At 55.4% G+C, this 57671-nt stretch carries 53 protein-coding genes, 1 tRNA gene and 1 pseudogene (1 of these 55 running past the window's edge); 23 read left to right on the top strand and 32 right to left on the bottom strand.

Going from position 1 to position 57671, the window contains the following annotated elements; genetic code table 11:
• Positions 1-741, top strand: the 3' portion of a protein-coding gene (locus QZV76_RS07495) for a Zn-binding domain-containing protein (protein ID WP_366664348.1). 375 nt of this gene lie to the left of the window's left edge; 741 of the gene's 1116 nt are visible here — the last part of the coding sequence; the start codon falls outside the window, past its left edge; its stop codon occupies positions 739-741.
• Here QZV76_RS07495 and QZV76_RS05505 read toward each other — a convergent pair.
• Positions 738-1121 (bottom strand): Rv3654c family TadE-like protein, encoded by a 384-nt coding sequence (locus QZV76_RS05505; RefSeq protein WP_290598866.1) that lies wholly within the window; start codon positions 1119-1121, stop codon positions 738-740. The two genes, QZV76_RS07495 and QZV76_RS05505, sit on opposite strands and share 4 nt — an antisense overlap.
• A gap of 83 nt (positions 1122-1204) precedes the next feature.
• Positions 1205-1621, bottom strand: coding sequence for a TadE family type IV pilus minor pilin (locus tag QZV76_RS05500; RefSeq protein WP_290598865.1), 417 nt, complete (start codon positions 1619-1621; stop codon positions 1205-1207).
• A gap of 291 nt (positions 1622-1912) precedes the next feature.
• Between QZV76_RS05500 and QZV76_RS05495 the strand changes: the two genes are divergently transcribed.
• Both QZV76_RS05495 and QZV76_RS05490 read left to right on the top strand, forming a co-directional pair.
• Positions 1913-2776 carry an ABC transporter ATP-binding protein gene (locus tag QZV76_RS05495; protein ID WP_290598864.1) on the top strand — a complete coding sequence of 288 codons (864 nt, stop codon included), beginning with the start codon at positions 1913-1915 and terminating at the stop codon, positions 2774-2776.
• The gene (locus tag QZV76_RS05490) at positions 2773-3591 is read left to right on the top strand and encodes a hypothetical protein (protein ID WP_290598863.1); all 819 of its coding nucleotides are present in this window, start codon (positions 2773-2775) and stop codon (positions 3589-3591) included. The genes QZV76_RS05495 and QZV76_RS05490 overlap by 4 nt, the downstream gene beginning before the upstream one ends.
• 239 nt (positions 3592-3830) lie before the next feature.
• On the opposite strand, the gene QZV76_RS05485 is transcribed toward QZV76_RS05490, so the two are convergent.
• The 4 genes from QZV76_RS05485 to QZV76_RS05470 form a co-directional block, all read right to left on the bottom strand.
• Entirely contained in the window at positions 3831-5171 is a 1341-nt protein-coding gene (locus QZV76_RS05485; RefSeq protein WP_290598883.1) for an MFS transporter, read from the bottom strand.
• A 235-nt stretch (positions 5172-5406) separates the two neighbouring features.
• Positions 5407-5613 carry a DUF4244 domain-containing protein gene (locus QZV76_RS05480; RefSeq protein WP_290598882.1) on the bottom strand — a complete coding sequence of 69 codons (207 nt, stop codon included), beginning with the start codon at positions 5611-5613 and terminating at the stop codon, positions 5407-5409.
• A 250-nt stretch (positions 5614-5863) separates the two neighbouring features.
• Positions 5864-6718 (bottom strand): hypothetical protein, encoded by an 855-nt coding sequence (locus QZV76_RS05475; protein ID WP_290598862.1) that lies wholly within the window; start codon positions 6716-6718, stop codon positions 5864-5866.
• Positions 6711-7877, bottom strand: a complete 1167-nt coding sequence (locus QZV76_RS05470) for an ATPase, T2SS/T4P/T4SS family (protein WP_290598861.1) — start codon at positions 7875-7877, stop codon at positions 6711-6713. Before QZV76_RS05470 ends, QZV76_RS05475 begins: the two co-directional genes overlap by 8 nt.
• Positions 7878-8650: 773 nt before the next feature.
• Between QZV76_RS05470 and QZV76_RS05465 the strand changes: the two genes are divergently transcribed.
• From QZV76_RS05465 to QZV76_RS05455, 3 genes are all read left to right on the top strand, one after another.
• Positions 8651-9655 (top strand): glycoside hydrolase family 25 protein, encoded by a 1005-nt coding sequence (locus QZV76_RS05465; RefSeq protein WP_290598860.1) that lies wholly within the window; start codon positions 8651-8653, stop codon positions 9653-9655.
• Positions 9656-9866: 211 nt separating this feature from the next.
• Entirely contained in the window at positions 9867-10379 is a 513-nt protein-coding gene (locus QZV76_RS05460) for a phage holin family protein (RefSeq protein ID WP_290598859.1), read from the top strand.
• A gap of 85 nt (positions 10380-10464) precedes the next feature.
• The gene (locus tag QZV76_RS05455; protein WP_290598858.1) at positions 10465-11469 is read left to right on the top strand and encodes an alpha/beta fold hydrolase; all 1005 of its coding nucleotides are present in this window, start codon (positions 10465-10467) and stop codon (positions 11467-11469) included.
• Positions 11470-11536: 67 nt separating this feature from the next.
• On the opposite strand, the gene QZV76_RS05450 is transcribed toward QZV76_RS05455, so the two are convergent.
• From QZV76_RS05450 to QZV76_RS05440, 3 genes are all read right to left on the bottom strand, one after another.
• Entirely contained in the window at positions 11537-12772 is a 1236-nt protein-coding gene (locus QZV76_RS05450) for a MarP family serine protease (protein WP_290598857.1), read from the bottom strand.
• A gap of 142 nt (positions 12773-12914) precedes the next feature.
• Positions 12915-13607 (bottom strand): endonuclease III, encoded by a 693-nt coding sequence (gene nth, locus QZV76_RS05445; protein ID WP_290598881.1) that lies wholly within the window; start codon positions 13605-13607, stop codon positions 12915-12917.
• A gap of 177 nt (positions 13608-13784) precedes the next feature.
• Complete coding sequence (locus QZV76_RS05440) at positions 13785-14039, bottom strand: hypothetical protein (protein WP_290598856.1); 255 nt, start codon at positions 14037-14039, stop codon at positions 13785-13787.
• Positions 14040-14230: 191 nt separating this feature from the next.
• Here QZV76_RS05440 and QZV76_RS05435 point away from each other — a divergent pair, with 191 nt between their 5' ends.
• Positions 14231-14866, top strand: a complete 636-nt coding sequence (locus QZV76_RS05435) for a Crp/Fnr family transcriptional regulator (RefSeq protein WP_290598880.1) — start codon at positions 14231-14233, stop codon at positions 14864-14866.
• Between the two features lie 141 nt (positions 14867-15007).
• Positions 15008-15211, top strand: coding sequence for a hypothetical protein (locus QZV76_RS05430; RefSeq protein WP_290598855.1), 204 nt, complete (start codon positions 15008-15010; stop codon positions 15209-15211).
• Here QZV76_RS05430 and QZV76_RS05425 read toward each other — a convergent pair.
• From QZV76_RS05425 to QZV76_RS05410, 4 genes and pseudogenes are all read right to left on the bottom strand, one after another.
• A complete protein-coding gene (locus tag QZV76_RS05425) occupies positions 15208-15666 on the bottom strand; it encodes a RidA family protein (RefSeq protein ID WP_290598854.1) in 459 nt (152 codons plus the stop codon). The two genes, QZV76_RS05430 and QZV76_RS05425, sit on opposite strands and share 4 nt — an antisense overlap.
• Positions 15667-15822, bottom strand: coding sequence for a DUF4177 domain-containing protein (locus QZV76_RS05420; protein WP_094067051.1), 156 nt, complete (start codon positions 15820-15822; stop codon positions 15667-15669).
• Between the two features lie 311 nt (positions 15823-16133).
• Positions 16134-16379: pseudogene (locus QZV76_RS05415) on the bottom strand (WhiB family transcriptional regulator); the annotation flags it as partial.
• Between the two features lie 261 nt (positions 16380-16640).
• Complete coding sequence (locus tag QZV76_RS05410) at positions 16641-16775, bottom strand: hypothetical protein (protein WP_290598853.1); 135 nt, start codon at positions 16773-16775, stop codon at positions 16641-16643.
• Positions 16776-16920: 145 nt separating this feature from the next.
• Here QZV76_RS05410 and QZV76_RS05405 point away from each other — a divergent pair, with 145 nt between their 5' ends.
• Together QZV76_RS05405 and QZV76_RS05400 are read left to right on the top strand one after the other, a co-directional pair.
• Positions 16921-17817: a metallophosphoesterase gene (locus tag QZV76_RS05405; RefSeq protein ID WP_290598852.1), complete on the top strand. Its 897-nt coding sequence runs from the start codon at positions 16921-16923 to the stop codon at positions 17815-17817.
• A 79-nt stretch (positions 17818-17896) separates the two neighbouring features.
• Positions 17897-17973 (top strand) — tRNA-Pro (locus QZV76_RS05400).
• Positions 17974-18032: 59 nt separating this feature from the next.
• On the opposite strand, the gene QZV76_RS05395 is transcribed toward QZV76_RS05400, so the two are convergent.
• Positions 18033-20102 carry a hypothetical protein gene (locus QZV76_RS05395; RefSeq protein WP_290598851.1) on the bottom strand — a complete coding sequence of 690 codons (2070 nt, stop codon included), beginning with the start codon at positions 20100-20102 and terminating at the stop codon, positions 18033-18035.
• 113 nt (positions 20103-20215) lie between these two features.
• On the opposite strand from QZV76_RS05395, the gene QZV76_RS05390 reads away from it, so the two are divergent.
• From QZV76_RS05390 to QZV76_RS05365, 6 genes are read left to right on the top strand one after another with little or no spacing between them, the layout of a single operon-like run.
• Complete coding sequence (locus QZV76_RS05390; RefSeq protein ID WP_290598850.1) at positions 20216-23404, top strand: DUF4040 family protein; 3189 nt, start codon at positions 20216-20218, stop codon at positions 23402-23404.
• Entirely contained in the window at positions 23401-23736 is a 336-nt protein-coding gene (locus QZV76_RS05385; RefSeq protein WP_290598848.1) for a sodium:proton antiporter, read from the top strand. Before QZV76_RS05390 ends, QZV76_RS05385 begins: the two co-directional genes overlap by 4 nt.
• The gene (locus QZV76_RS05380) at positions 23733-25268 is read left to right on the top strand and encodes a monovalent cation/H+ antiporter subunit D family protein (protein ID WP_290598847.1); all 1536 of its coding nucleotides are present in this window, start codon (positions 23733-23735) and stop codon (positions 25266-25268) included. Before QZV76_RS05385 ends, QZV76_RS05380 begins: the two co-directional genes overlap by 4 nt.
• Positions 25265-25822: a Na+/H+ antiporter subunit E gene (locus QZV76_RS05375; protein ID WP_290598846.1), complete on the top strand. Its 558-nt coding sequence runs from the start codon at positions 25265-25267 to the stop codon at positions 25820-25822. The genes QZV76_RS05380 and QZV76_RS05375 overlap by 4 nt, the downstream gene beginning before the upstream one ends.
• Positions 25819-26088: a monovalent cation/H+ antiporter complex subunit F gene (locus QZV76_RS05370; protein ID WP_290598845.1), complete on the top strand. Its 270-nt coding sequence runs from the start codon at positions 25819-25821 to the stop codon at positions 26086-26088. Before QZV76_RS05375 ends, QZV76_RS05370 begins: the two co-directional genes overlap by 4 nt.
• On the top strand, positions 26085-26624 hold the full coding sequence (locus tag QZV76_RS05365; protein WP_290598844.1) for a monovalent cation/H(+) antiporter subunit G: 540 nt from the start codon (positions 26085-26087) through the stop codon (positions 26622-26624). Before QZV76_RS05370 ends, QZV76_RS05365 begins: the two co-directional genes overlap by 4 nt.
• A gap of 217 nt (positions 26625-26841) precedes the next feature.
• Here the strand turns inward: QZV76_RS05365 and QZV76_RS05360 are convergent, their stop codons facing one another.
• The 4 genes from QZV76_RS05360 to QZV76_RS05345 all read right to left on the bottom strand — a co-directional run bounded on the left by QZV76_RS05360 (position 26842) and on the right by QZV76_RS05345 (position 32236).
• Entirely contained in the window at positions 26842-28263 is a 1422-nt protein-coding gene (locus QZV76_RS05360) for a catalase (protein WP_290598879.1), read from the bottom strand.
• Positions 28264-28620: 357 nt separating this feature from the next.
• Positions 28621-29673, bottom strand: coding sequence for an aspartate-semialdehyde dehydrogenase (locus tag QZV76_RS05355; RefSeq protein WP_290598842.1), 1053 nt, complete (start codon positions 29671-29673; stop codon positions 28621-28623).
• A 68-nt stretch (positions 29674-29741) separates the two neighbouring features.
• Positions 29742-31007, bottom strand: a complete 1266-nt coding sequence (locus QZV76_RS05350) for an aspartate kinase (RefSeq protein WP_290598840.1) — start codon at positions 31005-31007, stop codon at positions 29742-29744.
• Between the two features lie 206 nt (positions 31008-31213).
• Positions 31214-32236, bottom strand: a complete 1023-nt coding sequence (locus tag QZV76_RS05345; protein ID WP_290598839.1) for a hypothetical protein — start codon at positions 32234-32236, stop codon at positions 31214-31216.
• 225 nt (positions 32237-32461) lie between these two features.
• On the opposite strand from QZV76_RS05345, the gene QZV76_RS05340 reads away from it, so the two are divergent.
• Positions 32462-33322 carry a DMT family transporter gene (locus QZV76_RS05340; RefSeq protein ID WP_290598837.1) on the top strand — a complete coding sequence of 287 codons (861 nt, stop codon included), beginning with the start codon at positions 32462-32464 and terminating at the stop codon, positions 33320-33322.
• 39 nt (positions 33323-33361) lie between these two features.
• Here QZV76_RS05340 and QZV76_RS05335 read toward each other — a convergent pair whose 3' ends face one another.
• Positions 33362-34456, bottom strand: coding sequence for a cation diffusion facilitator family transporter (locus QZV76_RS05335; RefSeq protein ID WP_366664347.1), 1095 nt, complete (start codon positions 34454-34456; stop codon positions 33362-33364).
• Positions 34457-34803: 347 nt separating this feature from the next.
• On the opposite strand from QZV76_RS05335, the gene leuA reads away from it, so the two are divergent.
• Together leuA and QZV76_RS05325 are read left to right on the top strand one after the other, a co-directional pair.
• Complete coding sequence (leuA, locus tag QZV76_RS05330; RefSeq protein ID WP_290598836.1) at positions 34804-36606, top strand: 2-isopropylmalate synthase; 1803 nt, start codon at positions 34804-34806, stop codon at positions 36604-36606.
• 42 nt (positions 36607-36648) lie between these two features.
• Positions 36649-37341, top strand: coding sequence for a trypsin-like serine protease (locus tag QZV76_RS05325; RefSeq protein WP_290598835.1), 693 nt, complete (start codon positions 36649-36651; stop codon positions 37339-37341).
• 28 nt (positions 37342-37369) lie between these two features.
• Here QZV76_RS05325 and QZV76_RS05320 read toward each other — a convergent pair whose 3' ends face one another.
• A complete protein-coding gene (locus tag QZV76_RS05320; protein ID WP_290598878.1) occupies positions 37370-38893 on the bottom strand; it encodes a TrkA C-terminal domain-containing protein in 1524 nt (507 codons plus the stop codon).
• Positions 38832-39122, bottom strand: a complete 291-nt coding sequence (locus QZV76_RS05315; protein ID WP_290598834.1) for a hypothetical protein — start codon at positions 39120-39122, stop codon at positions 38832-38834. Before QZV76_RS05315 ends, QZV76_RS05320 begins: the two co-directional genes overlap by 62 nt.
• A 200-nt stretch (positions 39123-39322) precedes the next feature.
• Here QZV76_RS05315 and QZV76_RS05310 point away from each other — a divergent pair, with 200 nt between their 5' ends.
• Together QZV76_RS05310 and QZV76_RS05305 are read left to right on the top strand one after the other, a co-directional pair.
• Entirely contained in the window at positions 39323-40654 is a 1332-nt protein-coding gene (locus QZV76_RS05310; protein ID WP_290598833.1) for a MurT ligase domain-containing protein, read from the top strand.
• The gene (locus tag QZV76_RS05305) at positions 40651-41469 is read left to right on the top strand and encodes a glutamine amidotransferase (RefSeq protein WP_290598832.1); all 819 of its coding nucleotides are present in this window, start codon (positions 40651-40653) and stop codon (positions 41467-41469) included. The genes QZV76_RS05310 and QZV76_RS05305 overlap by 4 nt, the downstream gene beginning before the upstream one ends.
• 198 nt (positions 41470-41667) lie before the next feature.
• On the opposite strand, the gene QZV76_RS05300 is transcribed toward QZV76_RS05305, so the two are convergent.
• From QZV76_RS05300 to QZV76_RS05275, 6 genes are all read right to left on the bottom strand, one after another.
• Entirely contained in the window at positions 41668-42708 is a 1041-nt protein-coding gene (locus QZV76_RS05300; protein ID WP_290598831.1) for an alpha/beta fold hydrolase, read from the bottom strand.
• Positions 42709-43054: 346 nt separating this feature from the next.
• Positions 43055-44524, bottom strand: a complete 1470-nt coding sequence (locus tag QZV76_RS05295; protein ID WP_290598830.1) for an NAD(P)(+) transhydrogenase (Re/Si-specific) subunit beta — start codon at positions 44522-44524, stop codon at positions 43055-43057.
• Entirely contained in the window at positions 44524-44862 is a 339-nt protein-coding gene (locus tag QZV76_RS05290) for an NAD(P) transhydrogenase subunit alpha (protein ID WP_290598829.1), read from the bottom strand. Before QZV76_RS05290 ends, QZV76_RS05295 begins: the two co-directional genes overlap by 1 nt.
• Positions 44863-44865: 3 nt before the next feature.
• Positions 44866-45963, bottom strand: a complete 1098-nt coding sequence (locus QZV76_RS05285; protein WP_290598828.1) for a Re/Si-specific NAD(P)(+) transhydrogenase subunit alpha — start codon at positions 45961-45963, stop codon at positions 44866-44868.
• A gap of 104 nt (positions 45964-46067) precedes the next feature.
• Positions 46068-47285 (bottom strand): formate-dependent phosphoribosylglycinamide formyltransferase, encoded by a 1218-nt coding sequence (purT, locus tag QZV76_RS05280; RefSeq protein WP_290598826.1) that lies wholly within the window; start codon positions 47283-47285, stop codon positions 46068-46070.
• A gap of 87 nt (positions 47286-47372) precedes the next feature.
• Entirely contained in the window at positions 47373-48875 is a 1503-nt protein-coding gene (locus QZV76_RS05275) for an alanine/glycine:cation symporter family protein (RefSeq protein WP_290598824.1), read from the bottom strand.
• Between QZV76_RS05275 and QZV76_RS05270 the strand changes: the two genes are divergently transcribed.
• Positions 48862-50289, top strand: coding sequence for an alanine/glycine:cation symporter family protein (locus tag QZV76_RS05270; RefSeq protein ID WP_290598822.1), 1428 nt, complete (start codon positions 48862-48864; stop codon positions 50287-50289). The genes QZV76_RS05275 and QZV76_RS05270 overlap by 14 nt on opposite strands.
• A gap of 150 nt (positions 50290-50439) precedes the next feature.
• On the opposite strand, the gene QZV76_RS05265 is transcribed toward QZV76_RS05270, so the two are convergent.
• The 3 genes from QZV76_RS05265 to QZV76_RS05255 form a co-directional block, all read right to left on the bottom strand.
• Entirely contained in the window at positions 50440-51738 is a 1299-nt protein-coding gene (locus QZV76_RS05265) for an adenylosuccinate synthase (protein ID WP_290598821.1), read from the bottom strand.
• A 187-nt stretch (positions 51739-51925) separates the two neighbouring features.
• Positions 51926-53065, bottom strand: a complete 1140-nt coding sequence (locus tag QZV76_RS05260) for an FUSC family protein (RefSeq protein ID WP_290598820.1) — start codon at positions 53063-53065, stop codon at positions 51926-51928.
• Positions 53058-53954 (bottom strand): DedA family protein, encoded by an 897-nt coding sequence (locus tag QZV76_RS05255; protein ID WP_290598819.1) that lies wholly within the window; start codon positions 53952-53954, stop codon positions 53058-53060. The genes QZV76_RS05260 and QZV76_RS05255 overlap by 8 nt, the downstream gene beginning before the upstream one ends.
• Before the next feature lie 250 nt (positions 53955-54204).
• Between QZV76_RS05255 and fbaA the strand changes: the two genes are divergently transcribed.
• Entirely contained in the window at positions 54205-55239 is a 1035-nt protein-coding gene (gene fbaA / locus QZV76_RS05250; RefSeq protein WP_290598818.1) for a class II fructose-bisphosphate aldolase, read from the top strand.
• Between the two features lie 147 nt (positions 55240-55386).
• On the opposite strand, the gene QZV76_RS05245 is transcribed toward fbaA, so the two are convergent.
• Together QZV76_RS05245 and QZV76_RS05240 are read right to left on the bottom strand one after the other, a co-directional pair.
• Complete coding sequence (locus QZV76_RS05245) at positions 55387-56823, bottom strand: lipase family protein (RefSeq protein ID WP_290598817.1); 1437 nt, start codon at positions 56821-56823, stop codon at positions 55387-55389.
• Between the two features lie 44 nt (positions 56824-56867).
• A partial coding sequence (locus tag QZV76_RS05240; protein WP_290598816.1) for a lipase family protein occupies positions 56868-57671 on the bottom strand: 804 nt, incomplete at its 5' end.

Below are 57671 nucleotides of genomic sequence, written 5' to 3'. Positions count from 1 at the left end.
AGTTACCTTGTTACCGAACTCGATTTAGAGAATGGTATTGCCTGTGTCACAAGCGATGTCCCACCGTGGACAACCTATTCCCGCGCGAATACCCAGATACATGTGGAGCGGATTCGGGAGGAACGCCACTTCGGTTCGGGAGCAAGCTCTGTCACTATTGGCTTAGCTGACGTTACAGTGGTCCGCCAGGTGAAAGAGTATGAGCGGAAAGCAGAGACGGGGGAAGTTATTGATGTGGTGGATGTGGACATGCCGCCCACGGAACTATACACGCAGGCTGTCTACTACCATGTGGATCCACTATTCTTCCACCACTTCGGTATTGCGGAGCAGGATGTGCCGAGTGCACTGCATGCGGCGGAGCATGCCGCCATTGGAATGTTGCCCCTCCTGGTGGGGTGTGATCGTGCGGATATTGGGGGTCTGTCAACGCCGCTTCATGAGGATACGGGGGAGGCAACAGTGTTTGTGTATGACGGCTACCAGAGCGGGGCGGGCTATGCGCAGCGTGGGTATAGGGAGATGACCACGTGGCTGCGGACTACCCGGGACGCTATTGTTGCGTGCTCTTGCGAGGATGGCTGCCCTAGCTGTATTCAGTCTCCTAAGTGCGGTAATGGAAATCGTCCTTTATCAAAGTCCGGTGCTGTGGCGCTTCTTGGCGCATTGTCGAGTGTTCTAGGGGATATGCCCGACGCGGCTCCGGATCAGGCTCTCAACCCGACGCCTAGCGTGCGTTAGCCTGGCATGGGCCCGGCGCAGGCTCTTCCCTCCACGGTGAAATGTGCTAGGGGACGGAAAGTGTGAAAGGGGCGTGTGACCACTACTTTTAGAGCCGGCATGTGGGTGTCCGGGTGGGTAATAAGAGTGCAGTTTTGCAGTGTTGATGTGTCATCGTGGTGGGCCAGGTAGGTGGCGGCGGCAGCGCAGGCTGTATTTTCTCCTTCGCGGACGTGGGCGGCGCCGGCTAATGCGGCACCATCTGCCCAGAAAGATACGTGGTGGCGGGTCTGTACTGCGGTAACGAGTAGCAATATAACCCCTAGTAGGGTGATGACGGCAACGCATGCGTATGCTGCCCATACTGTTGCCGCGCCGCGCTCATCCGTCTGCAGGGACACTATGCGGGATGTCGGTATTGCCTCCGGCGCTGTCCTGGGTATTCCCCTGGTGCGACTTCTAGTACAACTTCTAGTACGGAGTGTCATTCGGCGATTCTTTCCAGTGGCATACTTGCTTGCGCATGCAAGGTGAGGGGGAGAACGGTGGCGGGGGCTTCTATTTGTACCTGCGCTAGTGACGTGGTTGTGGTGATGTGAATATGGGCTTCGCTGGGGAGATGAAGTTCCTCTGCTCCCGGCGGTGTTTCACCACGTGAAACACTGCGTGCCACGGTGTGTGCAGCGTCAGTAAGACGCAGTTGGGTAATTCCTGCCCCGAAGCCAGCTAAACACCCCACTAGAACAACCATGAGGGAGATATAAGCTAGTGCTGCTTCCACCGTCACCATGCCAGCATCATCTACTGTTGGCGGCATGGGCGAGTGTGGTGGGTCGTATTGCACAGTTGCTTGTGCGGGGCGGTTGCGGCGTGGGGAAAGTCGTTGCAGCAGCGTATCCATACCCACTAGTGTCCTGCACGGTGGTAGCCGCAGCGACGTCGGAACAGCGTCAACCCCCGATTATCCACATTCCTCACAAACGTGGATAACCAGGCATCTATGCACACATAACAGAAGCGTTTTAGCACTATATATGCTTCAATTCATGCTTGTGCAGAGGATAAACGAGGAAGTAGTCTTAACTCGGAAATCTGGATACATAACTCCATGTTGGTCATAGAAAGCACAAATTAGTGGATAGCAAAAGAAGTGCTCCCCCCCCCCAGAACGGCAATACTGTCTGCTTGTTCTTTGTCTAAAAGCTTCGGAGACGTCCAAGCTTTAAAGAATGTCAGTTTTGATGTTTTCCCCGGTGAACTGGTTGGTGTTCTCGGTGAAAATGGGGCTGGAAAATCGACTCTCTTCTCACTTATCAGTGGTCTTAACAAACCCACTTCTGGAACTGTCACACTTCTCAACCGTAATCCGCGTCTACCCGAGACACGTCGCTATATCGGTGTAACACCCCAGGGAACGGGTGTTGATCCACGTATGAAGGTACGGAACTTCCTCAACTTTGTCGCCTTCCATTTCGGGACTCGTTCCTTGGTAGACGAGATTATGGAAAAGTTCCGCTTGACGGATCATGCTTCCAAAACTATCGGCAATCTTTCTGGTGGGCAGCAGCGTTTAGTGTCCGTAGCATCAGCTTTTCTCGCCGATGCGCCACTCACTATTTTGGATGAGCCCACTACCGGGCTCGACACCATGACCAGATCAGCTATCTGGGAATCAATCAAAACGATCACTGGCGAAAATCGTGCCCTACTAGTGTCGAGTCACTATATCGAAGAAATTGAACAACTTTGTGATCGCGTGATTGTCCTCCACAAGGGGAATCTCATTGCGGACTCGGAAACAAAAGCGCTTCTCGGCTCTGCACAAGCCTCAATTATAAAGATCAGCGATGTTCCGGAAGGAGCCCTATCTGGGGAGGGCAGCGCTTTTGATATTCTTTCCGCAAATAGTACTGATACTCTTTTGCGGACAACGGATATAAAAGCTGCACTTACCTCTCTTGCGAAAGATGGGTGGCCATTCACACAGATTGAGATTTCGCACCCCTCATTGGAGCAAGCTTTCATCACCCTAAGTAGTGAGAAGGAACAGCGATGACTACCAACTGCGAACAGCGCTGCGAACAAAAAAACCTCTTCGCCGTGGATAAACGTGACTTCCCATCAGCTTTTTCAGTAACCAATCTATGGTTAAAAAATGAGATAGTGGCCTGGCTCAAAGAACCCGCAGCAGTTTTGCTCAACATGGCATATCCACTGCTCATGATGGTGTTTCTTTTTGTTATCGGTGGGGCTTCCGTCCGTAACTCTGCAGATATTTCGTCCCCGGCCGTCGCCCTCCTGGCTTTAACAGGTGTGCTGATGGTGGGTATTAACTTACCGGCTAACGGAATTAACCATGTACGAGGTAGCGACTATTACTACTACCTACGCACGTTGCCAACGGGTGTAGGAACACGGCTAGTGACATGGAGCGGGGCGCCCTTCCTCCTTGCCATACTCAGTGCACTCATTGGGATTGGTGTGGGTGCAGCAGCAAGCGCAGCACACTTCTCAGGGTCCCAAATAGGGTTGCTACTGCTTGTTTTCTGCGTGTTTGGATTGTGCACCACCGCTATTGGGGTGTGCTTCGGTTTTACACTCTCCTCGCGGACATCTCTGGCTGTTTCTCTAGGAGTTTCTTTTATCTTCCTACTTCTTAGCGAGGCACGGGAACTTACCGATCTTCCGCAAGTATTGGACTACATTGCGAAGATTCTTCCCTCAACTGCTGCTATTGAACTCTGTCACTCAATTCTGGACAGTACTCAAGCCAATGGATGGTGGATAGCGTCGCTCTGTATATGGGTTGTGGTGGCGATCCTCGGGGCAGTGGCAGCCATCAAACACGACGAAAATAGCAAGTTTTCTTAATGGTGCCTTCACAGCAACACCTTTTAACAACAACTTATCTCACACCCGAAAAGGAAAAAGTAATGAATAAAAAAACTCATTCCCTACGTGTGCGTAGCCGGAACGTTACTCCTCTTCGTCATCATCTACCTGCTGACATAGCACTGCTGTGTTTTAACGCTGTGCTACGCCTTGCCGCAGTGTGTTCCATGTTCTGCAGTTGTCATGTTTTACGTTTTAATGTTTTACATTTTGGTGTTTTACACTGCGGCAAGGTCAACGTCGCTGGTCTCTTGGGAGAGAAGTAACGCGATAATTGTGAGCACGGCAAGGCACCCCATGTAGATGCCTACCCAGAACACTCCATGGGTGCTAACGAGCCAGGTGGCAACGAATGGGGTGAGGGCGGCGCCAAGAATTGAGGCCACATTGTAGGCAATGCCGGAGCCGGTATAGCGCACGTTCGTGGGGAATAGTTCTGGCAGGAGGGCGGACATGGGGCCGAAGCTGAGCCCCATGAGGAACATGCCCACTATCAGCCAGCTCAGAACGTCCCCTTTGGTTGCTGTGGCGGGAATCCATGCGCCGAAAGTAAAGCCGTAGAGAACAATGATCGTCGTGATAATGAGTAATGGTTTCCGACGCCCATATTTGTCTGATAGCCAGTTGGATAAGGGTACTCCCGCAATGAAAAAGAGAATCCCAATAAGCTGCAGTGGGAGGAATTCCCCGTAGGGTATTCCCAGTCCACCATTGTCGGGTTTGGCGATCCCGTAGGAGAGTATCCACGTGGTGGTGATGTAGAAAATGGCGTAGGTACCCACCATGATGAAAGTGGAGAGAATGAGGGGCCGCCAGGCAGTGCGAAATGTTTCCTTGATGGGGGAAGCAACGCGCTTGCCGTGGGTGACGGCATGTTGGAAAACGGGGGTTTCTTCCAGTTTCATACGCACGTAAAGGCCGAGGATAACCATCACAATGGAGAGGAGGAAGGGTATGCGCCATCCCCACACCATGAAATCACCGTCGAGTGCGCCTTCGGTGTGATTGAGCGCATGGACGAGGATAAGGAAAAGGCCGTTTGCGAGGAGGAAACCGAGGGGTGCCCCTAATTGTGGCCACATTCCAGCCCACCCGCGTTTGCCTTTGGGGGCTGTTTCGGTGGCGAGGAGGACAGCGCCGGACCATTCCCCTCCCAGACCTAGGCCTTGGCAGAACCGCAGGATGGAGAGCATTGCGGGGGCCCACACACCAGCCTGTACATAGGTGGGGAGAAGCCCTATGAGGAAAGTAGCGATACCCATGGTGAGGAGGGACGCTACAAGTGTTGCTTTGCGGCCAACACGGTCCCCGAAATGTCCGAAGATGAGGGAGCCGAGGGGGCGGGCGATAAACGCTAAACCAAATGTTGCGAATGAGGATAGTAGCGCGGCGGTGGCGTCAGCTTTGGGGAAGAAGAGTGCTGGGAAGACGGCGACGGCGGCGGTGGCGTAGACGTAGAAATCGTAGAACTCGATGGTGGTGCCGATCATTGAGGAAAGAATGATGCGGCTACGAGGAATACGTTCTGCGTAGTCGTTGAGGGCGGCGGCTGCGGTCATTTCCGGCGCTGCTGATATTTGGCTGCCGGGTAGTGTCTCTGTGGGGGGAGTAGTCACGGATCCCCTCTTTCTGCTGGTTGTGCGTGTGCTACGGGTAATAGGGAAAGTCTATGGGGCAGAATTTTCGCACAACAAGGTTTTCGTCACTTTTGCTTACCGTGAGAAGAAATACAGCATTCCGAGGGGATTTCCGCTCTCATTCACTACTTAGCTACTACTGCTTAGCGGATACCGTTTAGTGAATGTTGAGTGCTTGCTGAATGATATTCAGCAATGATTGTTGAACACTATCCGATTTCACGACGGCAATAAGAACCGCCCCGAATGCTGCCGCAGCAATAGTGCCGATTGCGTATTCGACGGTGCTCATACCGGATTCATCACTCCACATGCTAACGGTATGCACACGGATAGCCTCATAGGTCCTGTAGAGCCACTGCATAATTCTGTGCAGCATATTCTGCAGTGCACCTCTGCACTGGGCCATGCTACGGCGCACAATACTGTGTTGTTCAGTATTGTTCTGGTCAGTATTGTGCTGTTCAATACTGCGCGGTTCATTACCGTGCTGATTACTGCCGTGCTGGGCAATGGTGCTCTGGCATTGGGTGGACATTAATACTCCTTCATATTCTTTTTCTGTTGGGTCTGAACTGGGCCGCATAGGGATGGACCAGATAGGGACGAGCTAGTTAGGTGAAGTGCTGCATGTAGCTCCCTCCTAGTTCCAGAACGGTGGGGACGACCCCTAGCAGCATGAATGCGGGAAGAAAACAGAGTCCCAGTGGACGGGCGAGAAGGACACTCATTTCTTCTGTTGCTTCTTCACAGTGAGCTAGGGCTTGGGCTTGTTGGTCGCGGGCGAGGGCATCTAGTTGTGCGGCTATGGGTGCGCCTTGCCGGGAAGATAATCGGAGGAGAGTTTCACAACAGGTGGGTATGGGGGAAAGGTGTGCGCACGCGTCATCTACGTGCATACCGGCGCGCAGGAGTGCCGCCAGGAGGGGGAGTTTCAGTGCGGCATCGTTATTGGGTGGGGGAAGGTGGCCGACCATGTGGTGGATCCACCACAATCCGGTTGTTTGCAGTGCCACGCCGGTAAGGAGGGCAAGGCTCCCCCACCCGTGGGTGAGGAAGTGCAGCGGGTGTGCACCAAGGAGATACCCCACGAGAATTCCTACGCCGGGGAGGGCCTCCATAATGAGGGCGGTGGCGCGAACACCGGCGAGGACAGAACGCTGGTGCGAATGGGCATGTAGTTTAGTGCGGAGAGTGTCTTCAGCAGCAGCTAGAACACCATCGAGGGGACTGCCGCGCCGGATAAGGGAGTCAAGAAGTGCGGGTGGAATGCAGTCGGCAGGTATTGCTGCGGATAGTGCGGGGGTGGCATAGTCACCGGCGGCGAGGGTAATACGGGCAGTTTGCAGTGTGTGTAGCTGGTTGTTCCACTGGTTGCGTTCGTGTTCGTGTGTTCCACTCCAGTGGTGGGTGTACCAGCAGCCCGTAGCGAGGAGAGTGAGGGCAAGGAGAACCACAATACTACTCATCACACGCCATCTCTTCCCTACTGTTTTCGCAGGCTTCCCTGTTTTCGCAGGCTTTATTGTTGTCGCTAGCGTCGCTGCTCCTGCTGATGTTTCTGCCAGAGCTATCGGCGTAGTCGTCACCGTATTTGTCGCTCATACACCAGCTACCCACCGTGTGCCAGGTATTACGTGCGTGCCAGATGTCGCTAATATGCCGCTGGCCGGTGTAGGAGTCGCGGGCAAGGTGGACGATAACGTCAAGTGCGGAGGCAATAGTGTGCTGTGCAGCAGCTTCTGGCATTCCTGCGGTAAGGGCCAGAGTGAGCAGGCGATGGGGGACGTCACGGGCACTATTAGCGTGGATGGAGGCAAGGCTTCCCCGGTGGCCGGTGTTGAGTGCGGTAAGGAGGTCAACGGCTTCATTGCCGCGTACTTCTCCGACGATAATACGGTCGGGTCGCATGCGAAGTGCCTGCCACACCAGGACAGACATGGGAATGCCACCGCGTCCTTCCGTATTGTTATCGCGGGTAACGAGTTGGACGAGTTGTGGGTGGTACAGGTTAAGTTCGGCAGTGTCTTCAATGCAGATAAGCCGCTCTTGCGCGGGTAGTGATGTTGCTAGCGCACCAAGGAGAGTTGTTTTTCCTACTCCGGTGGCCCCGGAAATAAGAATGGAGTGGCGGGCTTCAAGGTCCCGTACAAGTTCCGCGCACTGTCGTGAGGTGAGGAACCCGGAGGTGACAAGGCTGGGGAGGGTGTGGGTGGATGTGCGGAGGGCACGTAGGGAGATAGTTGTTCCGGTGGTGGCAAGAGGTGCCAGTACGGCGTGGACGCGCATACGGGTAGTGGGGTTGAGGGGAAGTGTGGCGTCTGCCCAGGGGTGGGCGTCATCAAGACGGCCGCCGGTGCTACGGATAAGCCGTACTGCTAACGATCGGCAGTCTTCTTCGCATAGTGGCGTGTGGGGTAGACGGTGGAGCCCGGGGTCGTGTGCGCAGTCTACCCAGATGGTTCCGCGGGGTCCGACGATGAGGTCAGTGAGGGTGGTGGTGATGGCGGGATCGTTGAGGATACTAGCGAGGGGCCCCCAGAGGTCTGCGTGTGCCATCATGTTTTCTTTCGCTCCTTTCTGGTCTTTCTTGCCCACCCCCAGAGAATGTTTCACAACGTGAATCATGTAGTGGTGGTGCCACCTATAGTGACATGCCTGGAGGGGTGATAGTCTTCCGCAAACCGTATTAATGGGCGTTTCTGTAGATAACTGGGGACCTGTGAATAAGTTGGATCTACATATTGTGTGATCTACGTCATACTTAATGGCAACTTTTTACTATTCCTCTGCCACTACATACGTCCCCCACGCCTTAACCCCTGGAAAATCTGTCAGCACTCTCGAAAAGAAATCACGTTTAGAGCTACTACCTGCACTATCCCTTTCATCGTTCTACCGACACAGCAAAAGACGGTACAGATACACCTGCCATTGTTTTTTTATCCCGTTTCCTACCAGCCAGTTTGTAATAAATCACAATGGCTGTCCCCTACGGTTCGAGTGATGATGAAAGTACGGAAAACGAAGACAGCTAGGGACGAATCAGAAGAGAAGGTTTTTCCTCCTGTCACGGTTTCCTGCACGGCAGTTAAACACCCACGTGCCGCCCGTTTCGGCGGGCATCTACAGGCGGGAGATTGCCGGTCCCACGGAGCTGGAGAGTTTTGTGGGAGCGCCGGCTGAACCTCAGAACCGACCCTACGTTGGCACGAACTGATCGTTTAAATGCCGTGCGGCGGCGGACGATGCGTTCGCCGCTTTTTTATTTCTTATGCCCCCTTCCCGCTTCCCCTGCTTCTTTCACAGTTTCTTCCGCGGGCACGCATCTACAACGCATATCGACAACACGCGTCATAAGTATTGATAATCTCACCAGTAACATTGGTAACATTATTCACATGAGTCATTGGTCTCGCCGCACGACGATGCTGCTTACGTCGGGAATTGCCGCCGTCAGCGTCGCCCTCGCCGCACCCGCTATCGCCCTCCTCCCCGGATCTGACGTCGCCAGCCACCAACACCCTGGCTCCATGGCCATCGACTGGGCTCGCGTGAAAGCCGCCGGACAGCAATTCGCCATCGTCAAAGCCACCGAAGGCCTCAGCTACGTCAACCCGCACTACCAGGAGGATTCCACCTCCATGCGGGCAGCCGGCCTTATCCGCGGCACCTACCACTACGCCCTGCCGCAATACTCCGCCATTCTGCAAACACAGCATTACGCCGCCGTCCTTGCCACTAACACCACCAGCCTGGACCTTCCCCCCGCCCTCGACCTAGAAGAAACAGGTGGATTAAGCCCCGCCGCCCTCCAAATATGGGTGCGAGCCTTCCTCACCACCCTCGATAAGCTCACCGGCCGGCAGACCATTATTTACGTCTCCCCCGGATTCTGGCGTTACCAAATGGGCAACACCACCGAATTCTCCGAACGTCCCCTCTGGATTGCCGACTACAACGGCGGTACCTCCCCCACCATGCCGCTTCCCGGTGGCTGGACAAAATGGACATTCTGGCAATACACCGGCAATGGTTCTGTTGACGGCGTTGCCACCCCCATTGACCTCAACACGTTCAACGGCAGTAAACAGGAACTTCTTGCCCTCACCAGGCTTGGGGCATCCCAGAAAACTATCCTCAGTGACGGTATTGATCCCGACGCCCTTCCCCCGCTGCCGGAATTGCCCGCCATAGACAAGAACGACATTCCCGATATTCGCGCATTCATTCCCCCAGATGTGCAGCGAAAAATCGAGCGAGATGCCCGCAAGCAACTCCGCAATGCCATCCCGAAGAGCGTGCCCACAAAGATACCTGCAAACGTATCTAAAAAGGTGCCTACGAACGTGCCGAAGAACGTACCAAAAAACTTCCCTAAAGGTGTTCCCGCACCACGCCACTAACAGCAACTAACAGCACTTTCCCAACCCCTCAATCGTGTGGAAAAGTGCTTTTAGTCACCCCTATTGCGGGAAACTAGCAGCGTAGAATATAGGTAAGCATTACAGTAGCTGCTACGCACACAATATTGTTTCCTAAAATCTAGGTATAGCTCGACAATTCGTGGCACGATGGACAGTACGGGATTTCCCATACGTTATTTTTGGAGGAACAGTGAGTATCAAAGACCGCTTCGGAGAAAAGTCAGCTGACGATTCAGCCTCCTCCGCTAAGATCTCCGGCATCGCCATGTACGATGCCGTCCCACAGCCCAAGGACGCCAGCATCGGACAGCTTGTTAAGACTGCCACCGAACAAATCTCCACTCTTATCCGCTCAGAATTCGAGCTCGCTAAGACCGAAATTGGCGTCCAGGTAAAGCGCGGCGCCATGGGCAGCATCTTCTTCATTATCGCTGCCGTCTTCGCCCTCATGTCGTTCCTGCCATTCACCATCATGTGGGCCAAGCTCTTTACCCTCTGGCTCGGTACTGTCACCTGGGATTGGTGCGGCTACCTTATTACCTTCCTGCTCCTTCTCGTCTTTGCGGCAGTCTTCGCCGGCATTGGCCTATGGAAGATGAAGCAAGTTGAAAAGCCAGAAAAAACCATTGAGTCCGTCGAAAAGCTGAAAGAAGTTGTTCCCAGCAGCAAGACTGCCCCGAAGGAATACACTTACCTGCAGTAATAGCAGCACTCTGTAGTAGTGCTAAGCAATGCTGCCTTTCACCCCTCACGACACTAACTCTACTGGTTAATTATTTTCTCTAACTATGAACGATAGCCGCCACGGCACCCCTCCTGCACCGCCTGAACCGGACAGTGTATGCCTCCCGGGACCGTGGCGGCATCGTCTTGTCTCCACCAACGGTATCCACCTCCACACCGCTGATCTTCTTCCCCACAACTGGGAAGAAACACACCCCCCAAACGAACTACCACCACTCGTCCTCCTCATACACGGCTATGGAGAAAACTGGTGGACATGGCACAACCAACTTGTCCCCCTCTCCCGCGCCGGCTACCACGCTATGGCCGTTGACCTCCGCGGCTACGGGGACTCCGATAAACCACCACGCGGCTACGACCTCACCACCGCCGCCAACGACATGGCCGGATTAGTACGCGCCACCGGCCACCGCAACGTTACCGTCGTAGGCCACGGGCTAGGCGGAACTGTAGGCTGGACCATGGCCCGCATGTTCCGAAGCGGCGTTACCACACTTATTGCAGTCGATGCGCCACACCCCCTCACCCAGCGAATCGACTACGTGAAACAGGCCTTCACCCACGCCACCACCGTCGGTCCCTTCCTAAGCGCCCAAATACCGCGTCTGCCCGAATGGCGTATGCAGCAACCCCACTGGATTGAGGACTACATTAGCCACCGCACATACAACAATTGGGTCGATACCCCAGAGGGGCAAGAAGCACTCCACATTTTCAGCGACGCGCTTCGCATTAGACACGTATCCTACTGCGCAAACGAATACCTCCGTTGGATGGGACGCTCCCGTCTACGCGCTGACGGAATCCGCTACAACCGAAAAATGACGCGGCGCCTAGCGCTCCCCGTTGTTGCGTTCCGCGGTGAATACGATCCCGTCGTCTCCGAAGACGTCCTTGCCGGGTGCAAACGCTACACCGAAAACTTCACCATTATGACGGTGCCACAGTGCGGCTTCTACCCACAGTTAGAAAATCCGCAGGCTTTTTCTACACTTCTTCTCCAAAGCCTCTCCGGCTCTCCCGCACGCATAAACAGCTCAGACGACTGATCGCACTAGCGCGCGTCGTACACACTAGATACTTGTGCCTGTGCGCGCTAGATGCGGGTGCCCGGCACTAATTAGGCGTCATTGTTGTTGTTACCTCCGCGTCTAGCGGAACACACCGCCCCGTAGACACTCTTTCACGCGTCCTCATTCCCTTTTGAAGCACCGGCTCAATCTCCCGGTAGCTTAATGCGTAGGCAACGTTCTTCTTATCCGTCGCCACACCAAACACCATTCCCGCATAGTGCCCCTGCACATCAAGCAGCGGACCCCCAGAATTACCACTCATCAAATTCGCGAGCAGTGCATACGCCTGCCGCTGCACTGTGGTCGTCCCGTAAATACCGGGACCCTGCAAAATAAAACGCTCCTGCAGACGAGCTGGCGTTACCCGGTAGGGGCCATTGTTGGGGAATCCCGGAATAGCCATCGCCTGGCCCGCCTGCACACTATTGTCACGGACGGGCTGCAACGCCGGCAGCATAAGCCGCTTAGTGGATGAAATAGCCGGCACCCACAGCACCGCAACATCGCGCAGGGCATCAAAAGCAACTGGCTGAGCAGTAAATATCCCCTCCACAGTATGCACATGGATAATACGGGCACCAGCCACCACATGGGCATTAGTAGCAACCAGACCGGGGGCATACACAAACCCCGTACCCTCCAGATCCCGGTGGCACCCCGTAGCCTGCCCCACAATCTTCACAACACTCCGGCGGGCTTTCGCAAGAGACGACGTTTCCACAATGCTCTGGTCTGGAATACCTGCACCAGCAGAACCGCCAGATCGATCCGTCATCTGCTGTAGTGACGCAGTGCGTGCCGCGTCATCGAGCATTTCTGGAATTTTCTGCACAGCATTCGGGGACAGCATGGTGATGGCCGACATCACCCGCGAATCGTGCATTGTTTTACCCAAGCTACTGTCGGGCTGCACAGCAAGCGGCGCAAAGAAAACCCAGGTAAGAATAGCGGCAAGGACAACCTTAACGATGGCCCCCGCGGACCGCGATCCCCGCGTCTCCTGAATTTTCGCATGATTGCGGATATAAAGCCCCACAACTTCCGCACCGGCTGCGCACAAAACAACCAGCACAAAACCGTAAATGAACCCCACAACAAAACGAATCTGAATATTTTCCGTGGCATCAAGAACCGGCTGGAGGGTGAAATACTCAATAATGATGCCAATGATGGCACCACACACGGCACCTAGACTGGGGATAAAACCCGTCACCCAGCCGTAGAAACCAAAAATCGCAAAAACAAGCAAGACGACAATGTCAAAAGCTACCGCAGACACTCGCGCCTCCTTGCCCTTACTTCCCGCGTCCCTGCTTAGTCCCGCTTCCCGTGCTTATCTCCCCAAAATCCTACCGGACGCACCCGTCCGCAAATATTTGGACACGGGACATGCTGGCACAGACCCGCAGGTTAGTTGCGATTTAATTCTCGTCCTCAATACCTGCCATACGCAGTAATTGTTCCCTATTCTCGCCCTTGACGAGAGCCTCAGCAGTACCCGGGTCGACGGGGCCAAGACCATAGCTGGGGCAGTCCGCCGCCAAAAAACATGCACCACAAGCGGGGCGTCGTGAGTGGCACACTCGCCGCCCATGGAAAATAATGCGATGCGATAGCACTGTCCACTCCGGCCGTGGAATAAGCTCCCCCACTTCCTTTTCCACCTGGACAGGATCCTCGCTTTCCGTCCACATCCACCGGCGCGCCAAACGCCCAAAGTGGGTATCAATGGTTAGACCCGGCGTGTCGAAGGCATTCCCCAGCACCACATTGGCAGTTTTCCGCCCCACGCCGGGAAGTGTGACAAGATCCTCCAAGCGGGGCGGTACTTCCCCATCCCACTTCTCCACCAGCTGGGTGGAAAGACCATGAATATTGGAGGCTTTCGCACGGAAGAATCCCGTGGGGCGAATAATCTCCTCAATCTCCTCGATACGGGCGGCGGCCATGGCGTGGGCAGTGGGGAAACGGCCAAAAAGCTGCGGCGTTACCTGATTAACGCGCACGTCGGTACACTGTGCAGACAAAACCGTGGCCACCACAAGTTGGAATGGTGTCTCAAAGTTCAGTTCGCAGTAGGCCTCCGGGTAGGCGACGGCAAGGGTACGCGCCATACGCCGCGCACGCGTCACCAGTCCACGCCGTGTTTCCTTGCCGGTGACGGCTGGGTGTTTCGCACCACGCGGGCGCACATCTGCGGGGGACGGGGTAAGAGAGTGAGAGGCGACCATAGTGACAAGGATACTTTTTTCACGCAGATAGTGTTTACTTAGGGTATGGGTTTATATGCACTAGCTCTTGTCCTTATTCCCTTCGTCGTGGGTGCTTTCGCACTCATCATGGATCGCGTTGAGCGCGGATCGCGTTGAGCGCGCTATCGTAAATCCACCAGCGGATACTGCCACGAAACCCGCCGTTGCTTCCCTCCCCGCCGCACCCCTTCCTACAGAGTCTGCTTCTCCCACCGCAGGCACTTCCGCGCCTTCCGCGTCTTCTGTCCCCTCTGCAGAAACACCAGCGGCAGAATCGCCAGAAGAGAACAACACCTCTACCGCAAAGTAACCGTCAAACTGAAGGAGAAAGTCTCTTTCCACCAATATGTGGGGCATTCCATAGCACGGCCACTGAATATTCAGGAAAGACTGTGCTATGCGCTAAACTTTGCGTAGTAGTTCAAGTTGAGAAGAGGTTACACGTGGACGAGGACATTCTCGCACGCGCCGGCATTTTCCAAGGTATGGATGCAGCTTCTATTTCTGCGCTGCTGAAAGATCTCGTACCGGAAACATTCCGCAAAGGTGACACCATCATTCGTGAAGGTGAGCCGGGCGATAAGCTGTACATTATTGTTGAAGGCAAACTGAAACTCTCCCGAACTGCCCCTGATGGTCGCGAAAACCTCCTTGCTATTCTCGGCCCCTCCGACATGTTTGGCGAACTTTCTATTTTCGATCCGGCACCGCGCACATCATCTGCTATCTGTGTGACCGATGTCCGTACGTACACAATGGACAGGGCCGCCCTCCGCCGTTGGCTCGACGCACAGCCGCAAATCGCAGAGCAACTCCTCCGCGTTTTAGCCCGCCGCCTCCGCCGCACCAACAATAGCCTCGCCGACCTTATCTTCACCGACGTGCCTGGCCGCGTCGCCAAAGCCCTGCTGCAGCTTGCACAGCGCTTCGGCAGCCAAGAAGGCAACACCGTACGCGTCAACCACGACCTCACACAGGAAGAAATCGCCCAGCTAGTGGGCGCTTCCCGCGAAACCGTGAACAAGGCCCTGGCCGAATTCGCACACCGCGGATGGATCCGCCTGGAAGGCAAATCTGTCGTCATCTGCGAAAGCGAGCACCTCGCCCGACGCGCACGCTAAAAACCAATACGCTAAAACTCTGCCGTTAGCAGCTGCCAGCGACATCACCACGCCCATAGCAAGAATTGCACCCCTCAGCCTGCAAGACTGAGGGGTGCAATGGTCACACGGATTCCTACTAGCCGGAAAGGGCAGTACCCGATGGAAAAACTTTCAGCATCGAACCATGTGTACAGCACGCTAGTGGCACTGGCTATTACCGCGGTAGCAATTCTATTCAACCCGGGCATTCCGTGGTTCGCCTGGGTAGGAGCGTTCCTTCTGCTGTTTTTCGTGGCCGAACTTGTCTCCCTGTTCATTAAAACTGGGGGAGCAGAAGGAAAAAAGAAAAAGACGCAGGGCTAGTCGGCTACTTCAACAATGAGTTCCACTTCTACCGCAGCATTAAGGGGAAGTTCTGCTACCCCCACTGCGGAGCGGGCGTGCTGCCCGGACTCACCAAAAATGTCGCCCAATACTTCTGACGCGCCGTTAATAACAGCCGCCTGACCGGTGAAACCTGCTGCGGAATTCACAAATCCCACAACCTTCACAATGGACTTAATGCTGTTAAGGCTACATACCGCATGGACAGCGGCAAGAGCATTCAGAACTGCAGTACGGGCTTGAGCATATGCCTCATCGGGGCTAACACTCTCCCCCACCTTGCCTGTTTTATCGAGTTTCCCGTCCACGAAGGGCAGTTGGCCGGATGTGTAGACAAAATTCCCCACACGTTTCGCCGGCACGTAGGCAGCCACGGGAGCAGCCACCGCAGGCAGTGCAATATGCAGCTCAGTGAGCCGTTCCTCCCACGTCATTTAGTCCTCCAAAGGACGCTTCATATAGGCAACGTGCTGCTCCCCAGTGGGGCCCGGCAGCACGGTAACAAGTTCCCATCCATCAGATCCCCACTGGTCAAGGATCTGTTTCGTGGCATGGGTGAGCAAGGGTACGGTGACGTATTCAAATCGCATAACCCAAGTGTAATGGCACTACACGGCGCGGGGTAGCTTCTTTACTCGGACGAGGACTGTTCCTTGAAGTGACGGAGAGTCTCAATAGTTTTAAGAGTCTCCATTTCTGAACTCTCCTCCTCGGAGGAAGTATCCAGCTGGTCCGCAATGTCGTTAAGAACCCGCGTAAACTGCTGCATCTTAGAGGATTTATGGCGTTTGAAGCGGCGTTCAGTATTAACATTCAACGCTTTCAATGCTTCCAACGCACCCTCCGGGTCACCCTCACCTTCTGCTAGGGTGGCGCCTCGTGTCACGGGGTCAAGAAGGTTACGCCAGGAAGGAACATCAGGGAAATGGCGGAGAATGGAACGGCGTTCACGCTCCGTCATACCGCCCCACACACCAAACTCCACGCGGGAATCAAGCGCATCAGCACGGCACTGAATAAGAACAGGGCAATTCAGGCAGCGCAGTGCGGCGTCACGCTGGGCAGCGCCCTTGACGAAAAGAGAATCCCCACCATCATTGCGGCACAATGCGTGAGCTACCCACTCGGAACGATCCCACGAGCTTAAATCGCGGTACGGGCCTGCAGCAGCACCGTCAGTGGCAGAGCTTCCAGCGGCAGAGTGGCCTGCAGCAGCACCGTCAGTGGCAGAGCTTCCAGCGGCAGAGTGGCCAGTAGCAGAGCTTCCAGTGGTAGAGGCAGTAGAGGCAGAACGAGGGGCAGAACGTCCGGCGGGGGTATTAGTAGCAGAATGAGAAAGAGAAGGACTGTTATATCCTCGACGGGAATCGATCGTTGTCATTTGCGGCTCCTCCCAATCGAGATCACGTTATCTGATCGCATCGCGTGCATGCGCGGCGGCAGCCAGTACCGCAGCCAGTACAGTAGCTAATGCAACAGCAGCCGATAGTGTGCCGGCATCGTGCCGGTAGTGCGCGGTGCTATACACAAGTGCTACATGCATTTGCATACACAACGATATTAAAGATGGTACGTGCCCTTACCAGAGATGCAATACCCCTATGGAAATTCTCGGGGTAATTTAAATCTCTTTTCGCTCTTAGAATTGCTCTACGCCAAACATATTCAAAAGCGTGTACGCTTGGTGAGTGTCTCCTAAGTATTCCTCTTCACGTGCCCTGGCCAGCGGAATTATCGCAGGCGTAGCAACTGCTGCATACTCTGCGACGGTTGGCCGTAGACACTTTGTGGTACAACAGGAAACACTTCCCTTGTTGCCAGCTGGAGCCGATCCCATCCGGATACTTCACCTTTCCGATTTCCACATGACGCCGGAAAATAAAGAGCTCCAACGTTTTCTAACCGTGCTGGGAGATCTTAAACCAGACCTCGTTATTGACACTGGAGACAATCTGGCACACCCGAAAGCTGTTCCCTCCGTTATTCAGTCACTGGGGCCACTTCTTGATATTCCTGGCTTTTTTGTCTTCGGTTCAAATGACTACTTCGCGCCGGATTTTAAAAACCCCCTAAGCTATTTATGGGGCGAATCAACCCTCCGCCAACACCGGAAACCACTTCCCTGGACAGGAATGCGCGCCGCCTTCCAAGAACACGGGTGGAAAGACGCTACACACCAAAAACTTGCCATCAATATCAACAACGTCAACATTACGGTTGCGGGCGTCGATGATCCCCACATTAACCGCGACCGCTACGACACAATCGCCGGCGGCCCCCTCCCCGGCAGTGACCTCGCCATCGCCCTCACCCACGCACCCGAGCCACGCGTACTCTCCAATTTCTCCGCAGACGGCTACGATCTAGCTTTCGCCGGGCATACGCACGGTGGACAAGTCTGCTGGCCCAATGGCACAGCCATTGTGACTAACTGCGGTATTGATAGGGAACGCGCCCACGGGCTACACCGCTTCGAACACCTGTGGCTTAACGTTTCTGCAGGGTTGGGGACGTCCCCCTATGCCCCCTTCCGGCTATTCTGCCCACCTGAAGCGACCCTACTGGAACTAACTGCCGCCCGGTAACTGCAGTCTTATGACGCCTTATAGCCACAGCATTTTCAGTATTTACCGTCTGGTGTACTAGAGTTAGTGAAGCACCTACCGGGGTATGGCGCAGCTTGGTAGCGCGCTTCGTTCGGGACGAAGAGGCCGTGGGTTCAAATCCCGCTACCCCGACCATTCAAAGACCGCCCTCCACACGGAGGGTGGTCTTTTTTACTCTTCACGCCTTACGCGCGTTAACGATCCTTACGCGAATGACCGCCATGGCGACGGTGGGATCGTACTGTATTCAACTCCTCCACCGGAATAACGTGCGTGGGATAATCGCCCGCACCAGCATTACTATTATCGCTAGCCTCGCCATTATTGCCGGCAGCATTATTATTGGCGTCGTTGTTATTGGCGACATTATTACTGGTATTGTCGCCGGGAAGATTCGGCGCCACCGCTATATCCGCCAGCGGCCCCATTGCCGACGACTCGTCTTCGGACTCTGTATCTGTACTCGCTGCGGCTGTGTCCTCTACATTGTTCTCTACATTGGCGCGTTTCGCCGGCATAGATTCTGTTTCCGGATACGCTGCCTCAGGGGACACTGCTGGAGCTGCTGCACTACCTGCAGCACCACCTGCCGCTTCTCCAGATTCTTGTCCTTCGACAACCGGCAAGACTGCCGTCAGCTCCGCCTCAGATGCCCCTGCTTCAGACAACTCCGCGTCAGAAGGCGTCCGCACAGCCGTATTCCCCCACACAAGGGGCTGTAAGTCTGCCGGAATACCCGCAGTTGGATTGCGACGCAGCACCGTCACAATTACCAAGATGGCAATGGTCGCAAGAGCCAATAGAGCACCATTGGCCAACCAGGCCATTGCCGGATCACCACCGTTACCAATGGCGGCTAATGCGGAAGTGATATACGAGACCGGCATGAGGGAGTCGAAGAAACGGCTCATGCGCGACGGCCACTCCGTCAGCCACACGAAACCAGACACTGCTGCCTGCACAAACACAAGGAAGATATTAAGAACCAAACCCCATCGACGGCCCAACAATAGGACTATTGCGCCGGAACTCAATAAGAGCGCCGCCGAGCCCACTGCCAGCGTTGACACCATACAGGTACCAACCACCGCATTAAGGCCGGTCATTGTTGTCAAAATAGCTGTTGCGGAAATGACTGTCATCAGCAGCCACACCATGGCAATTTCCTTGCGACCCAACCGCAACCGTGACCACCACGCCACAGCCGCCGCTAACGCCAACAGTGCAGACACAAGATAGGCCTGGGCCAGTGGCAGAGTGGGCTTCTCGCCCTTATCTTGAAGAGCTAACTGCTCTGCCGCCATTTCCGCGGTTTTCTCATCATTGGAGAGCTTCATCAGCTCCAGTACCGCTTTATGAGCTTTCTTCGTATTACGCTCATTCGTGTCGGCAAGTTTCTGTAACTTCGTGGCACCCGTCATCAACTGGGCCATGCCATCATCAAGCTGTACAAGGCCATTCGCTAATTCATGGGAACCAGACTGCGCCTTCATGACGCCCTCGTAGTAGTTACCTCCAGGATTAAGCTGACGCGACAACTCATTCGCACCCGCCTGCAGACGCCGCAGATCACTCACCGCCTGCTGCGTTTGCTGAGTATTATGCAGTGTCCGCGATAACTGTTTCAGCGCTTTGCGGGTCCGTACTGTATCCGGATCATTCCCTATCAATGTCGGAATGGTGGCGTCTACTATTGCGGCGGCAGCTTTCTGATACTGCGCCAATGCCGCCACACCGTTCACAGTCTGAGTCACTCCACCAGCAAGCTGCTTCGCACCGGATCCCAGGCGGCGCGTACCCCCCGCCACACTATCCATACCAGTGGACAACTCGGCAGAACCAGAACGCGCCTTTTGGGAACCATTCCGCAACTGGGCTGCACCGTCACCCAGCTGTTTCACGCCACCCTTCATCAGGCCTGCTGAAGTTTCAGCACCCGCTAACGCGTCATTCGCACGCGAAAGATTGGATTGGGCTTTATCCCCACTGAGCAATTCATGACGTGTCTCCTCATTGGCGGTCTGCCCGGACGCTGCACCCACCTGCCACGAATCGGACAAGTGAATACCCAGACCAGCAACAATAGCCGCAATGATGATGGAGGGCACAAACATGGCAACGAGACGTCCGAAAACGGACAATCCCTTTAGCGCACTGGACTTTTCCCCAGCAGTACTGGTGGTGTTAGTGCCGCGTTTCTTACCGGAGGCTTTCTTTTTCGCTCCATTGTGAGAACTTTTTTGCTTAGTGGGGCGTCGACTCATGCCTCTAGCCTAAGCAATCAACCCGGACTTATCACCTTTAGAGTGCACCATAAAATATGTAGTCTTGTAGAAATAGTAAAAAAACATGAATTTTATTAAAGGAGTCCGGGTCTGTGCTTGCACTGTACAGTTTAGTCACCCTGTTATTGACCATTGCAGCCACCCCACTTCTGACCCGCCTCATGGGTCGTAATGCCGGTTGGGTTATCGCCCTCATAGACCTCATTCTCGCCTGCCTCTACGCACCCCACGGTTCATCACTCCTCAATGGGGAAACACTTACCGCCGACATTCCCTGGATCAGCTACTGGGATATTCACATAAGGCTCCGTCTCGACGCACTGAGCTGGTTCTTCGCCATGCTCGCCCTTGTCATTGGCGCCATCGTCATGGCGTACTCCACACGCTACTTCCACAGCCACGACCACGCCGGCAAACCCCTCCACCACACCAGCTTCTTCCTCCTCATGGTGATCTTCACCTTCTCCATGATTCTGCTGGTCACCGCCGACGACCTTATCCTCCTCTTCATCGGCTGGGAACTCACCAGCCTCATGTCCTTCATGCTCATCGGCCGCTCCGGACACGCCGGTGAAGCCGGTTCCCTCCGCACCCTCTTCCTCACCTTTACCGGAGGAGTATTCTTCCTCATTGCCACCGTCGTCACAATCTCTCTCACCGGCACCACTAACCTCACCCAAGCCCTCGCCTCCGACGCCTGGATAACACGCCCCGGCATGACCACCACCGTGGCCGTCTTCGTCGCTATCGGCGCCTTCACCAAATCCGCCCAATTCCCCTTCCACCTGTGGCTTCCCGAAGCCATGGCGGCAGAATCCCCCGTCTCCGCCTACCTGCACGCCGCCGCCGTCGTAAAAGCCGGCATCTACGTCCTGCTACGCTTCTCCGCCGTCTTCCGCCTGAACCTCACCTGGCAGATACTCCTCGTCGTCATCGGCATGTTCACCGCCGTCATGGGTGCCCTCTTCGCCCTCCAAAAGACAGACCTTAAAAAACTCCTCGCCTACTCCACCGTGTCCCAACTGGGGTGGATCGTTACCACCATCGGCATCGGTACCCACGCCGCCCTCACCGCCGCACTACTGCACACCCTTGCCCACGCCCTCTTCAAATCCGGGCTCTTCATGTCCATCGGTGCCCTCCAACACGCCACCGGCACCCGCGACATTCGCCGCCTCCCACCCATGTGGAAACACACACCCGTCCTTATGGTGGTGACGGTAATCGGCGCCATCGGCATGGCTGGTATCCCCCCCACCTTAGGTTTCGTCTCCAAGGAATCCATGCTGTCCGCCTTCCTCAACGGTTGGGGAGGTAATGCCGGCGCTATTGTGCTCACCATTGTGGGGGTCCTGGGTGCAGCCCTGACCGTGGCCTACAGTTTCCGCATTATTCTGGGCGGTTTCTTTGACGGCGACCGCGCCGTCGCACACGACACCGCAGCTGGAACTACAGCAAGCGCGGCAGCAGACCACAGCACAGCCGCGCACACTGACCACGACGGCTACGAACTAGTCCTCCACAAAATCCCCTGGGTTCTTACTTTCTTCGCAGCACTCCCCGCCATCGCCGGACTCCCCCTCTACTTTGTAGTTCCCAAACTGGGCAACCCCTTCTCCCGCATTGCAGAATGCGCCATCAACACGCACACTGCCAGCTATCGAGACGCCCTCCTCCACCACGGTGCCCAAATACACCCCACACAGCTGCACCTCCTTACCGCTAACTGGGTACTGCTACTGTCCGTCATCGCCATTGTTATTGGTGTGCTTCTGGTGTGGCAGCGGAAGCGCGTAGACGCCCTGCTCCGCCGGGAACTCCTCCCCCACACTGGGGCAGAGAATCTGGCCACCATCTGGAAAGGTATGCACTGGGCTGGCAGTATGGCCGGTGCCCCCACCCGTTCCGACAGCCCCACCCGCCACGTGGGCGCCTTCGTCACCGTGCTCGCACTACTGGCTGCTACCGTGACGGTATCCCGCTACACCGGACACATTCACTTCCCGGAGCGTCTACCCGGCGTCAACCGCCCCATTGACCTAGTCGTTCTCATCATTGTTCTAGCTGGTTCCGCCGCCGCCATTGTTACCCGCTCACGCCTAGCCGCAGTTGTCCTCCTGGGTGTAGTGGGCGTGGGCATTACCCTCCAGATTTTCGCCCTGGGCGCCCCCGACGTTGGCCTCACCCAACTCCTGGTGGAAATCATCAGCACCGTCATGTACATGCTGGTGCTACGCCGTCTCCCCCGCACCTTCCAAAAAGCCTCCCGCCGCCGAAAAATCTCCGCCGGCATTATCGCAGTGCTTTCGGGGCTGGGGGCCTTCGGCGCCGTCATGGTGTTCACAGCCCGGCGCGACCGCAGTAGTCTCTCCCAATACTTCCTTGACCATGGCCCCGATCTGACGACGGGGAAGAACGTCACCAACACCATCATTAATGAGTTCCGTGGTTTTGATACGTTCGGGGAGATGGCGGTGCTGGGTGTGACCGGCCTTGCCATTGCCGCGGTTCTTCTCTCCGTCCACCCCGAGTATCGCCGCACGGGGAGCGCTAGTTTCCACCTGATTCGTAAAGAACTACGCGAGCGGGTGGAGTGCAATGGGCGTGTGGTGTTGCCGACGTCCTACTCGTACCGTGATGGCATCACGAACTCGTATCCGCTGCGCATTTTCACTGCGATACTGTCCCCCGTCCTGGTTGTGACCGCCATAGTGGTCTTCCTACGTGGGCACCAGGAGCCCGGCGGTGGTTTTATTGCCGGTCTCATTCTGGCCACGCTGCTGGTGCTGGTGTGGTTGTCTACGCCGGTGGATCGTCCGCTGACGCGCCGCCGCACACCCCCTATTCTGGTGGCGACCGGTATTAGCATTGCCACCATTACTGGCCTTATCGGCTTCTTCACCACTGAAACACATACGGTAAACGACAGTGTGTCCTCGCATTCCTTCCTGTCCCCACAGCATTGGAACATTCCGGTGCTAGGGTCGGTGCCGTCTGCCACCTTCTTCGATTTCGGTATTACTCTCTGCGTTCTTGGCATGGTGTTGACGGCCCTCAACCTACTGGGGTCGGGGCAGTCCCCCTATGGTGCCCCCAGTGTGGAGGTGTGGCCGCCCTATGATCCCTTGCGGATTGATCCGCTGAAAGAGCGGCCGCTGACGCTGGCGGCGAGCCGTGCGGCAGCCGCTTCCACAGCTCCCCCCGATACTGACGACACAACAACAGCACCACAAACAACACAGCCACAAACAACAGAGCAGACGGGAGGTGAGGAACAATGATTCTTGCGCTTAGCGTTGGTGTTCTTGTTGCCGCAGGTGTGTACCTTATTCTGCAGCGCGACATGATGCGGATTGTCATCGGCTTTGGTCTTATTAGCCACGGCATTAACCTCACCGTGCTCGCTACTGGTGTGCTCGACCGCCGCCAGGCTCCTCTCCTTCAGCACACTGGTATTGCGGCTGCGGCAGATCCCCTCCCCCAGTCCTTTGTGCTGACGGCCATTGTTATCTCCATGGCTGTTAGCGTTTTCATGCTGGTACTGGCCATTATTGGGACAACTGACGATACGCAGGCAACGCCCGATTCGGGAACGGAGAGTGACGAAGTATGATCCTCGCCCATCTCCTCCCCCTGTGGGTCGCTATCCCCATTGTGACCGCCGTCCTACTGGTGTTCATTAATCCTCTGGCTCTGCGGCGCACTATTTACATGGCGATTCCCATACTGTCCATCATTGGTGGATCGGTGCTACTGAATGCGCATCGCACCCATGCGGTTATCGCCGAGCAGATAGGTGGCTTCGACCGTGGTATCGGTATTGCTTTCGCCTCCGATTCTTTCAGCGCCCTCATGCTCATCGCTACCAGCATCATTATTATGGCCTCCGCCTGGTTCGCCATCTCCATTGGGGAGGATGAACACAACCGCTTCTTCCCCACCCTTGCACTAGTACTGATGGCGGGCGTTGACGGGGCGATTCTTACCGCGGATCTCTTCAACCTGTTCGTGTGGATTGAAGTGATGCTGATGCCCTCCTACGCGCTGCTGGCTATTACCGGTACGTGGCGGCGTATTGGGGTGGACCGCATGTTTGTGGTGGTTAACCTCCTCACCTCATCGGTGTACCTGCTGGGTGTCATCTATGTTTATGGCGCGGTGGGGAAGGTTAATATCGCCGCGTTGGCGGGAGCTGCCGCGAATAATACGCAGGTAGCTATCGCTATTACCGTGTCCCTTATTGCTCTGTGCGTGAAGGCGGGCGTGGTGCCTGTTCACGGCTGGTTGCCGCGCGCCTATCCGGCAACGTCGGCGGCGGTGATGGGTCTTTTCTCCGGCCTGCACACGAAGGTAGCGATTTACGCCATCTACCGCATTGTGTCCACCATTTTCATTTTTGATACCCGCGGCCAGTGGGTGGCGGTAGTGGCACTCTGTTTGACGATGCTGGTGGGCAGCTATGGTTCCCTCGGCGAGCAACGTATTCGTGGATCCCTAGCGTTTCAGATGGTGTGCGGGGTGGGATATATTCTTATTACCCTCCCTCTGGCAGCCAGTACCACCGATATTGAGGCGCGGGCGGTCGCCTTGGGGTCTGGCATCTTCTACCTCATTCACCACATGCTGACCATGGGGTCTCTCATTCTCACCGCTGGTGCTATCGAGGAAACATACGGGTCGGGTCGTTTTGATCGCCTAGATGGTCTGCAGCGCCGCGAGCCGCTCGCAGCCGGCATTATGGCCGGCGGCATGCTGAGCCTAGTGGGCTTCCCACCGTTTTCCGGGGTACTGGCCAAAGTGGGTATTGCCCAGTCTGCGGCAACCACCGGCGGGGCACTGGGCTGGACTGTTATTGCCGTCATCATTGTGTCGTCCATAGGTGCGCTGGTCTCCATGATGTACCTGTGGAAGGGTGTGTTCTGGGGGCCCCGCATGGCCATGTATCGGCCTATTGGGGCAGATAAATTCCAGCCGGTAGAAGATGACCTTGTCATCGCCAAGCACCAACTACTGCCCGGCGCATTCCTGCTGCTATTGAGCGTGGCGGCTTTCTTCGGGGCCGGCTGGCTAGTGGATCAGACCACTCGTGCGGGGTATTCCCTCCTCGACATTTCGGACTATTTGCATGCGGTGCTACACGGATGAGAACACAGAAGAAAAAGCCGCAAAACAAGCAGCGTCGCCCTGCCCAGTCCGCCTGGCGTCGATTTCTCCGCTTCTGGCCTGCTTGTGGCCGTTGGCTAGGCTACGGTGCGTGGTTGCTGGCGGAAGTGGCATTGAATGCTGGCGGTATGGCTCTTGATATGTTCCGCCCTGCCAGCAAAATTTATCCGGCGGTCCTGCGGGTTCCCCTCTCCCACATGACCAGCGCGGAAGTGGCAGTATTCGCCACGTCCATCACCCTCACCCCGGGAACGCTAGTGCTGTCTATTGACCGCGGTACTGTTCCCTCAGAAGCGCACTCAGAAGTTCACCCGGAGATACCTGTGGATGGTGTTTCCGTAGCAGGAGATGACGGTTTCCTCCTGGTGCACGCGGTGTATGCGGAAGATAGTGACGCGGTGCGGGAGGAGCTGGATGTCATGCTGAATAAAGTTCTGTGGGCAAGCCGCGGACAATCGTATGCGTCTGACGGTACGGGAAAAGCTACGGATGGGGCTGCTGATACAACGACAGATACGGAGGCTGAGACCATATGAAAACGCTAACCATAATGCTGTCTATCGCCTCGGTGATCGTCATTATTGGCATGCTGCTGGGTCTTTACCGCGGTATTAAGGGACCCGATGGGGCAAGCCGAGTGGCCGTTAATGATCTCATTTTTTACGGCATGTTGAGCGTGGTGGGGTTCATTGGGATCCACAACAATTCCTCCATCCTGTTCGACACGCTCATGATCGGTGGCCTTTTCGGGGCAGTCTCCACTATTGCCTTGTCACGTGTTATCAATAGGGGGCACCGATGAGTATTGCCGTACAGATTATCGTGGGCATCATTGCGATACTGGGGGCGCTGTTCTTCCTCACGACCGGTATCGCAATGAACCGAGCTGCGGATGCCGTCACCCGCGCCAATATGGGAAGCCCCGCTATTTATGTGGGATTTCCGCTAGTGGCATGTGCGCTACTTATTGCGGATTCGGCCCTGAATGGTTTCTCCTGGGCGCATTTCATTGAGTTTCTTCTTATAACATTCCTCATGCCGGTGGGATCCTCCATGGGGTCTATGGCCTTGGGGCGTTCCATGATGCTGGCCCAGGTACGTATGGATCCGCGAACTATGCGGGAGGACCTGCGGGAGGGCTCGCAGGATGTCGCAGGCCAAGACAAGAACCATCAGCATACTGGCCACACGGTCCATGCTGGGCATACGGACCATCATGAGCTGGTCTCGCCAGTCCTGGAGGAGACTGTACCGGCGGTGGAGAAGCACCATCCGCATGCCTCTAAGTATGACGTTTCGGAAGAGTATCAAGAATACGAAAACGAGGATCTGGACTAACTAACTTCGCCAGCTAGTTCCACTAACTGCTGCAGGAGATATCTCACCAACGCACTGCATCGGCACTGCACCGGCACACTAAAAGAGCATGGTAAGGAGCCAGCAGCGTAAAAGAATGCATAAAAGAGTGTGGTAAAGGGTGGTGTGCTGTCCGTCTAGGGGCAGCACACCACCCTTTTTGTGTGCATATGTAGTTATGACAACTGTGTCCGGTGGACTACTTCATCATTTCTTTGTAGCCCTTTTCGATGGCGGCGCCTACCTCCGCATCGATGTTCTTCCAGTATTCGAAAACACGGGAGAGAACCGGCTCGGTGACGCCACCGAGGGTACCCACAACGTTGGAGATGAGGCGTTCACGCTGCGGGTCATCCATAACCTCGCGGACGAGGATATGGGGCTGGGTCCAGTAGTCGTCATCGTCGTGGCGGACGGGGACACCGCGGTAGAGGTCGTTGCCGTGGGGCTCCCAGCGACCGAGGTCAGCGGGGGACTTTTCGGGCTGCGCGGTGGGGCCGTTGCCACTGTTCGGAACGTAGGGAGGAACGGAAGGATCGTTGAACTCCATGGCGGCCGGGCCCTGGTGGCTGTAGTTGTTGACGTCTGCCACGGGGCGGTTCGGGGGGAGCTGCTCGAAGTTGGCGCCCAGGCGGTGACGCTGCGTGTCCGGGTAGGAGAAGACGCGGCCTAGCAGCATCTTGTCGGGGCTGAAGCCGATGCCGCGAACGAGGTTGGAGGGGCTGAAGGCGGCCTGTTCAACCTGTACGTGGAAGTTCTTGGGGAGCTGGTTCAGGGTGAGTTTGCCCACGGGAATCAGCGGGTAGTCCTTCTGGCTCCAGGTCTTGGTGATGTCGAAGGGGTTAACCTTGTAGCTTTCGGCCTCGGCTTCCGGCATGATCTGCATCTTGAGGGTCCAGGACGGGTAGTCGCCGTCCTTGATGTGCTGGTAGAGGTCACGACGGTGGTATTCGGGGTCGGAGCCGGCCAGGCGGTCAGCTTCTGCCTGGGGGAGGTAGCCAATGCCCTGGTCGGTCTTGAAGTGGTACTTCACCCAGAAACACTCACCTTTGGCGTTAATCCACTGGTAGGTGTGGGAGGAGAAGCCGTCCATTTCACGGTAGGAGGAGGGCAGACCGCGGTCACCGAACAGCCAGGCTACCTGGTGTGCAGATTCCGGGGTGAGGGTCCAGAAGTCCCAGCGCATTTGGAAGGACTGGAGGTCGGTGTCCGGGGTGCGCTTCTGGGAGTGAATGAAGTCGGGGAACTTGATGGCATCACGGATGAAGAACACGGGGGTGTTGTTGCCCACCATGTCGTAGTTGCCCTCTTCGGTGTAGAACTTGAGGGCGAAACCGCGTGGGTCGCGCTGCGTGTCGGGGGCGCCTTTTTCGCCGGCGACGGTGGAGAAGCGGGCGAGGACGGGGGTCTTCTTGCCGGGCTGGAGGAAGTCGGCGGCGGTGTAGGCGGAAACGTCTTCCGTTACTTCAAAGACACCGAATGCACCGGCGCCTTTAGCGTGGACGACGCGCTCTGGGGTGCGTTCGCGGTCGAAGTGGGCGAGTTTGTCAACGAGTCCCACGTCGTGGAGTCCGATGTAGCCTTGCTCACCTTGTTGGAGGGAGAAGTCATCGGAGGCGATGGGAGCACCGCGTTAGTAGTGGTGGCAGCATTGTGCGGAACTGGGCGGAGACCGCGCTCAATGGGGTTCTCATTCGTCATGATAGTGTTGCCTTCCTGAATCGGATTGCGAGGTGTGAGGCCAAGATCGGTATCTCACGTGGAGCCTTGTGAGCCCTGTACTCATAGTTTTACTTATTAATTATTGGATGTCAATAATTTTTAAGTATATATAGATACTTCCAATCAACCTGAAATATCTACGTCTACACTACGCTGCAATTCTTATGCTCGCCTACCCTATAAAAAACCGGAAATACCAACGTACATACGGTATTTCCAGTTTTTTATATGAACTTATCAGTAAAAATGTGACCTATTACTCACTCAGCCGCTTGGCGACCAGCTCCGCAATCTGAATAGTGTTGAGAGCGGCACCTTTACGGAGATTATCACCCGACACCACCAAGTTGAGGCCACGATTATCCGCAATGGAAGGATCCTGACGGATACGACCCACCAACGACGGATCAATACCAGCAGCAGCCAACGGGGTAGGAACATCCACAAGCTTCACACCCGGTGCATCAGCAAGAGCAGCTTTAGCTTCCTCCACCGTGATCGGCTTAGCGAACTGGGCGTTAATAACCATAGTGTGAGCAGTAAAGACCGGCACGCGCACGCAGGTACCAGACACCTTCAGATCCGGGATACGCAGAATACGACGGGACTCATTCCGTAGCTTCTGCTCCTCATCAGTTTCTTCCGAACCGTCATCAACAATATTGCCGGCCATGGGCACTACATCGAAGGCGATGGGGGCAACATAGGGACCTAGGTCCTCTGCCTTCAGTACAGAACCATCGTGCGTGAGCTTCTCAATGTCATCAACATTGTCGCGCACCTGCTGTGCCAAGGTCCGCACACCTGCCAGACCAGAACCAGAAACAGCCTGGTAGGAGGAGACGAACATGCGCTCCAAGCCGGCCACATTGTGGAGGGCTTGCATCACGGGCATACATGCCATCGTGGTGCAGTTCGGGTTGGCGATAATGCCCTTCTTGACGTTAGCTACCTCGTCCGGGTTGCACTCGGTAACAATCAGAGGAACATCAAAGTCCTTGCGCCAGGCGGAAGAGTTATCAACAACGATGGCGCCAGCGGCAGCAAAACGCGGAGCCTGTGCCTTGGACGTAGTGGCACCGGCTGAGAAAACAGCAATGTCAATACCCTTGAGGTCCTCGTCAGAGACGGCATTCACGTCCTCTACCACAACGTCTTCGCCACGGAATTGGAGTACCTGGCCTGCGGAGCGTTCGGAGGCGAAGAAACGAACCTTAGTGCAGGGGAAATTACGCTCTTCCAGGATGGTGCGCATCACACGGCCGACCTGGCCGGTAGCGCCGACAACAGCAACAGTAAGATCAGTCATTTTTAGTCCTTTGCGAAAGTGGGGCAATCACTTTGTAGTGGTGCAGCGGGTTGGCGGAGAAAGATTGACTAGCGGCCAGTACCGGCGTAGACGGTCGCTTCTTCGTCTCCACCCAGCCCGAAAGCGTCGTGGAGGGCGCACACAGCAGCCTTCACATCATCCGAGTCAATGAGTACGGAAATACGAATCTCGGAAGTGGAGATAAGGTCAATATTTACATCAGCCTGGGCGAGAGCCTCACAGAACGTGGCAGTCACACCCGGGTGAGACTTCATACCGGCACCCACCAGGGACACCTTGGCTACATGGTCGTCGAAGAGGATCTGGCTGAAACCGATCTCATCTTTCTTCTCATTGAGAATGGCGACGGCCTTGGGGGCATTAGCACCCGAGCAGGTGAAAGTGATGTTGGTTTTGCCGTTATCGACATCGGAGAGGTTCTGCAGCACCATGTCAATGTCAATTTCGGCGTCGGCGATGGTGCGGAACACAGAGGCGGCGAAGCCGGGCTGGTCGGGAATGCCAACAACAGTGATCTTCGATTCGGACAGGTCATGGGCGACGCCGGTGAGAATTGCTTCTTCCACGGGAATATCCTCCATTGATCCGGACACGATAGTGCCGGGCTTGTTGCTGTACGACGAACGCACATGAATGGGAAGGTTACCGCTGCGTGCGTACTCGACACACCGCAGCATCAGGATCTTGGAGCCAACAGCCGACATCTCCAACATTTCTTCAAAGGAGATGTGGTCAAGCTTGCGGGCGTTAGAGACAATGCGCGGATCGGCGGTGTACACACCGTCCACGTCGGAATAGATTTCGCAAACGTCAGCGTTCAGGGCGACGGCGAGGGCGACGGCAGTGGTATCAGAACCGCCGCGTCCCAGTGTGGTGACGTCCTTGGTGTCTTGGGAGACGCCCTGGAAGCCTGCGACTAGGACAATCTTGCCTTCGGAGAGGGCGGTTTCAACACGCCCCGGGGTGACGTTGATAATGCGTGCGTTTCCATGCTTAGCAGTGGTGATAACACCAGCCTGCGAACCGGTCATAGAAACGGCCTCCGCACCCAATGACGCAATCGCCATAGCGACGAGGGCATTAGAAATACGCTCCCCGGCGGTAAGGAGCATGTCCATTTCACGCTCCGGCGGTATTGGGTTGACGGACGTTGCTAGGTCCACCAGTTCATCAGTGGTGTCACCCATTGCAGAGCACACGACGACAACATCGTTTCCGGCCTTCTTAGTGGCGACGATCCGTTCTGCGACGCGACGGATACGCTCAGCCGATTCTAGAGAAGAACCGCCATACTTCTGTACGACGAGTGCCATGGGTAAATACCTCCATGTGCTGTGAACAATTTCAGGGCTAATCCTACCTGGACAACCGATAAAATGCCTAGTAGTAAGCATAAATTAAGGGTATGTGAGGACTCTTCTCAGTACCCTTCTCAGTACTCTCAGGGAACGGGTCGCCTATGAAGTATTCTGCCACGACCACTAACTAACTGGGATTTTTTGTTCAGATTCTAGGATTTTTAGCGGAGCACGGCAGCTTTCGCATTCCGCTCAACATGAGTAAAAGCAGCATCATCCGCCAAGAAATAATGCGGCCCCACAAAGAACTGGCGAGCCCGCTGACTGTGATGCACCTGCATATCAGAAAAGGCCAGCACTGCCGCACCAAACACGGAATACCGCCAGTGATCCATCTCCTGCCCATGCGTAGCCCCCCGCACCATACCAATCCATGCGGGAGTCTCCGTCACCGTCTTATAGCGGGACCGAATAGACACATCCGTGCACACAGTATCCTTCTCCCCCGTCAGGTAAAACACTGGCACCGTAATGTATTTCCTCTGCACCATAACCCCCGGACCAGGCTGCATAGGCACCGCCGCAACAACCCGTAACCCCGGATACTGCTTCTCTACCGTAGGAAGCAACCACCCCGCACCGGACTCTGTGGAACCACCGCCCGCAGAATGGCCAGTAAGCACTACATGCCGCTGATCAACATGGCCATGCAGGGGTGACGCCGCATTCTTAGCTTCCGTAAGGAGGCGCGCCGCACCCTGCACATCGGTATAGCCCGTCCAGTTGAAGAACGTGTAGCTCACCACCACGATATAGCCGTGCGACGCCCACAAGTGGTACAGATGATCCGTTAACCCCGGCTCGGCAGCAATACCCGGAGTGTAAATAATGACCGGCAACTTCCCCATTCGGGAAATATTCCGCGGGTACACAAACTGCACGTCTTTCGGACTCTTCATCCCATCCGGGAACGTCCCCCAGCACTTATGCGTCATCTTGTTGTTATGGTGGTCCCTCAGCATCTGGGTATACATCGTGTAGACAGGGCCGCACGGCTGACTCTTCACCGTGGCAACAGTGCTATAAGGACCCATTGCCGCATACTGGTTATAGAGGTAACTCCCCGTCACAACACCCGAGCTATCCGTCTTAATAGGACGTGGAACCGCCTGCGCAACACCACTCGCTAAACCAAAAGCACAGACAGAAGCCGCAGCGATAGCGGTAAACTTCTTAAGTCGCATAGACGATCCTTTTATAGACACGATAGTTATAGACACCAACAGGAACGGAGAAAACCCACACGCCCCAAGCGAAACAATTGTACGTGTAACGATATTCTCTATACATTCCCCATACTATGAAAAGAGGGAGAGTGAAGTACCTCGTTAGGTACTTCCGAGTCTAGACTCTCCCTTGCCCTCCTACCCCACTTCTCGCACTCCTGCGGTAAGACGAATGAGGCCCCTATGACCGCTCAGCTGATAGCCGCCGCACTAGCGCTTTTATCAGCGCTAGTGGTTGCTATTGGCACCGTTATCCGCCACCTTGTTGCCGCCGAACAACCCCTTCCCGAAGAGGGACTGAGCAGCGTCAAAGCCACCCTCACCTCCGGAAAATGGTGGGCCGGGGCCGGAGTGAGCGTTATCGGCTACCTCCTGCAAGCCGCCGCCCTCCGCTTCGCCTCCATCCTCCTCGTCCAACCCATCACCATTCTTTCCTTCTTCTTCGCTCTCCCCCTCTCCGCCCGCTTCACCGGACGCCGTGTTCGCATTCAAGACTGGGTATGGGCAATCCTGCTCACCCTGGGAGTGGGCGTTCTCCTTGTTATCGGCCGCCCCACCAACACCCACGCACACGCCCACCCGCTTGCCTGGGCAGGGTTACTCATCATTGGGATCGCCATCATCATTCTGCTTCTTCGCCTGGCAAAAAAAGGCCTTCGCAAAGAACGCGCCCTCCTTATTGGCCTTGGCTCCGGCATTACCTACGGATACATGTCCTTCTACACCAAAGGTGTGGTGATGGATCTTTCCGCCGGGCACATTGTTACCGTGTTTACTCACCCGGCACTCTATCTTCTTATCACTGCCTCCATTGTGGGAACATGGTTGCAGCAGGAGGCATTTAACGCTGGCGCTATTCAACAGTCTCTCCCCGCCATGACGGTTGCCAGCCCCATCACGTCCTCTATCCTGGGGATAGTTGTCTACCAGGAGCGATTCACCACCTCACCGGCACTGTACTGGCTCGTTATTGCCGCTGCCGTCCTGACAGTGGTGGCCGTAATACAACTCTCCCGCGCTGAAGCACAAGACGACGTTGCCTAAAAAACGGCCACAGCCGCTACTTGTCCGCGCTACCGAGCGCTACTCTTCCCCGCCGCCAACTGTATCTTTTGGAGTTGTGTCTTTTTGCACTGTGCCTTTTTGCTCTGTGTCTTTTTGCGCTGTGTTTTTTGAGGCTGTGTCTTTCCCAGTGGTGTACTTTTGCGCAAGCGTATCCGGGTTGCCAGGCTCATCTAGCGGCCCCAAATCGTCATAGCTCATAGGGTCTTCCCGCGGCTCCACATGCGACTGCACATGCAAATCGGGAATGACCTCCATCAACTTCTCCTCAATTGCGTCTGCCAAATCATGGCTCTTTTGTACAGTCCAGTCCCCCGGCACCAATATATGAAACTCAATAAAGTTGGAGGAACCGCTTTCTCGGCTACGAATAGCGTGGAAGTCCACATCCTGGCTACGGTACGTATCCAACACCTTAAACATGGCTTCCTGGTTAGCGTCACTCATAGCCGCATCCATAAGACCGTCCAGGGACTCTTTCATCACCTTCCAGCCGGTCCATAAAATGTTGATACCCACCGCAATAGCGATCAGCGGATCCATCCAATACCAGTGAGTGAGGGCAACAATACCCACCGCCACCAACACACCCACCGTTGTGTACACATCCGTCATAAGATGCTTACCGTCGGCCTTCAACGTGATGGAGCGATACTTCTTTGCCCCCCGCAGAAGAATAAACGCCGTCCCCCCATTAACGAGCGTGACCACCACCGAAATAATGAGGCCAATACCTATACTCTCCAGCGGCTTCGGGTGGAAGAACCGCAGTGCCGCCGACACAATAATGACGCCTGCCGCCACGAAAATCATGGCGCCTTCCGTCACCGCAGAAAAATACTCCGCCTTCGTATGCCCATACTGGTGGCCCTTATCCGCTGGACGCGCCGAAATAATGAGGACGGTGAGCGCCACCACAGCCGCTACCAAATTCACAATGGATTCGGCAGCGTCCGAGAACAAGCCCACCGAGCCGGTAATACGCCAGGCAACCATCTTTAACACAATGGTGATAACGGCGGCAGCAATGGACAGCCACGCATATTTCGTGAGCGTGCGGCGGCTAAACTGCTGGTCCATCTCGCCTGACTGAGAGGCGACGAGCGAAGACATCATGAGGAAAACTGTACCTGGTATTCACCAAATGAGCCGCAGAAAACTGTTCACTACGCGCTAAAATTCACCAAACTATCCCCACCCGGGCACTAAACCATATACACTGTGCGTATGCGTTGGGCATCCCTACTACTTGGCTGCCGCGACGGGGCCCGTTAAAGAACTGGCTCCCCGCCGCGGGGTTCTGCGTGCCGGTTCGCCCCCCATTCTTTTCACTGCGCTTTGGCAGTATTGCCGCCAGTGTCGTTTTTTCATCACAGTCTGTGACTACATAGTTTATGGCTAGATAGTGTGCAGCGTAGATGTCAGCATTATTCTCATGACCACCTTTGTAGAGGTTATTTACCATGGCTACCTCCACCACTTTTGTCTCTTCCGCATCCACCATCACCCCACCCGCCACACCCGCACCGGCAAACCAACCCAGCTGGAATAAACAGAAAAACTCCTCCATGCCAGCATTCCGCTACCGCCCCTACGCAGACGAAGTGGAAGCCGTCACCTTGCCGGACCGCACCTGGCCCAACACCGTCATCGACCACGCCCCCCTGTGGTGTGCCGTCGATCTGCGAGACGGTAACCAAGCCCTGGTGGACCCCATGAGCCCCGCCCGCAAACGCCGCATGTTCGACCTCTTAGTACGCATGGGCTACAAGGAAATTGAGGTAGGGTTCCCCTCCGCCTCCCAAACCGACTACACCTTCCTGCGCGAAATTATCGAAGACGACGCCATCCCCGACGACGTCACCATCCAAGTCCTGGTACAGTGCCGCGAGGACCTCATACGCCGCACTTTTGACGCCTGCGCCGGCGCCCCCAACGTCATCGTCCACTTCTACAACTCCACCAGTATCCTGCAGCGCCGCGTCGTCTTCCGGAAAGATAAGTCCGCCATTAAAAAACTCGCCACCGACGCCGCCGCACTGGTCAGCAGTATCGCCAAGGACTACCCCGACACTAACTGGCGCTGGGAATACAGCCCCGAATCCTTCACCGGCACCGAACTGGCCTTCGCCAAAGACGTCTGCGATGCCGTCACCGAAACCGTCGGCGCCACACCCGATAATCCCATCATTATCAACCTGCCAGCCACCGTCGAAATGACCACCCCCAACGTGTACGCCGACCAAATAGAATGGATGAGCCGCAACCTCGCCCACCGGGACGCCACCATCCTCTCCCTGCACCCCCACAATGACCGCGGCACCGGCATCGCCGCCGCCGAACTCGGTTTCATGGCCGGCGCCGACCGCATTGAAGGCTGCCTCTTCGGCAACGGCGAACGCACCGGCAACGTCGACCTGGTCACTTTGGGCCTCAATATGCTGACTCGCGGTGTGGACCCGCAAATCACCTTCAGCGACATCAACGAAATCCGGGAAACCGTCGAATACTGCAACCAGATGCCCGTCACCCCCCGCCAACCCTACGGCGGCGACCTGGTCTTTACCGCCTTCTCCGGCTCCCACCAAGATGCCATCAACAAAGGCTTCGACGACCTCAACGAGGTGGCCGCACGGACTGACAAGAATGTTGACGACGTCACCTGGGAAGTCCCCTACCTGCCCATCGACCCCAAGGATATTGGCCGCACCTACGAGGCCGTTATTCGTGTGAACTCGCAGTCCGGCAAGGGCGACATTGCCTACATTATGAAAACCGACCACGGTATTCGCCTGCCGCGTCGTATGCAGATCGAATTTTCCAAGACGGTACAGCACGTCACCGACTCCAAGGGTGGCGAAATGAACTCCAAACAGCTGTGGGATCTGTTCTCCTCGGAATACCTGGACCGGGCAGAACCACTGCAGCGCATAGACCACTCACTGGCCACTGCCGATAATGGTGATGACGCCATAACCGCCACCGTTCTCTGGCACGGCAAAGAATGCGAAATCTCCGGCACCGGCAACGGCCCGCTGGCAGCATTTGTGGATGCCCTCCACGAACTGGATATTGACGTCAGCATTATTGACTACCAGGAGCACGCCATCACCGCCGGTTTTGACGCCGATGCCGCCGCCTACGTGGAATGCGAAGTAAACGGTATTCCCGTCCACGGTGCCGGCATTGCCTCCTCCATTAACGTGGCGTCACTGTGTGCTGTTGTCAGCGCCGTCAACCGTGCCCTGACGGAACTGGACGAGTAGCCCACTGTCCGCAATTAACATACGCAAACTTCTAAGGACTCTATGACAAAAACTCTTCCCTCTGTAGCCGCTGCCGCACTCCTTACCCTGGGAATTACCCTGGGAACCACCGTAAGCGTGACGGCAGGTCTGGCGCCCACTGCGTCCGCTATTGACACCACCACTATCGCCCCCAACCTGCCCTACGTTACAAAAGTAATATCCGGTAGAGCCCTCTGCACCGGCACCCTCATCTCCCCCTCATGGGTTCTGACGGCAGCTCACTGCGTGGGCAATGGGGACAAGGTAAAAGGCACTGTTGGCTTCGGCAATAAAGCCACCAACACGGTTGGGTTTACGGGTGCCTACCATTACGGCAGCTGGGACGTAGCCCTCCTGCATCTCAACACAATGCAGGTGGGTCGCCCCTTCGCGCTGCTGTCCCCGCTTCCGGCTAAAGAAAACACTTTCGGCCACACCTACGGTTGGGGAATGGGACGCTACCCTCTCCGGGCGGGGAAGGCGAAGGTCGTGGGGCACTATGAGGCGCGCTACGGGAAGATGTTTGTTACCTACAGCGAGTGGGGTAAGCAGGAGCCTGGCGATTCAGGCGGTCCGTTCCTGCAGGGGCCCGTCCTGGTAGGTGTGCTCTCCTCAGTAAGTGGCGCTACGGCAAAGTCTATTAAAGCCAACTATGTAGAGGTATCTCACCTCTGGCCGTGGATCGCTAAGACTTTTATTACCAAAGCGTTCTAGTGATAGCTACACACTCAGGTAGCTATCGCTACACCCCGATACCCATTTTCACTATGACGACAACAAGGACTTGCGCCACAATAATCTTCGCGATCATCGCCATGGGGAAAACTGTTGAGTAGCCCGTGTTCGGCAGCTCATTATTTGTTTGGTCATTGGCGTAGCCGAGGGTGGCAGGTTGCGTGAAGAGCCCCGCAGCCACTCCCATTGCTGTACCGTAGGGCAGCTTAAAGCCCTTGTAGACAATGATGAGAGTGAGTGACGTCAACACGAACGTCAATACTGCACCTACCGCAATTATCGTCAACGAACTGGGATTCTTGATTGCCTTCAAGAAGTCGCCGCCGGCGTTAGCGCCAATTCCGGCCAGGAAGAAGGTAATGCCTAACTGCCGGATGGTGAGGTTAGAGGAGTAGGGAATACGCCACACAATGGGGCCAGTCCGTCCCAACGCCCCCAGAATGAGGCCAACGATAAGGGGGCCGCCGGCGGAACCTAGCTCCAGGACACCACCGCCGGGAATAGGGAAGGGAATTTTCCCGACGAGAAGCCCCAGCGCAATGCCCACCGAGAAGGTAAGAATGTCGATCTCCGAGAGGCTCTTGTAAGAGTCGCCAACAATGCGGGCAGCTCGTCCCAGGTTTTCTTTATTGGTGACGACGCGAACACGATCCCCCAGTTCAAGGCGGGAATCATCGGTGGCAACCATATCTTTGTCACCACGCCGAATACGGGTGATGAGGATACCGTACTTGCTTTGCAGTCCCAGGTCGCCCAGCCTTACACCAACGACGCTGGGATTAGAGACGAACATGCGGCGTAGCCCGGACGTAACGTCATAGTAGGCAAGATCAATGGCGGATTCTTCTCCCAAATATTCTGTCGCCGCATCGAGTGCTTCTTGTGTGCCGGTAACGCACACGATCATGCCTGCACTGATTGTGTCGTAGATGGACGCTATCTGCATTTTGCTGGCATCAACAGTGATGTTCTCAGCATCTGCCTGGCCCAGGACGAGCTGGCCGTCAACGTCGTAAGCGTCCGGGGGGAGCATACGGGACACAATAACATGCTGGCCAATAGCCTTATTGAGGTCCACGATACGGATATCTCCCGCACGCGTAATAAGAATATTGCGGGTGAAAATGGGAACCGCAGCCACCCCGGCACGTATCGCCTCTTCCTCATGATTAACATGGAAAATCTTTTGGAAGAGCGCAAGCGCCGCAATAGATGCCAGCACACCCATGGGATAGGCCAAGGCGTAGCCAACTGTGGGGATACTCTGGGCAGCATCTAGACTTCCCTGCGCCTTCACAGCCGCCGAGTCTGACAAGATGGGAAGAGCATTGGAGACAGCGGCAAGTGCTGGCGTATTCGTCAACGCACCAGTGAACATACCCGCGGAAATAATGGGTTCCATCTTGAACAATGCCACGATGCCAACGGTGACGGCGGCGCTCACTAAAACCAGGCCGACGGTCAGGAGATTAAGTCCCAAGCCCTCTGTTCGGAGAGCCCGGAAGAAGGACGAGCCGGACGCTAGACCAATGGTGTAGACGAAAAAGCGTCAACCCCATCACCCACACAATATGTAGCTGTTGAATGGGGTGCCCGTAGTGGGTGAAGAGCGCCGAAATGATGAGGCCGACGAAAAGAACTGCGGCGACGCCGAGGGAAAAAGACCCAATACGAATACGACCGACGAAGAAGCCCAATGCCATGATGAGCATGAGCACAAGTAAGGGTTGTTCCGCGAGCCAACCGATAACAGCGGACATGTCCCACTCCTAGAAAACTCTGAGGCTATAATCAGGGTCCCAACCAGGGGAAAAGGAATAATCCTTGTGCTCGTCATACTACCGATCTGGGAGGAAAACGCACGCCAGGTTTCTATAAAGTGGCCACAAGACGAGCTGCCCCATAAGCCACGCCATAGCGAGAATTCTTCCCCTCCCCATCTGGCCTTTAGAATAAGTGCATGACAGATGCCTCTCTTGGTTTCCGAGGAACACTCGCACGCTGGGCGTGTTTTGGCGCACGCTGGGCCTCGCGTACCCTCGGCCGCGGAAACGGCGGCATGATCGGCGGCCTTGTAGCACTCAAAGTCGATCCCAACATTATGGCTAAACTTGCTGGCCAACGCATGTCCATGATCGTGACGGGAACAAACGGAAAATCTACCACCACCCGCATGGCTGCAAATGCCCTCCGCACCGCCTACACCGTGGCCACCAATGATGGCGGCGACAATATGGATGCCGGCATTGTCAGTGCCCTCAACCAGGATCTGGACGCGGACGCCATCTGCCTGGAAGTGGACGAAATGCACGTCCCCCACGTGATGGACGCCCTCTCCCCTACTGTCCTCGTCCTCCTCAACCTCTCCCGCGATCAATTGGATCGCGTGGGCGAAATTAACACCATCGAACGGCGCCTCCGCGAGGCCGTCGCCGCCCACCCGGACACTATTGTGGTGGCAAACTGCGACGACATGATGGTGACGTCTGCCGCCTACGACGCCAAGAACGTCATCTGGGTAAGTACCGGCGGCGGGTGGGCCAATGATGCCACCACCAGCCCCCGCAATAATGCGGCCATTATGCACAGTGATGGTGACTGGTGGGCAGTTGAACCACTAGCCGATGGCCGCGAATTCCGCCGCCCCACTCCCGACTGGTGGGTGGATGACACTACTCTGCACGGCCCCGATGGGCTGAACCTTCCCCTGCATTTGCGTGTACCGGGGCGGGCTAACCGCGGTAATGCAGCCCAGGCCGTGGCCGCCGCCGTGGCCATGCAGATTAATCCCACGGCCGCTGTGGAGGCCGCCGAGTCTGTGAATGATGTGGCGGGACGCTACACCACTATCACCCTGGATAATCGCGAAATTCATCTGCTGCTGGCCAAAAATCCGGCTGGCTGGCAGGAGGCCCTCAACATGGTGGATCGCACTGCCGATTCCTTGGTTATTGCCGTCAATGGGCAGGAAGCTGACGGTTTTGACCTCAGCTGGCTGTGGGATGTGCGTTTCGAAAACTTCTCCGACACAAACGTTTTCTGTGCCGGGGAACGCGGCACTGATCTATCCGTACGGCTCACTTATGCAGGGGTGGAACACCAGCTTGTCCACGACCCGCTGCAGGCCATTCGGCAGTGTCCCCCGGGCCGGGTGGAAGTGTTGGCCAATTACACAGCTTTCCGTGATCTCTTCCGCGATCTTCGCCGTCTTACTGGTGCTGGCGCCGGAACTGCCGATGATCCCACCTTCCGCCCTCATAAGGAGCGCCCGCATAAGGAGGATATGCAGTGAGTTCCCTCCACAATCTCCACAACCCCACGCCGGGGAAAGACTCTGTTATCCATATTGGTGCTCTTCTGCCCGACATTATGAGTACCTATGGTGATGACGGTAATGCGCTGGTGCTGCGGGAACGGTTGCGCCGCCGCGGCTACCAGGCGGAGATTATTCGTATTACCCTGCAAGACGATGTTCCCTCCAGCTGCGACATTTATACGATGGGTGGTGGCGAGGACGTTGCCCAGATTCTGGCCTCTAAGCATCTGCGCACGCATCGTGGTTTGTTTACCGCGGTGGAAGCAGGGCGCCCACTGCTGGCTATTTGCGCTGGTCTACAAATGTTGGGTGAGTGGTTCCAGGTGGCTGATGGCTCCCATGCGGAGGGTGTTGGTTTGCTGGACGTAACAACTGTTCCGCAGGCTACCCGCTCTATTGGTGAACTGGTGGGAACGCCACTTACCGAAGGGCTAGCTGAGCCGTTTCTCACAGAGCCTCTTATGGGTTTTGAAAACCACATGGGTGCAACAGTATTAGGGCCGGATGCGCGTCCCTTATCCCGTGTGAAATATGGGGTAGGTAATAGTATTCCTGCCGGCAGCAGTATTCCCGCTACGGGCCTGGTGGATGGTGCGGTGCAGGGCAGTATTATTGCCACCTATATGCATGGCCCGTGCCTTGCCCGTAACCCCCAATTAGCGGATTACCTTATTGCGCAGGTGTTAGGCGTGCCGGCAGCGGAACTAGCCCCCCTCGATATTCCGGCTATTCCATTGTTACGGAAGGAACGCTTGGCGGCGGCTAAACACCCACCCAAGCGCACTGCGTAAGCACCACATAGAACCCTATAAGTGCTTCACACACTGGCGCCCACATATAGAAAAAGAGCAGAGAAGCGGGGGAAGACCACCGAAGTGGCTCTTCCCCCGCTTCCGCTACTCCCTGATACCGTCATGCTTTCGCATGCCGGAGTGTGTGATCCCAATAAAGGGAACTTATGTCAGTGGTGCTGCAACCAGTAGTGCTGGTTAGTCACCGTAGGAACGGAGGAAAGGCAGTGCGACGAGGCACGGAACTTCCTTTACCTGCTGGCCAGCAAGGGCATTGATGGTGAGTGCCCAAATGCGGTGGTTGTATGGCACGGTGAGGTGGTCGGAGCGATCCTTATTGCAGCCATCCTGCAGGGTGATATTGGTGACGGTGGCACCCGGCACAGCCTTCTGGAAGTTGGGGTTGTGCTTGGACATCATGACGAACTCGTCATACTTGGAGGAAATGTTGGTGTAGTTAATACCAGCAACAGTATCCGGGGTGGTCAGCTTGGTGGAGATTTCGGAGCCGGTCATCATCTGGGCGGCAGCAACAGAGAGTCCGTTGAGGATATTACCGATAACGGCAGGCTGGCCATCATCCTTGAAGATGGCTTTCTTATCCTGCAGGGAGAGGGGGTTAATGCCAACGTTAATGCCGGCCATGGTCACAATCTTGTTGATGTGGGCAGAGCCGTAGGTGTGGGCAATGAGGTTGGAGATGGTGCCACCCTCGGAGTAACCAACCAGGTCAACCTTATCCGTGTGGGTGCTCTTCAGCACTTCGTTGATGAATGCGGCGGAGTAGGTTGCGGCAGCTTCAATGTCAGACAGACCACCGAAGTCAAGGCCCACAATGCGCATGGCCTTGGACATAAGGCCATCGGGGTCCTTGGGGAGGTTCATGGCGTAGACGCAGTAGCCCTGTTCCTTGAGCACTGGGCCAAGACCGGCCCATGCACTATTAGCGGTCATGGACATGCCGTGAACAAGAACAACGGGGTTTGGCTTATCTGCACTGGGCTTGCAGTTCCAGTCATTCACACCTTGGGGAGCAACTGGCTTGGTGCCATTCTTCATAATGGCGTCGGTAATGCTGGTAGCAGACTTGCCGGTTCCCTCCGTGGTGGAGCGGACGGTGCTGGAATCCAGTTCCGGAAGTGGTTGGTAGCAGGGGGCTGCGGAAGCAACAGCAGCAGTGCTGGAAATGATGGCTACAGAGGCTACCAGGGTAGCAAGAGTTTTACTGGTCTGGAACACGCCAGATCCTTTCTTCGTTAATTCCCATTTACGCCAAGGGCGCAGGGAGAGATAGGCGAAATAACGGTAAACAGAGAGAGTCTGCTATGCCTTATTGTTAAGTTTTTGGAAACACTCCGCAATGGAATAATCTTTAAGTTTCCAAAGAAACTGAGAATAGTTGCCATTTTTACTTAGTTTCTACAAAAAGGAGAGACGCTTGTCACTCTTCTTCTTTCTTAAAAAGAGGCTACCTCCAGCAGTTTTACTGTTACTGGAGGTAGCCTCTTACGTCATATTCAGTTTGGTAGTCGTTAACCATAAGACAGCGTTTTAGCGCCGCCCAATGGCAACAATTATGGGGCTGTTACATAGCCTTAAGTTCTTCCACAATGGCATCGACAGAGTCTTTTGCATCACCGAAGAGCATGGAGGTCTGCGGCTGGTAGAACAGCGGATTATCAATGCCAGCGTAGCCAGAGCTCATGGAACGCTTGGAGACGATGACGGAGTGGGCTTCTGCCACATTCAGAACGGGCATGCCATAGATGGGTGAGCCTGGATCGTCCTTCGCCGCCGGGTTAGTGACGTCGTTAGCACCAATCACCAGTGCCACGTCGCAACGGTTGAACTCGCCGTTAATCTCGTCCATTTCCTTCATGGCGTCGTAGTCGATACCGGCTTCAGCCAGAAGAACGTTCATGTGGCCAGGCATACGGCCAGCCACTGGGTGGATAGCGTACTTCACGGGCACGCCACGCTCGGCAAGCAGGGCAGCCATTTCCTTCACAGCGTGCTGCGCCTGGGCAACAGCCATACCGTAACCGGGAACAATAATGACTTCGTTGGCGTATGCCATCTGAATGGCAACGTCTGCAGCAGTGGTGGACTTCACCGGGCCATGTTCTGCAGCAGCACCGGAGGCAGCACTGCTACCTCCACCGAAGCCACCCGCCACAATGTTGGCGACGGAGCGGTTCATAGCTTTCGCCATGAGGTTCGTGAGGATGGTACCGGATGCACCGACGATCATACCGGCGACGATCATGGCGGTGTTGTTAATAGCCAGGCCGGCAGCGGCGGCGGAAAGACCCGTCATGGCGTTCAGCAAGGAGATAACGACCGGCATGTCGGCGCCACCAATGGGGAGCACCAGCATGAGGCCGAGCAGAGCGGACACAATGATAAGGCCAAGCATCCACCAGATATTGCCGAACTCACCGGTGTTGCAGCCAATAACGATAGCGAAAGCGACGGCGGCAATGAACAGGATAGCGTTTACAGCCTGCTGGGCTTTACCGAGGCCAATGGGGCGGCCGGGGAGAATACCCTGCAGTTTGGAGAAGGCAATAATGGATCCCCAGAAGGACACCGAACCGATGATGGCGGCAAGAATGGAGCCAATAACAACGGTGGTGGTGAGGACGGTGGAGGAACCAGCAACGTTTGCTTCCTCAGCGATGAGGTTGCCTTTGAAGCCGCGGTATTCCATGGCTTCGCATAGTGCAATGAGTCCCACGGTGCCGCCACCAAGACCGTTGAAGATAGCCACGAGCTGCGGCATTTCGGTCATCTTGGTTTTACGGGCAACGGGAACAGCAATAGCGGTACCTACAATGAGGCCAACAACAATCAGAATCCAGTTCAGGGTGTAGCTGGCGTCGGTGTCGGCTTCTTTGTCGGCGAGTTTCAAAATGGTGCCAATGAAGGCAATAACCATACCGATGGCAGCAATCTTGTTACCACGGACGGCGGTGGAGGGGCCGGTCAGTCCGGACAGGCCGTAGATGAAGAGGACGAAGGCAATAATGTAGAGCACATTAGCTGTGATGGTCATTAGTCTTGTGCCTCCTCAATGGGTTTGCGCTCTTTGGGTTTGAACATTTCGAGCATGCGGTCGGTAACGACAAAGCCGCCCACAACGTTCAACGTGCCGAAGACAACAGCGACGAACAGGATAATGGCAAGAAGGACATTAATGGCGGTGTTGTCAGAGCTGAGATCGACAGAACCGAGTACCCACATGGCACCCAGGACGACAATGCCGTGAATGGCGTTCGTGCCGGACATGAGGGGGGTGTGGAGAGAATTGGGGACCTTGGAGATCACCGAGAAGCCGACAAAGCCGGCCAGGACGATGAGGGCTATAAGGAGTAGCAGGTCGTTGGCAGACATGGGCTAGGCCTCCTTGTCACGGGTGACGCAGGCGCTGGCCAGAATCTCGTCCTCGAAGTCGGGAGCGAGAGCACCCTCATCGTTGAGCATGAGTTCCAGGAGAGCCTGAATGTTTTTAGCGTAGAGCTCCGAGGAGTGTTCCGGCATGGTGGCGGGAAGATTCAACGGGGAGCAGATGGTAACACTGTTCTTCACAACGGTCTTACCAGGTTCAGTGAGTTCACAGTTGCCGCCAGTTTCACCAGCGAGGTCAACAATGACGGAACCGGGCTTCATGCGGGAAGCAGCATCGGCAGTAACGAGAATGGGGGCACGGCGACCAGGAACAAGTGCAGTAGTAATAACTGCGTCGGCATCACCAATGGCAGCGGCGAGACGCTCCTGCTGGAGAGCCTTTTCTTCCTCCGTAAGTTCACGGGCGTAGCCACCTTCACCAGCGGCTTCAATACCCAGGTCGAGCCACTTAGCGCCCACGGACTTAACCTGCTCGGCAACCTCGGGGCGCACATCGTAGCCAATGGTGCGGGCGCCCAGGCGGCGGGCGGTAGCAAGAGCCTGCAGGCCGGAGACACCAACACCGAGCACCATAACGGTGGCGGGTTTTACAGTGCCGGCGGCGGTGGTGAGCATGGGGAAGAAACGAGTGAGGTTGTCAGCGGCAACTAGCACGGCTTTGTAGCCGGCCACGTTGTTCTGAGAACTCAATGCATCCATCACCTGGGCGCGGGAGATACGCGGAATAGCCTCCATGGCGTAGGCTTCCACACCCTTGGCTTTCAGTTCCCCAATCTGGTTTTCCTGGGAACGTGGATTGAGGAAACCAATAAGCCGTGTACCTGCGGAGAGCTTAGCGATCTCGTCGGTGCTGGGTTCTGCAACCTTGACAACAACGTCACAGTCCCAGGGATTTCCAATAACTGCGCCGGCAGATTCGAATGCACTGTCTGGAAGTAGTGCAGCTTCACCTGCGCCGGATTCGACAATAACGTCTAGTCCTTTTCCAATAAGTTGTGTGATGACCTTCGGGACAAGCGCTACACGACGCTCGCCCGGCGCGGTCTCACGGACCACACCGATGCGTGGCCGTTGTGCCGATACCATTCAATCCTCGTTTCCTGTTGTTATGAAGTAGCTAAGGGTTTGTGACAACTATACGAAATTTTGTCGTGATTGTGGATAAAAAGTTTCTTATTATTAGGAAAATCTTACCGAACGACGTGAATCTTCTGGGCTGCCGATTGTGATTTCTGCAAAGCATCCTCCACATCGACACCTGTTGCCACCACAACCCCCATGCGACGTCCCACATGCGCTTCCGGCTTACCAAAGAGGCGCACATCAGTACCCGGAATAGCTAAAGCATCGGCAACCCCGGTAAAGCCCAGGCCCTCGCCCTCACACGGCGACTTCACTACACTACTGGCCGCCGGGAAAAGCAGCGTCGTATCCACGGGGAGCCCCAATACGGCTCGGGCATGCAGTTCAAACTCGCTAAAACGCTGCGACGCCATGGTGACGAGTCCCGTATCATGCGGGCGGGGTGATACTTCTGAGAAGAGAACATCGTCCCCCTTGACGAAAAGCTCTACCCCAAAAATGCCGCGGCCACCGAGTGCGGACGTCACCTTGTCCGCAATTTTACGAGCGTTTGCCAATGCCGCATCCGTCATAGGCTGGGGCTGCCACGATGCCACATAGTCCCCATTGTCCTGGTGGTGACCAATGGGAGCGCAGAAATAGGTGCTCGTCTCGCCCGTTTGGGGATCCCGTCCCCGCACGGTAAGCAGGGTAATTTCGTAGTCGAAGTCAACAAACCCCTCTACAATGACGCGCCCCTGGTCCACGCGGGAATCGTCGCGGGCGTGGTCCCATGCAGCATCAATATCATCAGCGTGGCGTACCACCGTTTGCCCATGCCCCGACGACGACATAATAGGCTTCACAACGCACGGCATACCCACATTCTGGATAGCCTCTTTCATCTCTTCCCGCGACGATGCGAACTGGTAGGGGGATGTTGGAAGCCCTAATTCTTCCGCGGCGAGCCGGCGGATACCCTCGCGGTTCATTGTGAGCTGCACTGCCCGTGGAGTGGGGATAACCGTGGACGTACCCTCCTCCTGGATAAGCGCGAGCACGTCCGTGGCAAGAGCTTCAATTTCGGGAATAACATAGTCCGGCCGTTCCTCTCGAATAAGAGGGAGGAGTTCGTCCGGGTTAGCCATATTAATGGTGTAGCTGCGATGTGCTACCTGCTGGGCCGGGGCACCGTAGTAGCGGTCCACGGCAATCACTTCAACGCCGAGCCGCTGGAAGGCAATAGTGACTTCCTTACCGAGCTCACCCGATCCCAGTAGCATAACCCGTGTCGCACCTGGAGTTTGGGCAGTACCAATGCGGGGCAAGACGGGTGGTGTGGTCATGGGAGGCTCCTTCTCAGCGTGGTGTTAGCTCTCATGATAGAGCACGATTACCACACAAACAGCACCATAAGGCGTCTACTACCAGAGTTATTCATTCTCGTGACGAGCAACCCAGGCAGAATCGGGAACCGCCTTGGGGAAAAACCCGGGAGTTTCCACAAATACGGGAGTCTCAATACCGGCCTTGCGCTGCCTATCATAGTCACGCAAGCACCGCACACCGTACTTCATAAGAAGCGCTACCGCCACCATATTAATAATGGTCATCAGCGCCAGGGAAAGATCCGCCAGGGACCATGCCAGCGGCAACGCCGCTATAGACCCCAACCCCGTCGCCGCAATCATCACAACATGCAGTATGGTGCTGCCGTGTTTCGTCCACCCCAAATAATTCACGTTAATCTCGGCGAACACGGAATAGCCCAGGGTACTGGAGTAGGCGAAGAGGAAGATAACAATGGACATAAACCACACTGTCCAGCCGGTACCGTAGTCCAGATGGTGTGTCAGTGCAGTCTGTGCCAGGATCCCGTCCTCCAATTCCTGCCCGGGTGTATAAACACTGGGACCAGCCAGCAGGATCATGAAACCCGTCATGGAGCAGACGATGATGGTGTCCACGAAAGTACCAAGGGACTGAATAAGCCCCTGTACCACCGGGTGCGGCACGTCAGCGGTGGCGGCCCCATTGGGCATGGACCCCTGTCCCGCCTCGTTGGAGAAAAGACCACGCTTAGCACCGTTGAACATGGTGGCCCAGAGTCCCCCGCCCACACCGGCTAGGCCTGCTCGTAGACCAAAAGCACCCGCGAAAATATCGGAGAACACACGCGGCAGGTCGGTGATATTCATAAGGATGGTAATAAGCGACACCAGCAGATAAATAATGGCCATAATGGGCACAAGGTGCTCTGTTACCTTCGCAACCCGGCGCAACCCACCCAACATGATGGGGATACTGATAGCCACGAGAACGAGGGCCGTCACCCACACGGGTATGCCGGCGGTGGATTTGAACTGCTGGGCAATAGTATTCGACTGCACCATGGGGAAGATAAGCCCATAGGAAAAGACGAGGAGAGCCGCAAATATAACACCCCACGTGCGGGAGCCCAGACCGCGCTCAATGTAGTAGGCGGGGCCACCGTGGGAGAGTCCGTCCTTCCCCTTCACTTTGAAGATTTGGGCAAGGGTGCTTTCCATGAAGCTGGTCGCCATGCCCAGGAGCGCCACTATCCACATCCAGAAGAGAGCGCCGGGACCGCCCACGATAAGTGCCAGGGAAACACCGGCGATATTACCGGTGCCCACGCGTGAAGCGAGACCCACTGTGAATGCTTGAAAGCTGGAGAGGGAGGTGCCCTTTTGCTTCCGTGAATCGAGCATGAGGTGCCACATGTGCCCGAAGAGGCGGAACTGTACACCTCGAGTGGCAACGGTAAAGACAATGCCGAGGCCAACGAGCACAAAAATGAGGATATGGGAGGATATAAATCCTTCTATTTGGGTGACCAGGTCTGTGAGCACTAGAACGACACTACCATTATTCGCGTTATCTCCCATTAAACTATTGCCCATGAAGAATGCCACCGAACTACTGGGCAGCATTAACAACATATATGGGTATGTGTTAATGGCGTTATTGGCTATTGCTGGTCTTTACTTTTCCATCCGGACTGTTGTGGTACAAATACGCCACCTGCCGGAGATGATGCGTACCCTCGTGGAGCAGCCGGAAAAGCAAGAGGGCGGAAAGAAGGGCATTAGCGCATTCCGCGCATTCACAGTATCGGCGGCAAGCCGCGTTGGTACCGGCAATATTGTGGGTGTGGCTGTGGCTATTGCCTTGGGTGGTCCAGGCGCTCTCTTCTGGATGTGGCTTTTCGCCATTGTGGGTGGGGCGACGGCTTTTGTCGAGTCCACGTTGGGGCAGCTTTATAAGGTGAAAGATAAAGCGACAGGAGCATTTCGAGGTGGTCCCGCCTACTATATTGAAAAAGGTTTAGAGAAACGGTGGCTGGCTATCCTCTTCGTTATCGCCATTACGTTTACCTATGGTTTTGTCTTTAATATGGTGCAGGCCAACTCTATTACCGAAACAACATCGCAAGCGTTGAAGCCCCTCATCCACAATTCAGACAATATGAAGTGGGTTAATCTTGCTCTTGCCCTTGTTATCTCAGCGTTAACAGCGGCAGTTATTTTTGGTGGAATTTGGCGAATCAGTGCCGTCTCACAAGTGCTAGTTCCCATTATGGCGGTGGTGTACATCGTCCTCGGGCTTTACGTATGCATTGTCAACGGGGCCAAAATTCCCGGCGCCATCTCCCTCATTTTCCAGTGCGCTTTCGGGGCAAAACAGGTAGCCGGAGCCGGTATTGGTGCAGCCATGATGATTGGTATTCGCCGTGGTCTCTTCTCCAACGAGGCCGGTATGGGGTCTGTTCCTAATGCTTCCGCCACGGCGGCAGTGTCACACCCGGTAAAACAGGGCTTTGTACAAACCCTGGGTGTCTACTTCGATACCCTTATTATTTGCTCGGTGACGGCCTTCATCATTCTGCTTAATAACCCCGACTATGGGGTGGATGATGGCGCCGTAGCTACTCAACATGCGCTTGCCCACCAGCTAGGAAGTTGGGCTAATCCGGTTTTGGCTGTGGTGTTGTTCTTCCTGGCGTACAGTTCCATTATTGGTAATTACTACTACGGGGAGTGCAATATCCAATTCCTCACAGAATCGAAGAAGGCCCTTATGTGGTTCCGTATTCTGGTGGTGCTGTGTGTGTTTGGGGGATCCTTGGCCGCATTGGACTTTGTGTGGGCCTTGGCGGATATCTCCATGAGTATTATGGCCACTATTAACCTGGTGGCAGTTATTCCGCTTGGTGGGCTAGCTATTGAGCTTCTCCGCGACTACAACAGTCAAAAGGACAGTGGCCACAACCCTGTGTTTCATAAGGATTCCCTCCCTCAGGCCCGCAATGTCGAGTGCTGGGATTAACACCAGTGCTGGATAGCAGAACGCCCGCCGGAAGATCCTTTGCGGATCCTCCCGTGCGGGCGTTCTCCTGTTTATTGAGTTTTCTTTAGTGAGCTTTTAGTGGGCTCTCTCTTAATGGACTCTAGCTAAGCCCTATCGAGCTACCCTGTATTAGCCCTCGATTTCGGCCACGAGGTCGTTAATGACGACATTCTCGTCACGGCCGGGGCCAACACCAATGTAGGAGATGCGGGTACCACAGAGTTCTTCCAGACGCTTCATGTACTTCTGGGCATTCTCGGGCAGATCATCGAACGTGCGCGCGGTGGTGATGTCTTCAGTCCAGCCAGGCAGCATTTCGTAGATGGGCTTCGCGTGGTGGAAATCGCTTTGGCTTTCCGGCATGTGGTCAAAACGCTTGCCGTCTGCTTCGTAGGCAACGCAGACGGGGATTTCTTTCAGACCGGTGAGGACGTCGAGCTTCGTCACGAACATGTCGGTGAAACCGTTAATGCGGGACGCGTACTCGGCAACAACACCATCGAACCAGCCACAGCGGCGGGGACGCTTGGTAACAACACCGTACTCGTGGCCGGTTTCGCGGAGGAACTCACCGGATTCGTCGAAGAGCTCGGTGGGGAATGGGCCAGCGCCAACGCGGGTGGTGTAAGCCTTAATAATTCCGACGGCATGGGTGATGCGGGTGGGGCCAATACCGGAGCCCACGCAGGCACCACCTGCGGACGGGTTGGAGGAGGTAACGAAGGGGTATGTGCCGTGGTCCACGTCCAGCATGGTGGCCTGGCCGCCTTCCATAAGGACGGATTTACCCTCGTCAAGAGCCTTATTCAGGAGGAGGCTGGTGTCGCATACCATGGGGGCCAGGCGGTCGCGGTACTGCAGGAAGTAGTTCACAATTTCGTCCACGTCGAATGCGGGGCGGTTGTAGACTTTCACCAGCATTTCGTTCTTAGCACGCAGGGTGCCTTCCACTTTTTGACGGAGGATGGATTCGTCAAAAATGTCTTGGACGCGGATACCAATGCGGTTAACTTTGTCGGCGTAGCAGGGGCCAATACCGCGGCCAGTGGTGCCAATGGCGCGCTTACCGAGGAAGCGTTCGGTGGTTTTATCGATGGTTTGGTGGTAGGGCCCTACGAGGTGGGCATTAGAGCTGATGCGGAGACGTGAGCAGTCAGCACCGCGGGATTCCAGGCCATCGATTTCCTGGAAGAGAGCCTCAAGGTTGACGACCACACCATTACCAATGACGGGAGTGACATTGGGGGTGAGGATACCGGCGGGGAGCAGTTTCAGCTCATACTTTTCGCCGCTGACCACGACAGTGTGGCCGGCGTTGTTGCCGCCATTGGGTTTGCAGACGAAGTCGACGTGACCGCCGAGAATGTCGGTGGCCTTACCTTTGCCTTCATCGCCCCACTGGGCTCCGTTGATGACGATCGCTGCCATATTCTCGTTCTTTCTTTGACCGAGCCGGCAGGGGTGGGAACATCACGTAACCTATGCTGTCGGTCTTTCCGGACAGTGGTGGCACAGGAGCAATGTGGGCACAAAATGAAAAACCCGGGCCTACCCTGCAGACCCGTTACCTAATTCTACCTCGTTACGAGAGAAGAGTGAAAACTTTTTACGCCGGTTACGCTGGGTGGTGACCAGTATCACCCACTGCAGGAACAGCCTGCACAGCTTCCTCCCGCGTCATACCGCACACCTGCAAAAGGTCAATAAGAGTGGAACGAATCTGGGCTTGCATAACCAGCCCATGCATTCCAGACGGATCATCGGGTTCCAGCTGAAAACCGGTGCGGACGGCCACCGACATCAGTGCCTGCGTGGCCTCATGTTCTGTGGTTCGCCACTTAGCGTGTTCGGCAAGCATGGACTGCACTACCCCGGTTGCGTCACTCAACTGCGAAATAGCATCCAGGAGACGCTCATCAAGCTGGACATTATCGTCGAGGATAACAACTGCTCGCCGCGCCAGTACGCGCGTATTACGCACCGTATTGTCCAGTGGCTCAATAAACTTTTCCCACTTTTCAAGATCTTTGCGGGCGTACCACAGCAGTGGGGATATACGGACCACTTCAGCACCGTTGTAGAGGGTATCGCGAATATCATTCAACGCTGGCTGGGTGGCGCGAATATGGACAAGAGCATTCGTCACCAGCTCTGTATTGTGCGTACGGAGGCCAATGGCAACGTCACCCAACACGTCGCGTTCGGTTTGCACAACTGCGGCAAGACGACGGCGAATATCGCGGATGGGGTTAGCGGGGATCAACGCCATCACAATAATGCCGATGAGGGTACCAATTATGGCGTGCCATACGCGTTGCAAACCACCCGGCCCATGCGGCGGAATAAGGGTAGCAATGAGGATAGCGGAGGAGGCTGCCTGTACAGAGACCAGCATGCCGGACCCCAGGAAGAGAGCCATCACCATCGCCAGAAAAACAACGAAGCCAATCTGCCACACACCGGAACCAATGCGGGCAATAATCAGTTCACCAATAAGAACGCCGGCAATAGTGCCGGCACCAATTTCGACGGATCGTTTAATGCGACGGCCGGGCACTGGGGCTAGGGCAATGATGGCGGAGACCGGCGCGAAGAAGGGTTTTGTGTCGGGGAAGATAAGGGTGGCTACCCACCATGCTACAGATGCTGCGACGGCAGCCTGGGTGATGGGGATAAGGCTGCGGTAGACGCGGTGGCATCGGCGTTTAAGACTGTCCTGAAAAATGTGCGCCCGAGTTTTCACCCAGTTACGCATGTGCTGCTGCATCCTCATTGCGGGAGAAGTCGAGTAGTTCGGAGCAGACAAGTTCCTTTATTGCGGCGGCGTCGAGCCCTTCATGGTCTTGCTCCGACTGGAATGCTGTAACAAGGCGTTTACGCACGTCCGTATCGTTCTCATCACTGGTTCCGGCAAGAATTTGGGTAGCGGCATCTTCCGGGTTGATGGATTGGGGCAGGTCGCTGTTCCGGGAGTCTATAGCGCCTTTAATGGCGGTAATAATGGCGGGGAGGAGCGAAAGGAGGATGACGAAGAGGAAGATCAGCTCAATATTTTCTTGGACGAATGTGAAGTTACCGAGTGCGGCACCCAGGAGGGTAACACCGGTGCCCCACAGGAGTCCGCCGAGAATATCGAAGGAGAGGAACACGCGGTAGCGGAAGCCCGACATACCCGCCACCACCGGGGCATACGTTCGTACGATGGGGACGAAGCGGCAGATGATGACGGTAACGGCACCGTGTTTTTCGAAGAATCGGTGTGCTTGTACCAGGTGTTCTTTTTTAAAGACGGCATTGTCTTTGTGGGTGCGGAGCGCTTCCCCGCTTTTCCTGCCGATCCAGTAGGCGCATTGATCGCCGAGTACCGCTACTAGCGAGGCGGAGAGGCAGACAAGCCAGATGGGGGCGAAACCGTTGGGTTGGATGGAGAGGAATCCGGCGGTGAAGAGGAGGGAGTCGCCGGGGAGGAGGGGGAAGAGGAGTCCGGTTTCAATGAAGATAATGAGCAGCATGCCAGGCAGCACGAATGCACCGAAGGGGCCATTGTTCCCTAGCAGGTAGGTAGGGTCTAGCCACTGGGGTCCAAGTGCGAGGGTAGTGGATACCGTCGCATGTGTTGCTGCCAGCGATGCGGGAATAATCACCTGGTTAGTATAGGCGAGAAATGGTTATTTGTGCTTTTCGCAGATTATTGCGGAACAGTACTACAGAACAGTGCTGATGAACCTGGGCTCACCATTAAATTTTCTATGGTAAACCTAAATTCTCCCTGTCACTGCAGAATGTATCGGTTCAGACGGGTCCATTTTCCACATTTGTTTCTGGCTATAAAGGTGCATAATGGTAGGTGAATACGGAAACACCGACAGCCCCTATCTCTGCGAAGGAAACCTTATGGCTATTGCAACCCCCGAGTCTTATGCCGAGATGTTAAAGAAGGCCAAGGAAGGTGGCTACGCTTTCCCCGCCATCAACTGCACCTCTACTGAGACAATCAACGCTGTTCTCAAAGGCCTTGCCGACGCCGAATCCGACGGCATTGTTCAGTTCAGTACAGGCGGCTCAAAGTTCGGCTCTGGCCTCCACGTCCAGAGCATGGAAGCTGGTGCCGTAGCCCTAGCCGAGTACACCACCCGCATGGCGAAGTACTACGGAGTTACCGTTGCTCTACACACCGATCACTGCCCCAAGAACGCTCTTGACGGTTTCGTTCGTCCCCTCCTGGCAGTATCCGCTGAGCGCGTAAAGCGTGGCGAAGATCCCCTCTTCCAATCCCACATGTGGGACGGCTCCGCTATCCCCATGCCCGAAAACATGAAAATTGCTAAGGAACTCTACGCCCAGACCACCGCTAACCACCAGCTTCTCGAAATCGAGATTGGTGTTGTGGGCGGCGAAGAAGACGGTGTGAAGGCTCAGCACGGCGCCAAGCTCTACACCGACGAGCACGACTTCGCCACCGTCATCGATTCTCTTGGTGACGGCTCCACTGCTCCCTATCTCCTTGCCGCTACCTTCGGTAACGTTCACGGTGTCTATAAGCCGGGCAACGTTGTCTTGAAGCCCGAGGTTCTTAACATGGGCCAGGAGGTTGCCGCCAAGAAGCTAGGACTTCCCGAGGGCGAAAAGTTCTTCAACTTTGTTTTCCACGGCGGCTCCGGCTCCGAGAAGGAAAAGATTCAAGAAGCCCTGGGCTACGGCGTCGTCAAGATGAATGTCGATACCGATACTCAGTACGCTTTCACCCGCCCCGTAGTGGATCACATGTTCACCAACTACTCGGGCGTGCTGAAGATTGAGGGCGAGGTTGGAGACAAGTCCGTCTACGACCCCCGCTCCTACCTGAAGAAGGCTGAAGCTGCCATGGCAGAGCGCGTTGTTGAGGCCTGCCAGGATCTTCACTCTGTTGGCAAGAGCATCTGCAAGTAGTCTTCTACTCTGCAAGTAGTCTTACTACTAGTTGGTGCCCCGTCCGAATGTTCGGACGGGGCACCACTGCTATTTAGCTATTTAGTATCAGCCACCAGCGCCAGTTATTGGTTACCAGCTATTGGCGAGCCGCCGGGGAATAGTTCCCTAGATAATGACCGGAACAAGACAATTCCGCAATTGTTTCACACCGTGAAGCGATAGTACTGTGCGGAGGAACATACGGGTTGTTGACACACCCGGAGTCATCATGTGGCCAGTAAACGGTATCTTTTCATAAACCGCATTAGCACCAGCATTACAGTAGCGCTGCCAAAGAACTTCATCTTGTTCAGCCTGATAGAGAATTCCATCAAACTTACCGTGAACTAACAAAATGGGGGACGTTGGGATAGTGGGGTTGTAGAAGGATGAGGAATCTTTAGCAATTCTCAAAGCGGTCTTAAACGTCTTTGAACGGAAGAATCCATCCTTCACCAAATATTTGAAAATACCTCCCCCACCTGCGGCAAGAGTGAAAGGCATACATAAATTGCGGTTAGCCTTAATGAGCTTTTTACCGTAGGGGGTTAGCCACTGTTCCATATGGGGAAGAAGATCCCCATACTCACGCATCATGCCAATGAGAAAACTCACCAAGAATCCGCCCCACGCACTAGGAACGTTTGATACTTGTCCGTACAACCCCATACTGTGGGCTAGTTTAATGAAGTCCGGTGCGCCTTCATTAACAATGTATTGCTCAATGTAGGGCGCTAATTCTGGTGCATAATTGGGCTGCTCTACCGCAGTGTACCCAGTTTGTAGACCACCATGGGAGATACCCATGGAGACGAAGTGGGACTGCTGCAGAGGGAAATCATGCTGCTGATGCACCATCCGCATAGAGTCCAACATGACGTGCGCGGACAAACGGTTAATAGCGTAGGAGTTACGCGGTCCTTCCGCGTCTGTGAAAAGAACTGGGTATCCCAATGCAAGCGCAGCACTCATCAACTCAATGGGGCTATTGATAATACCCCACGAATTAGGCTGATTAAGCTGGGTAGTGACCTTACATTTTGTGCCGGAGGAGTTAATGTACTCATTCCACTGCACAATGCCGGCATTACGCTTCACAATAGGTGGAACCACCAGTGTGGCGGTGGCCGTCATGGGATATCCGCGGGAATCGTAGGACACAAATGCATACTGCATGGAGTGCGAGCCGGGGAAGTACACCTGCGACCATAACGATTTACGTTTACGGATAATCTGGCCTTGCTTATAGCCCTTGTCCACATAGTGCCAGGCGTCGTCTTCCATGAAGGGATCATCTTTAAAATCCGATTTCACCCATTCTGGAACAGCGGGATGGGGTCCCCTCCGCAACTTAATTTTTCCCGGTACCGGAGGTAGCTGCTTCGCTATATGCTGCGATTCCGCAACCGTCATCATAAGCTGGGGATCACCCAGATCAATTGGCTTTTCAGCAGCATCGAAACCGTGTGCCGACGCCACTCCCGCGCTTCCTCCCACCGCCATAACAGCGGTAAGGCAAAGGGACAGAGCCACTTTACTGAAACGTCTCCGCGGATGAGACATATATAAACCTTCCTTCGTGCCAGTCCTTCACACCAGCACAGGCATTAAAGAATAACTGGGTTACTACAGTTCGGAGTTTGGTGATTCCCCTCAAGTGACTTGACGGACTGTATCACCATACGTGGGAAGGACACAGCTGGAGTAATGAAATGCCCAGTCCCAGGAACCTGCTCGTAAACCACATTGGAACCAGCCTTACAGTAACGCTGCCACAAGGCTTTATCTTGATCAGCCTGGAAAAGAATTTCATCTAGCGTGCCATGGATCAGCAGCGTTGGTACTTTCGGTGTACCCGGGTAGTAGAACGAAGAAGAGTACTTCGCAATCTGCAACATGTTCTTAAATGTTTGCGAAGCGAAGAAGCCTTCTTTCACAATATTTTTAATAGGAACACCGGGGCCCACTGCGAACGTCAACGGCGTACATATACTACGGTTTCCCTTCACAACAGCTTTCCCATACGGAGTAAACCACTGGTACAGGTGCGGTAAGAGATCGGGGTACTCACGCGCAGCTCCGACAACGAAGCTCATCAAGAAACTACCGTAAACGCTTGGCGCATTCTGTAGCTCCCCATAAAGACCAAAGCTATGGGCCAACTTAATAAGATCTGGCGCACCCTCATTGACAACAAATTGATTGACGTAAGCCGTGAGATCGGGAGCATAATACGGCTGCTCGGCAGCTGTGTAGCCCGTCATCATTCCGCCATGAGACGCACCTAGCGAAACAAAATGCGACTTTGCCAGCGGGAAATCATGCTGTTCATGCACCATACGCATGGAATCCAGAATGACGTGGGACGCTACCCGGTTAATGGCGTAAATATTATTGGCACCATCACCATC

It is taken from the genome of Lawsonella sp. (assembly GCF_011525565.1).
In the GTDB taxonomy this organism is placed as follows: Bacteria; Actinomycetota; Actinomycetes; order Mycobacteriales; family Mycobacteriaceae; genus Lawsonella; species Lawsonella clevelandensis_A.
This window is presented reverse-complemented; position numbering and strand designations above follow the sequence as displayed.

Bases quoted from the DNA above. Each gene is read 5' to 3' on its own strand.
- QZV76_RS05500 (WP_290598865.1), bottom strand. From the start codon at position 1,621: ATGGATACGCTGCTGCAACGACTTTCCCCACGCCGCAACCGCCCCGCA.
- QZV76_RS05490 (WP_290598863.1), top strand. From the start codon at position 2,773: ATGACTACCAACTGCGAACAGCGCTGCGAACAAAAAAACCTCTTCGCC.
- QZV76_RS05485 (WP_290598883.1), bottom strand. From the start codon at position 5,171: ATGACCGCAGCCGCCGCCCTCAACGACTACGCAGAACGTATTCCTCGT.
- QZV76_RS05480 (WP_290598882.1), bottom strand. From the start codon at position 5,613: ATGCAGTGGCTCTACAGGACCTATGAGGCTATCCGTGTGCATACCGTT.
- QZV76_RS05475 (WP_290598862.1), bottom strand. From the start codon at position 6,718: ATGAGTAGTATTGTGGTTCTCCTTGCCCTCACTCTCCTCGCTACGGGC.
- QZV76_RS05470 (WP_290598861.1), bottom strand. From the start codon at position 7,877: ATGATTCACGTTGTGAAACATTCTCTGGGGGTGGGCAAGAAAGACCAG.
- QZV76_RS05465 (WP_290598860.1), top strand. From the start codon at position 8,651: ATGAGTCATTGGTCTCGCCGCACGACGATGCTGCTTACGTCGGGAATT.
- QZV76_RS05455 (WP_290598858.1), top strand. From the start codon at position 10,465: ATGAACGATAGCCGCCACGGCACCCCTCCTGCACCGCCTGAACCGGAC.
- nth (WP_290598881.1), bottom strand. From the start codon at position 13,607: ATGGCGCGTACCCTTGCCGTCGCCTACCCGGAGGCCTACTGCGAACTG.
- QZV76_RS05435 (WP_290598880.1), top strand. From the start codon at position 14,231: ATGGATGCAGCTTCTATTTCTGCGCTGCTGAAAGATCTCGTACCGGAA.
- QZV76_RS05430 (WP_290598855.1), top strand. From the start codon at position 15,008: ATGGAAAAACTTTCAGCATCGAACCATGTGTACAGCACGCTAGTGGCA.
- QZV76_RS05425 (WP_290598854.1), bottom strand. From the start codon at position 15,666: ATGACGTGGGAGGAACGGCTCACTGAGCTGCATATTGCACTGCCTGCG.
- QZV76_RS05420 (WP_094067051.1), bottom strand. From the start codon at position 15,822: ATGCGATTTGAATACGTCACCGTACCCTTGCTCACCCATGCCACGAAA.
- QZV76_RS05410 (WP_290598853.1), bottom strand. From the start codon at position 16,775: ATGCATGTAGCACTTGTGTATAGCACCGCGCACTACCGGCACGATGCC.
- QZV76_RS05395 (WP_290598851.1), bottom strand. From the start codon at position 20,102: ATGAGTCGACGCCCCACTAAGCAAAAAAGTTCTCACAATGGAGCGAAA.
- QZV76_RS05385 (WP_290598848.1), top strand. From the start codon at position 23,401: ATGATTCTTGCGCTTAGCGTTGGTGTTCTTGTTGCCGCAGGTGTGTAC.
- QZV76_RS05380 (WP_290598847.1), top strand. From the start codon at position 23,733: ATGATCCTCGCCCATCTCCTCCCCCTGTGGGTCGCTATCCCCATTGTG.
- QZV76_RS05375 (WP_290598846.1), top strand. From the start codon at position 25,265: ATGAGAACACAGAAGAAAAAGCCGCAAAACAAGCAGCGTCGCCCTGCC.
- QZV76_RS05370 (WP_290598845.1), top strand. From the start codon at position 25,819: ATGAAAACGCTAACCATAATGCTGTCTATCGCCTCGGTGATCGTCATT.
- QZV76_RS05365 (WP_290598844.1), top strand. From the start codon at position 26,085: ATGAGTATTGCCGTACAGATTATCGTGGGCATCATTGCGATACTGGGG.
- QZV76_RS05355 (WP_290598842.1), bottom strand. From the start codon at position 29,673: ATGACTGATCTTACTGTTGCTGTTGTCGGCGCTACCGGCCAGGTCGGC.
- QZV76_RS05350 (WP_290598840.1), bottom strand. From the start codon at position 31,007: ATGGCACTCGTCGTACAGAAGTATGGCGGTTCTTCTCTAGAATCGGCT.
- QZV76_RS05345 (WP_290598839.1), bottom strand. From the start codon at position 32,236: ATGCGACTTAAGAAGTTTACCGCTATCGCTGCGGCTTCTGTCTGTGCT.
- QZV76_RS05340 (WP_290598837.1), top strand. From the start codon at position 32,462: ATGACCGCTCAGCTGATAGCCGCCGCACTAGCGCTTTTATCAGCGCTA.
- QZV76_RS05335 (WP_366664347.1), bottom strand. From the start codon at position 34,456: ATGATGTCTTCGCTCGTCGCCTCTCAGTCAGGCGAGATGGACCAGCAG.
- leuA (WP_290598836.1), top strand. From the start codon at position 34,804: ATGGCTACCTCCACCACTTTTGTCTCTTCCGCATCCACCATCACCCCA.
- QZV76_RS05325 (WP_290598835.1), top strand. From the start codon at position 36,649: ATGACAAAAACTCTTCCCTCTGTAGCCGCTGCCGCACTCCTTACCCTG.
- QZV76_RS05315 (WP_290598834.1), bottom strand. From the start codon at position 39,122: ATGTCCGCTGTTATCGGTTGGCTCGCGGAACAACCCTTACTTGTGCTC.
- QZV76_RS05310 (WP_290598833.1), top strand. From the start codon at position 39,323: ATGACAGATGCCTCTCTTGGTTTCCGAGGAACACTCGCACGCTGGGCG.
- QZV76_RS05295 (WP_290598830.1), bottom strand. From the start codon at position 44,524: ATGACCATCACAGCTAATGTGCTCTACATTATTGCCTTCGTCCTCTTC.
- QZV76_RS05290 (WP_290598829.1), bottom strand. From the start codon at position 44,862: ATGTCTGCCAACGACCTGCTACTCCTTATAGCCCTCATCGTCCTGGCC.
- QZV76_RS05285 (WP_290598828.1), bottom strand. From the start codon at position 45,963: ATGGTATCGGCACAACGGCCACGCATCGGTGTGGTCCGTGAGACCGCG.
- purT (WP_290598826.1), bottom strand. From the start codon at position 47,285: ATGACCACACCACCCGTCTTGCCCCGCATTGGTACTGCCCAAACTCCA.
- QZV76_RS05270 (WP_290598822.1), top strand. From the start codon at position 48,862: ATGAAGAATGCCACCGAACTACTGGGCAGCATTAACAACATATATGGG.
- QZV76_RS05265 (WP_290598821.1), bottom strand. From the start codon at position 51,738: ATGGCAGCGATCGTCATCAACGGAGCCCAGTGGGGCGATGAAGGCAAA.
- QZV76_RS05260 (WP_290598820.1), bottom strand. From the start codon at position 53,065: ATGCGTAACTGGGTGAAAACTCGGGCGCACATTTTTCAGGACAGTCTT.
- fbaA (WP_290598818.1), top strand. From the start codon at position 54,205: ATGGCTATTGCAACCCCCGAGTCTTATGCCGAGATGTTAAAGAAGGCC.
- QZV76_RS05245 (WP_290598817.1), bottom strand. From the start codon at position 56,823: ATGTCTCATCCGCGGAGACGTTTCAGTAAAGTGGCTCTGTCCCTTTGC.